Consider the following 56,158-nt stretch of genomic DNA (forward strand, 5'->3'; position numbering starts at 1 on the left):
GTCTGCGGGCATTGGAGGACGAGAACGGTCGGTTGCAGCGGTTGCTGGCCGATGCGATGCTGGACAATGCGGGTCTGAAGGATCTGCTGTCAAAAAAATGGTAACGCCTGCCGCCAAGCGGGAAGCGGTCGCGCATCTTCAGGCCCTGCTTGATGTCAGCGAGCGGCGGGCGTGCAGGGTTATCGAAGCGGACCGGACGGTGATCCGTTACCAGTCGCGCCGCGATGATGATGGTTCTTTGCGGGAGAAGCTGCGGGAACTGGCGCATCAGCGCCGTCGGTTCGGCTATCGCCGGTTGCACATCCTGCTGCGGCGCGAAGGGCTGATGATCAACCGCAAGAAGACGCAGCGGCTGTACCGCGAGGAAGGCTTGACCGTGCGGCGGCGCAAAGGGCGCAAACGTGCGGTTGGCTGCCGTGCACCTGCTCCTGTGGCAGCGCTGCCCAATCAGCGCTGGAGCCTCGACTTTGTCCATGATCAGATGATCACAGGCCGCCGGTTCCGGGTGCTCAATGTTGTCGATGATGTGACCCGCGAGTGCCTGGCGGCGGTGCCTGACACCTCGATCTCGGGCAAGCGGGTGGTGCGTGAACTCACCGATCTTATCGTCAGGCGCGGCAAGCCCGGCATGATCGTCAGCGACAACGGCACCGAGCTGACTTCGAACGCGGTGCTCGAATGGTGCGGCGAGGCCAGGATCGAGTGGCATTATACGACGCCGGGCAAGCCGACCCAGAACGCGTTCGTCGAGAGCTTTAACGGGCGGATGCGTGACGAGCTGCTCAACGAGACGCTGTTCACCAGCCTCGCCCATGCCCGCGAGAAGATCGCCGCATGGGCCCACGATTACAATGCCGGGAGGCCACACTCCTCGCTCGGCTACGCCACCCCGGCGGCCTTCGCCGCTGACCTCAAAAAGCAAGGGGCTGCTGCGCTCCGCATAGCCGGAGGCTACGCTACGCAGCCCCTTGCTTCACCTACCGGCATGGTTGGCGCGCGATGCAGTTGGCTCCGGAGGCAATCAGACTTAAGGAATGGCCATGAAATCGATTTTTGCCGTTTCCTTGCTGATCGCTGCCGCGCCTGCTCATGCTGCCGATGCGCCCTTCGACCCCAATCAGGTCGATCTTGTCGACGCCATCGAGTGCCGGCTTGAGGCACCAAGCTACAATGGTTTCGCCGTGGCCGTTGAGGGCGATGAAAAGATTGCTTCGCGGCGGCACTGGGCAAGAGTTGCAAATTCCAATCCGTTCATGAACGAATATGATCTGCCTGCGCCGATAACGGTGGCCGGGCACTTCAGTACCCGCCGCATTGCATTTACCGCGAATGCCGTCCTTGCCGTTCTCGATCTAGCTGACCCGGCAGAGATTGCCCGGCCGCTGGCCATTGAAAATGCGATGGATCCCAATCCGCTGATCGATTTCATCGTTTCGTCGGGCAAGGCCACGCGGGCCGAGGCTGAGGCGCAAATCAAGTTCCGCAAATTTCTGGGCGAAAAAGTCATATCTGACATCACCGAACTGCCTGCGGAGAATGAAACTTTCGGCGCGCATATCGTGATCACGCGCAACATTTCGAACGCGACTACGCACCCGGGCAGGACATTCTATGGCTGTTCCTACCGGGTCGAGTTGATCGGAAAGGACGGCAAACCTCTATGATTGCCGCCGCGGCCATACTGATGCTGGCGGCAGGTACTGCCAATCCGGCTGATACTCCCGCCCGTGACGTGTTTATCGGCACCTTGGCGATAGAGGATGGCCAGCCCATCCTCACTCGCTGTGACCTCGCCGAAACTCGCTACCGGCTGCATGATGCCAAGGGCACGGCAGCGGTCGCGGATTTTGTGAAGGCTGGACGTCCGGCCTATGGCGAAGTCATTGCGGCCTACACAGAGACGGATGGGCAGCCAGAGCTTGAAGTGGCTGCAATCGAACAGATAACGCCGGGCAAGAACTGCCATTTGCTCGATGCGGTCAAAGCATTGGAAGGTTCTGCGGAAGGTTCTGCAGCGGAAACCGGAACTGTCGCGCCGCCTGCCGTCAGATCGACAGCTGATCCGGCGTTTGTCGGCCACTATTACCTGTCGCACGTGATGGAAACGGGCTCGGAGCTGCTGTTGCGGGCCGACGGGACATTCCAGTGGGCCATGAGCTATGGCGCGGTCGATCAGGCCGCGCACGGCAGCTGGGTGCATGATGGCAGTGCCATCGTATTGACCACGGCCCCACAGGACCGGCACAAGCCGCTGTTCACGTTTCTTGAGGTTGAGCCATGGTCTGCGTCCGCAGAAACGGAAATGCTGCGTCGTGAGCGCGAAGAAAAAGCCGAAGCTGTGCGGGCGCATTGCCCTTTCCTGACCGATAGCTGGACGTCGGCACCGTCAGTCCCGATGGCGGAAGAGGCATTGGCCACGCAGGATGAACTGCGCGAAAAGGCAGCCGCCGCCCTTGGCAAGGCCCGCCTTGCGCGAACGCGCGTTGAGGTGCTGGCGCGTGCGGTCATGGCCATGTCGCCCTCGCAGCAAGTGGCTAAGCGCGATGAGGCCAACCAGGCTGTCGCGGACTGGATGCAGGCCAGTGACGATGCACGCGAGACTGCGCAAAAAGCCGGCCAGGCTCGGCCGCAACTCGGCGAGCCGGTGCTGCCTGCCGCATGTACCTTCCCCGGTCTGGTGGCCGTGTCTGCCTCATCGACACTCGTCGGCGGGCTCGGCGTTCGGGTCTACGATCTCGACAGTCGGCAGGGAGCGACCAACGTCGATGCCACACTGCGGTTTGCAGATGGCCGGATGGTGCGATTGACTACGGCTGGGCGCGGCCTTGCGATCCTGCCCGGTTCGTTGCCATCCGGCGTGACGAGGGTGTCATTGCATGCCGATTACGCACCGGGGCGCGACGCGAGCTTTGACGTGCCATCGGTCAAGCGCGGAATCATCCACTTTGCGATAGATGGTCCTCAACTGACACCCTTGGCCTTCACTTCGATGCGCCTGCGCATCGACGGCAGGGCATTGGTCCCGGAAGATTTCGGCCGTGGCCGATACGAACGTGAGCCATGAGTGACGTAGCGGCAGGACTGAATCGATGAAGGCAATACTCGGGGTGATTGTCGCGGCGCTGGCGCTTGATCCGGCACAAGGTGCGCAAGCAGATGCCAGCAGCAGGCTTGAACGCGCGCTTTCATGTCAGATCGACAAGGGCGAACTTGGCTCGATCATGGCGGGTATCGACCACGATCTTGCCAACAAAGTCCGCCTCATCCGCCAATATGCGATGCCTACCGGGAACCTCTATCGGCTGGACCAGCCGGTGGCAGTTCTGGGCTACACGGCGCGCGAGCTATACATCCAGCCCGGCAGGATCGCACTGGTGGTGGATACTGATCTGCCTGAGGTCATCCAGCAACTCGAGCTCGAAACGGTTCCCTTCAGTCCGGCGCGCAAGCCGGCCGGGGGCAATCGCGACATCGTCGCATGGCAACTGGGGCAGGATGGACTTGCTGGCCGCACGCTGGTTGGATGCGAATATCAGGATCCCGCAGCAGCTGACTGGCTCGAGTTGCAACAGGCCGCGAAATGACCAAGGTATCTCGAGTGCCGGGCGCAAGGCTGCATCCAGGGAATAGCGCGATTGCCATCGCAACTGCTGCATTCTTGTCGATCAGCGCGCCCGCTTTCGCCAGCATCGCCAGCAATCCAGCACCTGTAGATTCCCAGGCAGTGTTCTCGAAGGCACACGGAGCGCTCGGAAGCGGCGCTACTTTCACCCCGGAAACATGCGCTGCGGCAGTGCCGGATCTTGAGCGCGTCATCGCGCTGACAATCAGCAGTTCGGGTGAAACAGGCCCAAAAGCTTATGCGCATCTGGAGCGGGGCTATTGCTACATTGCCACTGACGAACCGGCCAAGGCGGTGCCGATGTTCAAATCGGTGATCGAGATCGCAGCGCTCCAGCCCGCCAGCATGGCCATGCTGGCGGGCGAGGCCAGAGCCTGCCTTGCGCATTTCAGTGCTATTGGACAGGGGCTCGAACGTGATCCGGAACGGGCGCTGGGATATTATGCGAGCAGTGCTGGCTATCGTTGCCGCGCGGCGGACTATGATCCGGCTGATGAAGCAGCCCGGTTGGTTCTAGCCTCCAACCCTTACACTGCCGCAAATCTCGACAGTCTGGTCTATCACTTCTTGCGCCAAGGCAGCGCTCGGGATCATTTAACTGCGATAAGGCTCTATAGCGAAAAGGCATCAGGAAGCGGGGTTCCACCGCAACTGATCAGCTTGGCCATGGCGGGGATATACGCGGGCGGTGATAGACCGGCCGATGTCGAGGCATTAGCCGAACTCAATCGCCAGCTCGGGGAATGGCACCTGGCACGGGGGAACCGCGCTCAGGCCTATGGCTATTTCCTGGCCGCACGATCCCGGACGGCCCGCGAGGCTTTGCTTGGCGCCGAACGAACCGCGCCGTTCACACTGGAGTTGCCAGACGGTCATCCATGGGCTCCCGCCGATGCAAACTGAACGGGCAATGGCGATTTGCGCTCTGGTAGCGACACTGGCACTGGCCAGCTTCGGGCTGACGCGCCCGGTCATTGCCGCCGAACAGTGCGTTGCCCATTCGATCGATGCAGTGGGCAGGTGTCATCAGCGGAATTTTGCGCGCCGGGTTACGGACGATCAGCTGCGCGGTAAGCCCGACTTGGCGCAGAGTGCCCCGGTCGATATCGATGCTAATCTGCTCGCGACCGAACTTGCCGGCGAGCTCAGCATTGGACAGTGGTTTCCGGTAGACGGCGCCACCGATCAATGGATGCTGGTCGTAAAGCGCGGGGAAATCGGACTTGCACCAGGCTTTGCCGTGCAAGAGCAAGGCGGCCCCAACCGTTCTCAGTTTCTTGCTCTTGTGCAGATTGCCCGTTCCCAAGGAACAGACAAGCCGGTTGTCAGGCTCAAGGCCAAAATCGAAGACCTGGTGGGGGGAACCAGTGCGGTTCAGTTGTCGCCGGAGGCACCACCAACCGCTGCGCAGTCCGTCGCTCCGCCGGTGCCTTGCGTTGATCCTGAAGGCGACAAGGGCAGCGAATATGACAGCAGCGGGGGCTACCCACAGATTTCAGGCCAGTTTCGCTGGTTGACCTTGTCGCCCGGTCACCGCGTGCTCGTCGCAGGGGTCTCGCGCAGCGAAGGCTACGCGGGCGGCGGCGGGATGTTTGAAGGCAATGTCTTGCTCGAACAGCGGGGTGACAGACTGGTGCCAATCGCCTGCCATGCTCGCTCACGCTACCAGATGTTTGGCGGAGATTGGAATCCGGATGGAACCCGCCAGCACCCTGAATCACAAGCGGAGTGGCGGCTCACGGTGCGCCATGGCTCGGCCTCGAACCAGGCGCGTTGGCCAGACCTTGGCCTCGTGCCGTTGACCAGCAATACGCCCGCAGCAACGCTGGTCTGGGATCGTCGTTCAGGCTTCTATGTCGAAGGGCACGGACAGGTCGCGCCCCGTAAAAAACATCGCGCAACTGATTGATCGAAGGACGTTCCCACCGCGGAATTCGTTGACCGGCAGGCTCCTTGCTCGCCCAATTAGCCTAGGTGTGGGCATTTGGGGCTCTTGCGAGATTTTTTGCCGGTGGAGGCCGGGACTGCCATTCCGGCGATCCTGAAAAACGCGGTCACACCGACCGCAATCGCGCCGACAATCGAGAACGCCATTTGCCAGATTTCGGAAGGCATGGTGTGTTTCACGATGCCATGGGTGGCGTGATAGCCGGCAAGCACAGCGGGTGCGACGAAAGCGAGTGCGATCAGCAGCCGTGCCCAAAGGGGCTGGACGATCATAAGCAGCACTTGACCAAGACCCAGTGTCAGTCCTGCGGCAACGAGGCCGACCAGGATTGCGCCCAACCAGCCAGCGCCAGTGTCGTAGGCCCATGTGGCTGCACTCACGCCGACAAAGAAGGGCAGCGCGAAAACAGCAAGCGTGAACAGCAACCAGCAAAAGAAGCCGATCACCGCGATGGATAGCAACATGCCAAGAATAATCATGGTGGTGGTCTCCCGTAAGAAATAGTCTGACGGTCGCGCTTCCACCACCTCCACAGCGCGTTGGAGAGCATAGCAAAAGTCCGGCGTGCGCGGGAGCGGAAATCGACTGGATTGTCCGCTCCGGCTGGCCATCGCGCCTGTTCAGAGCGCGAAGGGGTCGATTTCTGCGATGACTTCGGCGTCATGATCGAATTCGCCTGCGGGAACGACCGACAGGGTGCCGTCACCGGCGCGGAAAATGACGATGGCGACCATCAAGGTGGCGGCGAGGCTGAAAGCAAAAGCTTGTGCGTCGTTGAGGGACATCGGACCTGCTCCTGTTCGAAGCGGAGGCTCATCCCCCGCTGACAGGCGCCCGAAGTGACCGGCCAAGGGCTGCAATCACCGCGCTGGCAAAGCCAGCGCGGCGGCACGCTTGCGTAGTCCGACCCTTTACGGGTTGATGGCATCAAGCCCTTGGCCGGGCCAAAGATCAGCGCATTTGAAGCGGGGGTTGAGTTCCGAGGCTTGGGAGCCGGCATGGCTGTCTTCACGACAAGCTCGGCATCGATCATCGCGAGACTTGCTTGTTCGAAATCAGGGCCTCTGGTTCGGTTCCGGATCAGCCTGACGTGCAACCTTGCATTTGTACAAGAATTGGTACATAGCGTCCAGCAGGAGACTCAGCATGGATGTGATCAGCTATTCCGATACCCGCGCCCACCTGAAAGAGGTGATGGACCGTGTTGTCGCCGATCGGGCACCCGTGGTCGTGTCACGTCAGAAGGCGGAATCCGTGGTGATGATTTCACTTTCGGATTGGAATGCGATCGAAGAATCGATGCATCTGCTTTCGACCGAGGCCAATCGTACAAGGCTTATGGGCGCTATCGCGCAGCTGGATAGCGCAAACGGCAAGGCGCGTGATCTGATCGAGCCATGAAGCTCGTCTTTTCCGACACTGCCTGGGAAGACTATCTTCACTGGCAAGCCAACGCCCCCAACATTCTGCAAAGAGTCAACGACCTCATCAAGGAATGTCAGCGCACGCCCTTCAAAGGGACGGGTAAGCCAGTGCCGCTGAAGGGCGACCTCAAAGGCTGGTGGTCGCGGCGCATCACGCTGGAAGATCGGCTCGTCTATCGGGTTGCCGGCAGCTCACCGGACCAGCAGTTGGAAATCGCCCAATGCCGGTTCCACTATTGACGGGCGGCGCTCATGCGCCGCGCGAACCGAACCGGTAGACCGGGATACCCAGCTTGCGGGCCTTGTCGGCAAGATTGTCCTGAATGCCCGAACCGGGGAAAATGATGACACCGATCGGCATGACGGTGAGCATCTGATCGTTGCGCTTGAACGGCGCGGCCTTCGCATGCTTGGTCCAGTCGGGCTTGAAGGCAATTTGCGGCACCTTGCGGGTATCAGCCCAACGCGATGCGATTTTCTCGGCGCCTTTGGGTGAACCGCCGTGCATCAGCACCATGTCGGGATGCTTGGTCCGGATCTGGTCGAGCTTGGCCCAGATCAGCTGATGGTCGGTGCTCTCGCCGCCGGAAAACGCGATCTTCGGGCCAGCGTGGAGGAGCACTTCGGTTTCGGCGCGGCGCTTGGCGCTGATAAAATCGCGGCTGTCGATCATCGCCGACGTCAGGTGGCGATGGTTGACCATGGAGCCGGAGTGCGGTTTCCAGCTTGACCGGGTTTGCCGCTCGAACTGCTCAGCCGCCTGATCGCGCATCAGTTCGAAGGCATCGCGCCGTTCAAGGAGACTTTGCCCCAAGGCGGTCAGGCGCTCGAGCTCGACCGACTTCACCTCGCTGCCATCCTGTTCGTTCTGAAGGCGGCGTTGGGCCACTTCATTGTCGTCGAGTTCGCGTTCGATCCTTTGGCAGGCGCGGTGAAAGAGGTTGACGGTCGACCAAAGGAGATCGTCGAGGTCGGGTTCGAGGCGCGTGTCTTCCATGCTGGAAATCAGGGCGTCGAAAATGTCGGCGATGGCACCTGCGACACGGTTGCCTTCGGGCAATGGTCGGGGATCGGGTTCATCCTCGAAGGGGCGGTAGCCGTAGAGCTGAAGCTCCTGCAGAACGTGGTCGGTCGGGGAAGAGGCGTGGTCAGGTTCGAAATCGTCGTGGTCGTCCATAGGATGCTCCATCGATTGGACCGCGCCCTCGCGGCCTTCATGGCGATGAAGCCCACGAGCGGGCTGGCCCTGCACTCAGAAATGCTTGGCAAAACTAACCGCGAAGGGCACTCTGAATCCAATTGACGATGGCGTTGGTCGGCATGGCGCCGGACTGGCGCGCCAGTTCCTTCCCGCCTGAAAAGAGGATCGTGGTCGGGATCGAGCGAATGGCAAAGCGCGCTGCGATCGCTTGTTCCGCTTCGGTATCGAGTTTGCCCAAGCGCACATAAGGTTCCAACTTGGCAGCCGCTGCTTCGAATGCCGGAGCCATCTGTCGGCAGGGTCCGCACCACGCGGCCCAGAAATCGACCAGTAGCGGAATTCCACTCTTGCTCAGGTGTGCCTCAAAATTGGACGTGCCCAGCGTCACCGGATGGGCGTCAAAGAGCGCGCCGCCGCAACGACCACACTTGCCACCGGCGGTCAGCTTGTCACGCGGGACCCGGTTCGCTGTCGAACAGGTCGGGCAAATGATCAGCGCGGGCTCGGATGCGTTCATGTTTCGATCCCTTGGCGGTCGGACATCTATTTGCAGGTCTCGCTGCACAGTTCGCACAATGCATGGATCACCCCGCGCACGATCGGGTCGGTCAGGCTGTAAAAGCGGGTTTGTGCTTCGCCCCGGATGCTGACCACGCCTTCTTCGCGCAACATCGCCAAGTGCTGCGAAACCGAGGACTGGGAAAGACCGCTGAGTTCGACAAGCTCGGTCACCGAGACTTCGCCTTCATCCATCCGGCACAGCATGAGCAACCGCTCGGGATGGCTCATCAGCTTGAGCCGCCCGGCCATGATCGCGGCGTTGGCCTTGAGCTCTGACAGGTCGGTGGGTTTCATGCGTCAGCTTCCGGGAACAGGCGACCATCGTCGCGCAAGACTATGTAGATTGCTGGAATAACGAGAACCGTCAGCAAGGTCGAGGAGGCGAGCCCGAACAGCAGCGAGATCGCGAGGCCCTGGAAGATAGGGTCGCTCAGGATCACTGAAGCGCCGATCATGGCTGCCGCGGCGGTCAGCATGATCGGCTTGAACCTGATCATCCCCGCCTCCAGCAAGGTTTCACGCAAGCTCTTGTCGGGGGATGCCGCATGCCGGATAAAATCCACCAGCAGGATCGAGTTCCGGACAATGATCCCCGCCAGCGCAATGAAGCCGATCATCGACGTGGCCGTAAACGGCGCGCTGAACAGCATGTGCCCCAGCACGATGCCCACCAGCGTCAGCGGAATCGGTGTAAGGATGACCAGCGGGAGCTTGAAACTGCGGAACTGCCCGACAACCAGCACATAGATGCCCAGCAACGCCACCATGAATGCGGCGCCCATGTCGCGGAAGGTCACCCAGGTGATCTCCCATTCGCCGTCCCACAGGACTGACGCATGGCTCTCATCCTCGGGCTGCCCATGCAGGATCACCTCTGGCTTTTCCAGGCCCTGCGCCTGCCAGTCATGATGGTTGATGGCATCGTCAACCGCCAGCATGCCATAGATCGGTGCTTCATAGCGGCCTGCCAGTTCCGCAGTGACCATCGTCGCCCCGCGCCCGTCACGGCGGAACACAGCCAGTGCGCCCGGCTCCATCCTTGGCGTCACCAGTTCGCCGAGCGGGATCAACTGGCCTCCCGGCGCGACAGCCACCGGCGTTGCAGCCAGCGCGGCCGACCAACTGCGCTGCGACTGATCAAGCGCCAGCACGATCGGCAGCGGATCACGCTCCCCGGCGCGCGGAGCGTAGCCCACCACCTGCTCGCCCAGCAGCATGCCAATGCTGTCGAACAGCTGGCGTTCGGACAAGCCATAGTGATCCAGCTTTGCTCTGTCGGGGATCAGCTTCAGTGTGGGGCGCGGCTGGCCATAGCTGTTGTCGACGTCGACAATGTAGGGCACCGATTTGAAGATCCGCTCCACCTCGGCCGCAGTCCTGACCCGGGTGGCTTCGTCGGGGCCATAGATTTCGGCGAGCAGCGTAGCCAGCACCGGCGGCCCGGGCGGCGTCTCCACCACCTTGAGCGATGCACCGGCAGGCAAGGGCACGACCTTCAATCGCTGGCGCAGGTCCACGGCGATCTCGTGACTGGATCGCGACCGTTCGCCCTTGGCCAGCAACGTGACCATCAAATCGCCCATCTCGGGCTGGTTGCGCAAGAAGTAGTGGCGGACGAGCCCGTTGAAATTGAACGGCGCCGATGTCCCAGCATAGGCTTCCATTGAAACGGTCTCGGGCATGGTGCGCACCACTGCGGCGGCCTGTTCCAGCACACGCGAGGTCGCCTCGATGCTCGACCCTTCGGGCAGGTCTGCCACCAGCTGGACCTCGCTCTTGTTGTCGAGCGGCAGCAGCTTCACCGTAACCGCCTTGAAATAGAACATCGAACAGGCGACCAGCGTGGCCACGCCGACCACGATCAGAAAGCGGCGGGCGCTTTGCCGCGTGGCGATCACGCGCATTGCATAGCGGCGGTACAGTGCCCCCAACTTGCCGCCGTGAGCATCGTGGCCCCCATGGCCATCGGACGCCAGCGTCGTGCGGGCAAAGCGGATCATCAGCCAAGGCGCAATGATCACGGCGACGAAGAAGGAAAAGATCATCGCTGCCGACGCGTTGACCGGGATCGGCGCCATGTACGGCCCCATCAGGCCCGAAACGAACAGCATCGGCAACAGCGCAGCGACCACGGTCAGCGTGGCGATGATCGTCGGATTGCCGACTTCTGCCACGGCATCAACCGCGCCATCAATTCGGCTCCGACCATCGTTCATCGCCCAGTGCCGCGCGATATTCTCGATCATCACGATCGCATCATCGACCAGGATGCCGATCGAAAAGATCAGCGCAAACAAGCTGACCCGGTTGATCGTGAAGCCCATCACGTTGGACGCAAACATCGTCAGCATGATGGTGGTAGGGATGACGATTGCGGTCACGCCTGCTTCGCGCCAGCCAATCGCAAAGCCGATCAGGATCACGATCGTCGCGGTCGCCAGCGCGAGGTGGAAAATCAGTTCGTTCGCCTTGTCGTTGGCGCTCTCGCCGTAGTTGCGCGTGACGGTTACCTCGACGCCGGGCGGGATCAGTGACCCTTTGAGGGTGTTCACCCGCTCAACCACACTTTGTGAAACGCTAACGGCGTTTGCCCCGGCGCGCTTGGCGATCGCGAGGCTGACCGCCGGCGTCATGCTCCACGGACCTTGCCCGTCCCGAGCCCAGCGCCAGGTGCGGGCCTGGTCCTGCGTCGGTGCCTGTTCGATTTTCGCAACGTCAGCCAGCAGGACTGGCGCACCGCTGGCCGAACGGACCGTGAGAGCTCCCAGTTCCTGTGCATCGCGCAAGGTCTGGCCCGCCACCACCAGAGCGGCTTGCCCGCCTTCGCGCACGGTTCCGGCCGGGAACGTGCGGTTGGCCTGCGAGACTGCGTCGATCAGGCTTCCGAGCGGCACGCGATACTGCGCCAGTCGTGCCGGATCAGGCACCACGCGCAGCGCCATGTACTGTCCACCGGTGATGAACGTGAGCCCTACGTTGTCCACTTTGGCCACTTCGGTCCGCAGCCGACCAGCCAGTTCCGACAAAGCCTGATCGTCCCACTTCCCCGGCGCGCCGGGTTTGGGGGTCAGCGTCAGCACCACGATCGGGACGTCGTTGATGCCCCGCACGGTCACCTGGGGAGGAGGAATGCCCACCGGAATGCGGTTGATGTTGGCCGCGATCTTTTCATGGATGCGGATTGCGGCATCTTCCGGGTTCGACCCGATCAGGAACCGTGCCGTCACCATGACGCCGTTGTCCTGCGCCTGAGTATAGACATGCTCCACGCCATCCACACTCTTGACGATGGTCTCCAGCGGCTTGGCCACCAGTTCCACTGCCTCGGGCGCGGAAATGCCCGGAGCCTGCACCATGATGTCGACCATCGGCACCTTGATCTGGGGCTCTTCTTCGCGCGGAATCGTGATCGTCGCGATCAGACCAATCAGGATGGCGGTCAAAAGAAATAGCGGCGTGAGCGGCGACATGATGGTCGCCCGGGTCAGCCTGCCCGAGATGCCGAGATTCATCAGCGTTGCGCCCCAGTTCTCGAGCCATTCGGACCCATCAGCGTGTCACCAGCGTTGGCGCCCGTTAGCACTTCGAGCTTTCCGGCCTCGGCTGAGGCCGCCGTCTGTACGGGCAACTGAGCGACCGAACCGTCGTGCGCGACGACCGTCACATAATCTATGCCGTAACGGTTGATCACATAGCCCGCTGGCACCAGCAGTGCGTTGCGTGCGCCGGTCTCGACTTTGGCCGCCACGCGCCGCCCAATCAGACGGTTATCGATCCCCGGCATTTCGACGTCGGCCGTGACCTGACCGGCAGTGACCGAAGGATAGAGCTTGATGACCGTCCCCATGCCCGAGCCGCCACCGATGCCGCTTACGGTGACCCGTGAACCGGTATGAACCTTGTCAGCGAGCGATTCTGGTAGTTGGAGGCGGACGACCGTTGGACCCGCAGTAATGACCGCGATCACCATGCCCGGCGCGACAGCCGACCCGGCAGGAATGTCGGCCTTGAGCACCCGGCCGCTGGCGGGCGCGACCACGGCGCCTTGCCCGGCGACGGCGCCTACCGCGGCCTGTTGGGCCTGGGCCGCGCGGATCTGGGTATTGGCAGCGGATGCCGCAGCTTCGGCCTGTTCAAGCCGCGCCTTTGCGTAGACCCCGTTCTGGTAGAGGAAGCGCACGCGCGACAAATCGCCTTGTGCTTGTCCAGCCTGCGCCTGTGCAGCGGCAGCCTGAGCGCCATAGGCTCCTGCCTGATAGCCAAGCTGGCTATCGACGATCCGGCCAATCGTCTGGCCTTTGGTCACCATATCGCCTTCGCGCACGGTGAGCGTCGTCAGGATGCCGGGGATGCGGGCCAGCACTTGTGCTTGGTCCACTGTCGCAATCTCGGCACTGACGTCCTGCCAAGTGACAGTGTCGCTGGGGGCAAGCATCAGCCGGGGGCCTGCTGGTGCTTTGCTTGCCTGAGCGGACGGCTCGCTGCTGTTGCAACCGGCCAGGGACAGGCTCAGCGCCGCAACGCCAAAGGCGGTTCGGGCGGCTGTCCGGGTCAACAGAGTTCCACGCATCGCGGCTTCCCCCAAAATCTTGAAATAGGCGTTTTGAATTTAACGTTCGATCGGCAGTCGAGCGGCTTTCCAGGCGCCGAAGCCGCCCGCGAGATGCGTATCGACTGCGGCCTGCGCCACCCCGCACTTCTCAAGAGCCATGCCTGATCGTTTGCCGCCAAGGCAATTGAGCACCAGTTTCTTGCCCGCCACATGCGGCAGCTTTGACGGCTGAAACGTTGAAAGCGGCATGTTGATTGCGCCCGGGATATGGCCGTCGGCAAACTCGTCCACTTCGCGCACGTCCACGACGACAACGTCACCAGCACGCAGCATGGCATCAAGCTCCTGTGCAGATACCTCGGGATGTTTCGGCTTTCCGAATTCAAAAACCACTTTGTCTTCCTCTCGTCGAATGGCTGCCGCTCAAGCGGCCCTGTGCAACTTACCTCTTGCCCATATCGCAAATGCCTTATATAAGTCAATACCGATACAAAGCTTCAGCAGAGCACCTCGACCGATTGGTGGAGGAACGCAGCAGCGAGTTTGGTCCACGAAATGGACGGCGGGAGAGAGAATATGTCATTGCCCAAGATCATCATTCTAGGCGCGGGCCTCGGCGGTACGATCGCAGCCTACGAGATCCGCGATGCGGTGAAGGGCAAGGCGGACGTCACCGTCGTCAACGATCAGGACGATTACTGGTTCGTGCCCAGCAATCCCTGGGTCGCGGTGCGCTGGCGTGAACCCGACGCGATTAAGGTTCACCTGCCACCAATCATGAAGAAGAAGGGAATCGGCTTCACCGCAGTCGGCGCGAAGCGGGTCCATCCGCAGGAAAACCGGGTCGAGCTCAATGACGGCTCCTCGCTTGCCTACGATTATCTGGTGATCGCGACCGGCCCGGATCTGGCGTTCGACGAAATCGAAGGGCTGGGTCCGCAAGGCTTCACCCAGTCGGTTTGCCGCACCGATCATGCATCAGACGCGGCCGACGCTTTCGACCGGTTCTGTGAAAACCCGAAACCGATTGTGGTCGGCGCTGCCCAAGGAGCCTCCTGCTACGGCCCGGCCTACGAATTCGCGTTGATCCTCGATACCGAGCTCAAGCGCCGCAAGATCCGCGACCGGGTGCCGATGATCTATGTCACCCCCGAGCCCTACATCGGCCATCTCGGCCTTGATGGCGTTGGCGACACCAAGGGTTTGCTCGAAAGCGAGCTGCGCAATCGCCACATCAAGTGGATCACAAATGCCCGGATCACCAAGGTCGAGGCGGGCACTATGCTTGTCGAGGAAGTGGCGGATGACGGTTCGGTCAAGTCGACTCATGATCTACCGTTCGGTTACTCGATGATCCTGCCTGCGTTCCGCGGCATCCCCGCAGTGTATGGTATCGAAGGGCTGACCAACCCGCGCGGGTTCATTCTGGCCGACAAGCACCAGCGCAATCCCAACTTCAAGAACGTCTATTCGCTCGGTGTCTGTGTCGCGATCCCGCCGATCGGGCCGACACCTGTGCCGGTCGGCGTGCCCAAGACCGGGTTCATGATCGAATCGATGGTCACCGCCATTGCTGCCAACCTCAAGTTGGAACTCGAAGGCAAGGAACCCGTCGAAGAAGCGACCTGGAACGCGGTGTGCTTGGCCGACTTCGGTGACGGCGGTGTCGCCTTCGTCGCGCAGCCGCAGATTCCCCCGCGCAACCTTAACTGGTCGTCGAGCGGCAAATGGGTCCACCTCGCGAAGATCGGCTTCGAAAAGTATTTCCTGCACAAAGTGCGGCGCGGCACCAGCGAGCCCTTTTACGAAAAGCTGGCGATGCATGCCCTGGGCATCCGCAAGCTGCGTTTCAAATAAGGAGAATGGCCATGAAGCTTGATGCTGCGGTTTTCCGCTTTGCCGGAGTGATGGTCCTGGCCAGCCTGGCGCTGGCGCACTGGGTCCATCCCGGATTTCTCTGGCTGACCGCATTTGCTGGAGCGAACATGCTCCAGGCCAGTTTTACCGGTTTTTGCCCTGCAGCAATGCTTTTCAAGAAGCTGGGTGTCAGGCCCGGTAACGCTTTCAACTGAATCGGACCTGACATGCGCCGCCTGAATCTGCCCCGGTTCTCGATAGCACTTACCCTATCCTGCGTCGTTGCCGCCCCCACGGCTTCGGCGCAGGACCTCGCAGCTGCGATTTCCGACGCTGTGGCGAATGCGCCCGCGCTCGCCGAAGCCAATGCCGGTGAGACGGCTGCAAAAGCCCGGCTTGATCGTGCCCGCGCCGAGAGCAATCCGCTTCTGCGGGTCGAAGGCTCGATTGCGACGGGACGGATCGACAACGGCGGGTTTTTCGGGATTCCTGCCGCCAACGTAAATCCGTTGGCGGTGCAAGCCACTCTTGAAATGCCGCTTTACGCAGGCGGGCGGATCTCCTCGGCGATCGATCAGGCCAGAGGCGGGGCGCAAATTGCCCAATTCGGGGTCGAACAGACACGGTTGCAGACAATCGTTCAGGCTGTGAGCACTTACACCGAAGTTCTCACTGCCCGGAAGCTCGAGACCCGCTTTGGTCAACTCGTCAGCGAACTCACCGAAACCGAGCGGCAGGCTGGCTTGCGTTTCCGCACGGGCGAAATTGCCAGTTCCGAACTTGCCCAGGCACGTGCGCGCAAGGCCGAGGCTGAGGCCGGATTTGCTCAGGCGCAAGGGCGCCGCGCTTCGGCGGAGGCCGCCTATCAGCGACTAACCGGCAAGCCGGCCGGCGAACTCGCTCCGCTTCCCGATCTGCCGCCGACGCCCCCAACGCTCGATGAGGCGCTCGACATGGCGCGCAATTCCAATCCGGCATTGCATCAGGCCAAAGCAGGCGTTGATGTAGCCCGCGCAGGCGTGCGCTCGGCCAAAGCGGAGGGAATGCCGACCGTTGGCGCCTTTGCCGAAACAGCGCACGTGCGCGACCAGTTTTTTGCCGGCTACAAGGTGGACTCGGTCGCGGTCGGCGTCCGTGGCCGATGGACGCTTTGGGCAGGGGGCCGCGTAGCCGCCCAGACCCGTGCAGCGAATGCCGATCTCGATGCCAGCGAGGCGCGGCTGCGTGAGGCTGATCAGGCGCTTGAGGGCATGTTGATCGATGCGTGGCAGGGGTTGATCACCGCCCAGCGGATGACCGATGCCTCTCGCTTGCGCAATCTGGCTGCTGCCGAAGCCCTGCGGGGAACACGGCTAGAAGCGCAAGTTGGCGCAAAGCCGACGCTCGCCGTTCTCGATGCAGAGCGTGAGGCCATCGAAGCCGAGACAGCGCTGCTGCAGGCCGAAGGCATGCGCACCGTGGCCGCCTGGCGGCTCAACGCGCTTACCGGGAATATTGCGCCATGACCGATGCCCCCCTCCGGGTCGCACTACAACAGGTGGAGGAGGCGCGAGCATCGGCGCGCCTCCCCGCCATCAAGACGTTCTTCGACGAGGCCACGTTCACCGCAACCCATGTGGTGCACGATCCGGCCACCAGACACGCGGCGATCATCGATTCGGTGCTCGATTTCGATCAGGCCGCGGGACGCACCAGTCACGAATCGTCCGATGCGGTGATTGCCTATGTTCGCGAACAGGGGCTGGCGGTTGACTGGCTACTCGAGACCCACGCCCACGCCGATCACCTGTCGGACGCCCCGTACCTCCAACAGGAACTGGGCGGCACACTCGTCATCGGACGCGAGATCGTCACCGTGCAAGACGTATTCGCCAAGGTGTTCAACGAGCCCGTCAGCTTTGCCCGCGATGGCTCGCAGTTTGACCGCCTCATGGGGGATGGTGAAGCATTCAAGGTGGGCGATCTCAGCGCTGTCGCCTTGCATGTGCCGGGACATACGCCTGCCTGTCTCGCCTATGTAATCGGCGATGCAGCTTTTGTTGGCGATACCCTGTTCATGCCCGACTACGGCTCGGCCCGGGCGGACTTTCCCGGCGGCGATGCCCGCACGCTGTACCGGTCGATCCGGCGTTTGATGCAACTGCCCGCAGAGGCGCGCGTCTTTCTGTGTCACGACTACAAGGCACCCGGTCGCGATAGCTATGTCTGGGAAACGACCATCGGGGCCGAACATTCGGGCAATGTCCATGTTCACGACGGCGTGAGCGAAGACGACTTTGTCGCCATGCGCGAGGCGCGCGACAAGACGCTGGGCATGCCGCGACTTATCCTGCCATCGATTCAGGTCAACATCCGTGCAGGGCATTTGCCCGAACCGGAAGGAAACGGTGTCAGCTATCTCAAGCTGCCACTCAATCTGCTTTAGGCCCGGGACCGGATCATGTTCAGCGAACTCCAATACATGCTGGGTGCGTTGAGCGGCGTTCTGATTGGCTTCACGCTGGGCCTGGTCGGAGGTGGCGGTTCGATACTTGCCGTCCCGCTGATGGTTTACGTCGTCGGCGTCAAAAGCCCTCATCTCGCCATCGGGACCAGCGCACTGGCAGTGGCCGCAAATGCCCTTGCCGGACTTTGGAACCATGCCCGCGAGCAAAACGTCAACTGGCGCTGCGGCGGCTCCTTTGCGCTGGCCGGTGTCATGGGCGCACTTGGCGGGTCAACGCTTGGCAAGGCCTTTGATGGCCAAAAACTGCTGTTCCTGTTCGCCCTGCTGATGCTGGTCGTCGCGATCGCGATGTATCGTGGGCGGCGCGACGAGGGCATCGAAGGGGTTCAGTGCAACCGCGACAACCTGCCCAAGGTGCTTGCCTTCGGTTTCGCCACGGGACTGCTTTCGGGCTTCTTCGGCATCGGCGGCGGATTCCTGATTGTCCCGGCGCTGGTCGCCTCGACCTCGATGCCGATCTACCGTGCCATCGGGACATCGCTCATCGCGGTCGCCGCATTTGGCCTCACCACCGCTGGAAACTATGCTGCCTCCGGTCTGCTCGATTGGCCGCTGGCCGGCAGCTTCATTGCCGGAGGCCTTGCTGGCTCGATGCTCGGAGCCGCCGCGGCGCGCAAGCTTTCGGCCTCGAAGGGCCGACTCAACACCGTGTTTGCCGGGCTGATCGTCGTCGTGGCCGGTTACATGCTCTATCGTAACTGGATGGTCTTTCAGTCCTGAGGATACGACTCGCGCCAAGGGGATATCGAATGTTGCCTTCACTCGCGCCGATGCGTCGACCGCCGCTGTCCCAGCTGCTCGGTTTGACCGGATGATCTCGCGCCTCGGCGTCATGTTCTTCGCCGATCCGGGCGCGGCTTTTGCCAGGTTGCACGGCCTTCTGGTTACTGGTGGCCAGCTTGATTGGGCGGTCTGGGCACCTCCGGAAGACAATCCCTGGATGAGCGGAGCCCGCAAGATCGTGGCGAAGCATATCGAATTGGCACCGCCGGATCTTGCCGCTCCTGGACCTTTCTCGCTATCCAATCCCGCACGATTGACGGCGCTTCTGATCGAAGCCGGGTTCGGCAAGATTGACGTTGCCCCCTCGACGGGAGAGCAGTCTGTAGGCGGACAAGGGAGCACTCCGGACGCCGCCGCCGACTTTGCCCTGACGGCCTTTTCATTTTCGGATGCCATGAGCGGTATCGATCCCGTCATCCAACGATCGATCCGTGCCGAGCTTGTCGACTTCTACGCCGGCTTCTATTCCAACGGCAGGCTCGCCGTTCCCGCCAAAGCGTGGCTGGTTCAGGCGAGCGCTGAATGATGATGCAATCGTCCTCCCCGGCAGCCCGGCCAAGCGAACCTTCCTTGCTCAAAGTCGGGCATGGATCGATGCTGTTCCGCGTTGGCCAAGTCTGTGCAGGGTTTGTCATCGTTCACAGCGGAACCATCAAGGTCACTTTGACCGCCGAAAATGGCCGCGAGATCATCCTTTATCGGGTTCGGCCAGGGGAAGTGTGCCTCCAGACCTTCGGGTGCCTCGTGAACGACACGAGCTATTCGGCCGAGGGCCAGGCCGAGACGGATCTGGAAATCGAAATTGTTCCGGCCGGCGAGTTTCAGCGGCTCGTTGTCGAGAATGCTGAATTTCGCCAGCAACTGTTCGCTGCGGTCGCCGCGAGGTTTGCTGACCTTGAGCGTCTGGTTGAAGATGTCGCTCTGTCACCTATCGACGCGCGCCTTGCGCGAGCGCTTTTGCGGATGATGGATAAAGAGGGACGCGTCACCGCAACACAGGAAGCGCTGGCCACAGAAATTGGCTCGGTCCGCGAGGTAATCAGCCGCCAGTTGAATGCCTTTTCGCGTGGCGGGTTGGTCGAACTGACCCGCGGACATATCGCGGTATTGTCTACCGGCAAGCTTGAGCAATTGTCCCATCCAAGTGTTTGATGCGCCATGTGTGACTAAGTCACATACATATGAGGCAGTGGGCGCAATCCCGGAACGGTCAACAACGAAAAGGGATTGCCTGTCATGCCTCGTAACGAAGGAAGTCTTGATCGCTTTTTAAGGGTGATCGTTGGATTGGTTTTGATAGCGCTCGTGTTTGTCGGGCCGAAGACCCCATGGGGCTGGATCGGTATCGTGCCGTTGCTTACCGGGTTTGTGGGCTTTTGCCCCGTCTACACGCTCTTGGGAATTCGCACCTGCCCCAAGCGCTGAGGCACTTCCAAGGCCCATCTGTTGGTCAAGGCCAGCCCGCCGATTGGTGCGCCACGGCATAGATTATCGAAAGGCGCATCCGATCGCTTGCTTGCCAGCAACTTGTTGGAGCAACAGCGTCCCGAACGGCCTTCAGCGGGGCAAGCCGGCGTTGCCATCGATCAGCGCCGGCTGTTTCCCTTTTGCCTGTCATGTCAGGGCGGACAAGAGAGAATGCAAGCCGCCGGATATCAGCGGTTATTGGCATTGCGGTTTGGCATTGCGGTGACGAAAGAGTTCCGGGTCTGCTACCTCGCCAGCTCGACCGAGATGCCATGGTCGATCTCGTTCCAAGCTGCATCGGTGGTCAGCGCAATGGCCTTCAATTCTCCGGCCAAGGCGAGACAAGCCCGATCCCCAAGGGAAAGACCTTTGACCTTGGTGACATTGCGCAATTCCCCTGCACGCAAGGCCTGCGCCGTATCGAAATCGCGGACATCGAGATCGAGGTCAGACAAGCTCTCTCGAATCGAATCGGTGGGCACACCCCGCTCGGACAGTTTGGCCACAACTTCCGAAAGGTTCACCGCACTGATGCAAGCATCCGCAAAGTGCGCTTCGACCGTCTGCGCGCCGCGTTCTCCCAGCATTGCCGCCAACAAGGCCGAGGCGTCGAGCACAAAGCGTGCATCACTCATGGTCGGATGCTTGCCTGCGATCAGCGATCAGTTCGTCAGACAGGCTGACGTCTGCTGGGATGTGCGCGCGCAGCCTTGCCTGCACCCGGCTCAGCGCATTGTGCACCGGCCGTACATGCAATTCGCCATCGACGATGCGCAGCAAAACTGGGTCGCCATCCGCAAGCCCGAGCGCGCGCCGGATGTCTGCCGGAACCTGCAACCGACCACCACTCACCAATTTGCCTCGTTGCGCGTTCATGTAGTATATCCTGCAACCATACAGATATTGATACTTTATACATTTCTTGCTGAGTTGGCAATTGATGGGTCATGCGATACGTTCGACTCATGGCCCTTTCTCGTGCCCCCCACGCTGGCATCATTCTCGTCGGCGCGATGGCAGTCGCAGCGGCCGTCTTCGGTGTTTTCAACTGGCGCTGGCTCGAACAGCGGCAGTTGCTCGAAACCGGCGGGATTGCCGCCGTTGCGCATATCGATGCCGTCACGATCAGCCACAAGGCCTGCAATTCCAGCGTGGTGCTCAGTTGGGTTGACGCGAGCGGCAGCCCGCATTCTGGTGACTTCCTGTCCTGCTTTGCCAACCGTTCGGCGGGCACGACGATCCCAATCCGCTACCTCAAAACTGATCCGGCGACCGCGATGATCGCGGCGGGAGAAGGCGGGCTTTCCGACGATCACTACAAGAACGGTGCGTTAATTGGCGCCGTGGTCGCGCTGATCATGGCTTTCGTCACCGCCAAGTTGACCGTTGAACGCAGCCGAAAGACCAGCGACCGCTAAGAAAGCGCTGGCCACGCCTGCGATTTCGCGGGGCAAGACTCCTCAGAAGTCGTCTTTCACCTCGGAGCGCGATTGCCGCACGGACCGGGGCAAAAGAGCAAGCTTGTCCGTTATCCGCTCGATCTCGGGGACAAGTCTCGACGGCTCCTCAACGAAAAGCGGCACACCCACCAGCGACGCAGCCTCGAACACCAGCCCGATCTCGACCTTGGGATGCCCGCCTGCTGGAAGACCCTTGCGTCGTTGAAGTGATGCTCAATCCAGATGGGCGGCTGTGGATCGATCGCGTCTCGGAAGGCCTGTCCGATACCGGCGAGCGCCTGTCAGCCGCCGATGGCGAGCGCATCGTTCGTCTGGTCGCGCATCATGTCGGCGTCGAAGTGCACACCGCCGCACCGCGCGTATCAGCAGAACTTCCCGAAACGGGGGAGCGGTTCGAGGGGCTGCTCCCGCCTGTCGTCGCGGCGCCTGCCTTCGCCATTCGCAAGCCCGCCGTCGCGGTCTTCACCCTCGAGGATTATGTCGCCGCGGGGATCATGGCGGAAGGCCAGGCAGAGGCGCTCCGGGTCGGTGTTGGGACCCGCGCCAACATCCTCGTCGCTGGCGGCACCTCAACCGGCAAGACGACGCTTACGAACGCGCTTCTGGCCGAAGTCGCGAAAACCGAAGATCGCGTCGTCATCATCGAGGACACGCGCGAGCTGCAATGTACCGCGCCCAACCTCGTTGCCATGCGAACCAAGGACGGCGTCGCATCGCTGTCCGAACTGGTCCGCTCGTCGCTGCGCCTGCGCCCCGACCGCATTCCAATCGGCGAGGTGCGCGGGAGCGAAGCCCTCGATCTCCTCAAGGCATGGGGCACCGGCCATCCCGGCGGGATCGACACGATCCATGCCAGCAGCGCCATCGGCGCGCTGCGACGGATGGAGCAACTCATCCAGGAAGCCATCGTCACCGTGCCCCGCGCGCTGATCGCTGAGACCACCGATCTCATCGCCGTCCTCGCTGGGCGCGGCACCTCTCGCCGCCTCGTCGAACTCGCCCGCGTCGAAGGCCTCGGCCCGGACGGGGACTACCGCGTCACCCCCATCATCCCTCAACCCGCACAAGGAGCTTGCCAATGAACCTGCCTGTCCGTCGTCCCACTCGCCGCCTGGCCTCGGCCCTGTCGGCGGTGATCATCGCGGTGATCATCATCATCACCACCGGCCTGACACTGGCGTTTGGCGACACCTCGGGCGGTTTCCGCCGCCTGATCCAGATCGTTTTCGGCCTCTCGATTGCCTTTGCCGCATCGAGCTTTTTCCTGTCGTTCTTCTCGTTTGGCGGCGGGGCGCTCGTCTGATGATCGGCAGTGCCGATCAGGGCGGCGAGATCGCGGGCTATACCGTCCCGGTTCACCGGGCGCTGACCGAGCAGATATTGCTCGGCGGCGCGCCGCGCGGCCTCGCCATCCTGAACGGCACGCTCGCCGGCGCTATTGGCCTCGGCCTGCGCCTTTGGCTCATTGGCATAGGCGTCTGGGCCATCGGCCACGTGATCGCCGTCTGGGCTGCCAAACGTGATCCGCTCTTCGTCGATGTGGTGCGCCGTCATCTGCGCATCCCCGGTCTTCTTTCCATCTGAGGGGATCCCGTGTTCAACCTGGCCGAATACCGTAACCGAAACAGCCGGCTCGTCGACTTTCTGCCATGGGCGGCGCTGGTCGGCGAAGGCATCGTCCTCAACAAGGACGGCAGCTTCCAGAGGACTGCGCAGTTCCGGGGACCGGATCTCGATTCCGCGGTCCCCGCCGAACTCGTCGCCGTGGCCGGACGGCTCAACAATGCCTTCCGGCGCCTCGGATCAGGCTGGGCGATCTTTGTCCAAGCCCACCGGCATGCCGCCGCACACTATCCTGGCTGCCGGTTCCCCGACGCAGCCTCAGCGCTGGTCGATGCCGAGCGCAAAGCCGATTTCGAAGAAGCCGGGGCGCACTTCGAGTCCGCCTACTACCTCACCATCTGTTACCTGCCGCCCGCCGAGGATGCCTCGCGCGCGGAAACACGATTGTGCCTGACGTCTGGACTACCAGGTACATACCGTCACGATCCGTGACTTTGTATGGTTTATCGCGTGTTGTCAATGCCTTGATGGCTGCGTCCGTCAGCATTCTGCCCTCCGCATTTGGATCAAAAACGGCAGAAAGCGTCCAAAAATACTGTCAGGCAAAAAGCAGCCATTTTCCAAAAGAAATTTTGCTTACTTTCAGTGTCTTAGAGCGTTTTCCACAGCCCCTGAATCGCGAGGGATTCCATCGGCGTTGAAATTCTGATTCATCCTGTTGGCTGGGTCGGAGGCCAGCATGGATGGCCAGAGCTTTATCTCAGGATTTGCGGGATCGGGTTGTTACGGCGACGGACGAGGGCATGAGTTGCCGGGCGGCTGCGGCTCGTTTTGGGGTTGGCGTCGCCACGGCGATCCGTTGGCGACAGATGGCCCGCGAACATGGCCGCGCCATTGCTGGCAAGCCCGGTGGCGATCAGCGCTCGTCGAAAACCGATATTCATGCGAACCGGATCACGGCGATGCTGGCAGAAAACGGCGACATCACGCTGGCCGAAATCCAGTCGGGCCTTGTCGCACAAGGCGTTTACGTCGGGATCGGGACGCTGTGGAGGTTCTTTGATCGACGCGGCATCACACGCAAAAAAAGACCGGGCACGCGATCGAGCAAGACTGCTCCGACGTCCTAAGCCAGCGCCGGGCCTGGTTCGACGGCCAACTCGATCTGGAACCCGAGCGCCTCGTGTTCATCGACGAGACCTGGACCGCGACCAACATGACCCGCAGCCACGGTCGGTGCGCCAAGGGCGAGCGACTGAGGATGGGCTTCCCGCATGGCCACCGCAAGACGACCACGCTGGTCGCCGGGCTGCGGATGACCGGCATGGTCGCACCGATGGTGCTCGATGGCCCGATCAACGGCGACTGGTTCGAGGCCTTTGTGACAAAGGTGCTCATACCGGAGCTTCAAGCCGGCGACGTCGTAATCATGGACAATCTGTCGAGCCACAAGCGGGCCTCAGTACGCGATCGAATCGAGGCGGTAGGAGCAACACTGCGCTTCCTTCCGCCCTACAGCCCCGACTTTAACCCCATCGAAAAGGCATTCTCCCGGCTCAAGGCTATGCTCCGAAAGGCAGGCGAACGAACGGTATCCGGCTTGTGGGACCTCATCGGAATGCTCGTCGATATCTTCCAACCCGACGAATGCGCCAACTACTTCAGCTCGTGCGGATATGATCCAGCATGATCGGAAAACGCTCTAGTGCCAAAAAAATACCGTCAGAAGCTTTCATTGCCCCTGCCGGTATCTTCAAAAATTCGGTTGAGCAAGTTTTCGCATACCGTCATAAATACCGTCAGACGGGAAGCTTTCCCCTCGATAGACCCTGAAAGATGTCGGATAATTTATCGTTATTTATCCGCTGGTTGTGTCGGATTTTAGCGTATTTCTGGATGATTTTTGACGGGTCTGAATCATTCCCACTCGATCGTGCCGGGGGGCTTGCTGGTGTAGTCGTAGACCACACGGTTGATGCCCTTGACCTCATTGACGATGCGCGTCGCCACGCGGGCGAGGAACGCGGCGTCGAACGGGTAGATGTCGGCGGTCATGCCGTCGGTGGAGGTTACCGCGCGCAGCGCGCAGACGTTGTCGTAGGTGCGGAAATCGCCCATCACGCCCACGGTCTTGACCGGCAGCAGCACCGCGAACGCCTGCCAGATCGCGTCGTAGAGCCCGGCGTTGCGGATTTCCTCGAGGTAGATCGCATCGGCCTTGCGCAGCACGTCGCAGCGTTCGCGCGTCACTTCGCCGGGGATGCGGATGGCCAGGCCCGGTCCGGGGAACGGGTGGCGGCCGACGAAAATGTCGGGCAGACCCAGTTCGCGGCCCAGCGCGCGGACTTCGTCCTTGAACAGTTCGCGCAACGGCTCGACCAGCTTCATGTTCATGCGTTCGGGCAAGCCGCCGACATTGTGGTGGCTCTTGATCGTCACCGACGGTCCGCCGGTGAACGAAACGCTTTCGATCACGTCGGGGTAGAGCGTGCCTTGGGCGAGGAAATCGGCGCCGCCGACCTGCTTGGCCTCACCCTCGAACACGTCGATGAAGGTCTTGCCGATGAACTTGCGCTTGGCTTCGGGGTCGGTCACGCCTGCCAGACCGTTGAGGAACAGCGCCGAAACGTCCTTGTGGACCAGCGGGATGTTGTAGTGGTTGCGGAACAGCGAGACGACCTGCTCGGCCTCGCCCATCCGCATCAGGCCGTGATCGACGAACACGCACGTCAGCTGGCTGCCGATCGCCTCGTGGATCAGCACGGCCGCAACCGCGCTGTCGACCCCGCCCGACAGGCCGCAGATCACGCGGCTGGTGCCCACTTGCGCGCGGATCTCGGCAATCTTGGTGCGGCGGAATTCGGCCATCGTCCAGTCGCCCGCGCAACCGCAGACGTGGCGCACGAAGTTGGCGATGAGCTTGCCGCCATCGGGCGTGTGGACCACTTCGGGGTGGAACTGCGTGCCGTAATAACGGCGTTCCTCATCCGCGATCACCGCGAACGGGGCGCCATCGGATACCGCGACGATCTTGAAGCCGGGCGCGAACTGGGTGACCTTGTCGCCGTGGCTCATCCACACTTGGTGGCGATCGCCCACGGCCCACAGCCCGTCGAACAGCGCGCACGGTTCGGTCACGGTCAGGAAAGCGCGGCCGAATTCGCCCGAACGCTCACCGTCGATGCCGCCCGGCTCGACCCGGCCGCCCAGCTGGTGGCTCATCACCTGCTGGCCGTAACAGATGCCCAGGATCGGCAGGCCACTGTCGAACAGCACTTGCGGGGCGCGCGGGCTGCCGTCTTCGGGAACGCCGGCGGGCGATCCCGACAGGATGATCCCTTTGGGCTTCATCCGCTCGAACGCGGCTTCGGCCTGCGTGAACGGGGCGATTTCGGAATAGACCCCCGCCTCGCGCACGCGGCGGGCGATCAGTTGCGTGACCTGGCTGCCGAAGTCGACGATCAGGATCGAGTCGCCACGGGACTCACGCGAAAATTCTGGGTGCTGGCTGTCCATGGCTGGCGGATAGAAACGAAGGCCGTACCTGTCCAGCGCTGCCGCGCCGGTTGCGTTTCTTGCAACTGCTGGCGATCTCTTCGCACTTGCAGCATAGTTTCACTCGGCATAGTGGGGCCGTGGACGCGAAAACGGCGTCCGGGGTCTTGGGGGACCTGCCTGCGAGGTGACCACCATAGGAGGACACCATGCGCAGCATCGCCAACCATATGCTGCCGATCATCATTGCCGCTGGCGTCAGCGGCTTGATGTTCACCGCCACGCTTTTCTAGGGAAAAGCGCGGCCGTTCGGCACATCCACAAAAATCGGCTGCTCCTGCCTTCACCCATCCGGGGCTGGCAACGGGGCAGCCGTTTTTGTCGGTGGTCCCCAGCCAGCGCCAGCCTCGACCATTCAGCCGGCGCCAGTCTTGACCAGTCAGCCGGCGTAAGCCTTCACCAGATCGAACAGGTAGTCGCGCCCGGTGTAGAGCGAGCGCACTTCCAGCCGCTCGTTCAATCCGTGCACGCCGTTGCCATCGGGATCGCCCCACGGACCGGGCACGCCGTAGGTCGGAATGCCGATCGCTTCCAGGAAGATGCCATCGGTCGCGCCGGTCGACATCGACGGCACCACCGGCACGCCGGGGAAGTATTTCGCCGCCAGCTTTTCCGCCGGCCCCATGATCAGCGGATCGAGCGGCGGTGCCTTGGCCACCGGGCGCACCGGCGGGACCGGGGTGATCGTGATCTTCGGGTCGGCGAACACCGCAGCGAGCGCGGCCTTGGTTTCGTCCACCGTCCTCCCGGGGAACATCCGGCAGTTGACGTTGGCGCCGGCGCGCTGCGGCAGCGCGTTGTTGGCGTGCCCGCCGTCGAGCAGCGTCGCGACGCAGGTGGTGCGCAGCTGCGAATGGTAGGTGCGGTCGGTGTTGACCACCGCTTCGGCGGCATTGTCCTGCGGGTTTTTCGCCAGCGCGACCATCGCCTTGCCCAGATCATCGCCGCGCGCCGCGCCGGCCTTGGCGAAATAGGCGCGGGTGGTGTCGTTCATCTCGATCGGGAATTCGTGGTTGCGCAGCTTCACCAGCGCATCGGCCAGTTCGTAGATCGCGTTGTCGCGGATCGGGATCGAGCTGTGCCCGCCGGGGTTGGTCGCCTCGATGCGGAAGTTGATCACCGCCTTCTCGCCGACCTGCATTTCCTGGTTGAGCAGCTTGCCGTGGCCATCGGTATTGCCGCCGCCGCCTTCGTTGAGCGCGAACTGCGCGGCGATCAGCTCGGGCTTGTTCTGCGCCAGCCACTGCGCGCCGTTGAAGGCAAAGGTGGTTTCCTCGCCGCAGGTGAGCGCCAGCTTGATCGTGCGCTTGGGCTTGGCGTTGGCGGCTTTCAGCCGGACCAGCGTATCCACCCAGATCGCCGCCATCGCCTTGTCGTCGGACGTGCCGCGACCATAGAAGTTGCCGTTTTCCTCGACCAGCGTGAACGGATCGCGCGTCCAGTCGGCGCGCTTGGCCTCGACCACGTCGAGGTGCGCGAGCAGCAGCAACGGCTTCGCGGCGGTCGACGTTCCGGGAAGGATCGCGACCAGCCCGCCTTCCTTGGGATGCTCGGGCGTGGAAAACAGCGTCAGCTGGCTGTCGGCAAAGCCTGCCGCCTTCAGATGCGCGGCCATGCGTTCGGCTGCGAGCGTGCAGCTGCCCGCCGACAGCGTGGTGTTGGTCTCGACCAGCTCCTTGTAGAGATCGTGGAACGATGCCTGGTCGGGCCGCAAGGCAGCCGCGGCGGGGGCTTGCGCCGATGCGGGCAAGCTGGCCAGCAGGCCGGCGCCGACAAGCGTGGAAACGATCTTGCGCATGGACAACAGCTCCCCGTGGTAAACCGTGTCTTTCCAGCAGGTTTGCAGGCAATGCGCCAGCCCCCATGGCGGGGAGCGAAAAGCTACGCCGGCATCTGTCGCTCGGCAACCCAGTAGCCCATCGACGGCGCCGCCTTGTGCCACAGGCGCGGCCGCCAGTAGCGGACATTCCACGCCATCAGCCGCGACACGGCGGCGTCGAGCCGCACGAACCCGCGATGGTCCCACACCCCGTTGGCACCTGCCGCCATCCCGACGCTTCGGGCGATCCGGTCCAGACCCGGAAACACCGCAAAGCTCTTGGCGCGCACCGCGAAGCCGGCATCGGCCAGCATCGCGTCCATGAGGCGGTGGGGAATGCCGCGCTCGTTGCGGGTCAGGCCGGGGCGGGGCGCGCGGAAATCGCCGAGCGAGACGATCGGCTCGCGCACCAGGAACGGCGCGCCGGGCGCCAGCACCCGCGCGACCTCGCACAGCACTTCGCTGACGTTGGGAATGTGGTGCAGCACGCCGAACGATCCGGCGATGTCGCAGGCACCGTCGGGCAGGTCGATGGCGCCGCGCAACGTCGGCGCGCGGTAATCTGCGGGCGCCCCGGCGATGCGGTCCTGCCAGAAACTGCGTCCGGGCTCGATCGCCACGAACCGGCCGACGCGGCCGGTCAGCGCTTCGAACTCGTCACCCTGCGCCGCGCCCAGCGCCAGGCAGCAGGCGAAACGGCGGTTGCCCAAGTGTTCGAACGCGTGGAAGCGATCGTCCTCCCCTGTGCCCCCTCCGGTGCCCCCACCTGCAAGACTGCTGCCCGCATCGCCGACGATGTTGGCGTAACCGTCCTGCTCATCGGCGAACCAGGCACGCAGCCCCGCATCGTCGAGCCCTTCGCCGTGGAGGCGCTCGCCGGTTAGTTCGGGGGGGATTTCACGGCTTTGCAGCATTTGGCGTCCATACCCCATGCGGTCGAGACTGCGCAAACTTGTGCAAAACGCGATCGCGCGGGGCGCTTTCGCTTGGGGTTCGGCGTGCGTCTGCCTATATGCTGGGCATGGCCAGTACCAACGAAAACATCCCCAACACCAACGCCTATGGCGCCGATTCGATCAAGGTCCTGAAAGGGCTCGACGCGGTGCGCAAGCGCCCCGGCATGTACATCGGCGATACCGACGACGGGTCGGGCCTGCACCACATGGTGTTCGAAGTCAGCGACAACGCCATCGACGAGGCGCTGGCCGGGCATTGCGACCTGGTGCTGATCGAACTCAACCCCGACGGCTCGGTCTCGGTCGAGGACAACGGCCGCGGCATTCCCACCGGCATCCACCAGGAAGAAGGCGTCTCGGCGGCCGAGGTCATCATGACCCAGCTCCACGCCGGCGGAAAGTTCGAGAACACCTCGGACGACAATGCCTACAAGGTCTCGGGCGGCCTGCACGGCGTGGGCGTGTCGGTGGTCAACGCGCTCAGCGAATGGCTGGAGCTGACCATCTGGCGCGACGGCGAAGAACACTGGATGAAGTTCGCCTATGGCGATGCGGTCGCCCCGCTCAAGATTACCGGCCCGGCGCCGTCGGACGGCAAGGGCGGGGTCAAGAAGGGCACCCGCGTCACCTTCATGGCCTCGACCGACACGTTCAAGAACGTGCTCGAGTTCGATTTTGACAAGCTGGAACACCGCTACCGCGAACTGGCGTTCCTCAATTCGGGCGTGCGCATCCTGCTGCGCGACAAACGCCACGCCGACGTGCTCGAGCATGATCTGTATTATGTGGGCGGGATCGCCGCGTTCGTGAAATATCTCGATCGCAACAAAGTGCCGCTGCTGCCCGAACCGGTCTCGATCAGTTCCGAACGCGACGGCATCGGCATCGATGTCGCGCTGGAATGGAACGACAGCTATTACGAAAACGTCCTGACGTTCACCAACAACATCCCGCAGCGCGATGGCGGCACGCACCTGGCGGCGTTCCGCGCGGCGCTGACCCGCACGCTCAACAACTATGCGGAAAAGTCGGGGATGTTGAAGAAGGAAAAGGTCAACCTCACCGGCGAGGACATGCGCGAAGGCCTGACCGCGATCGTCTCGGTCAAGCTGCCCGATCCCAAATTCTCGTCGCAGACCAAGGACAAGCTGGTCAGCTCCGAAGTGCGCCAGCCATTGGAAAGCCTGATGGCCGACCGGATGAGCGACTGGCTGGAGGAAAATCCCGCCAACGCCCGGCAGGTGGTGGGCAAGATCATCGACGCCGCCGCCGCGCGCGAAGCCGCCCGCCGTGCGCGCGAACTCACCCGGCGCAAGGGTGCGATGGACATCGCCAGCCTGCCCGGCAAGCTCGCCGATTGTCAGGAACGCGATCCCGCCAAGTGTGAACTGTTCCTGGTCGAAGGCGATTCGGCCGGCGGATCGGCCAAGCAGGGCCGCGATCGCAGCATCCAGGCGATTTTGCCGCTGAAGGGCAAGATCCTCAACGTGGAGCGCGCGCGGTTCGACCGGATCATCGGATCGAAGGAAGTCGGCACGCTGATCCAGGCGATGGGCACCGGCATCCGCGACGAGTTCAACCTGGCCAAGCTGCGCTATCACAAGATCGTGATCATGACCGACGCCGATGTCGACGGCGCGCATATCCGCACGCTGCTGCTCACGTTCTTCCACCGCCAGATGCCCGAGATCATCCGCGCCGGGCATCTCTTCATCGCGCAGCCGCCGCTGTACAAGGTGAACAAGGGCCGGTCGGAAGTGTACCTCAAGGATGCCGACGCGCTCGATCGCTATCTGGTCGAGGCGGGCACGGCGGGCCGTGTGCTGGAAACGGCGGGCGGCGCGCGATCGGGGCTTGAACTGGCCGAACTTGTCGAACAGGCGCGGCGCCTGCGCAGCCTGATGGCGTTCGTGCCCAAGCGCTACGACCCCGCGATCATCGAGGCGCTGGCGCTGGCCGGTGCGCTCGACCCCGACGCCAGCCGCGAACACCGCGCCACCGCGCTGGCCAGCGCCGCGCGCTGGCTCGATCGCGGCGACGGCGAAGCGCGCTGGACCGCCGGTTTCAGCGAAGCCGGTCTCGACGAAGGCACCGGCTATCACGTCCAGCGCGTGTGGCGCGGGGTGACCGATCACCACATCATCGAACCGGGATTCCTGACCAGCGCCGAGGCGCGCAAGCTGGCGCGCGTCGCGGGCGAAGTGGCCGAAATCTATTCGACCGCCGCGCGGTTCGTGCGCGTGACCTCGGTCAGCGAGACGGCGGCCGAGCCCGAACCGCAGGCCGGCGAAGGTGACGGCGTGGATGAGGCGGTCGAAGCCGCACCGATCCGAGCGGTGGGCAAGGACAACGGGCTGATCACGCGGCCGTCCGAACTGCTCGACGCGGTGCTGGCGGGCGGGCGCAAGGGCCTGTCGATCGCGCGGTACAAGGGGCTGGGCGAGATGAACGCGATCCAGCTGTGGGAAACCACGCTCGATCCCGACAACCGCTCGCTGTTGCAGGTCAAGGTCGAGGATGCCGACGTCACCGACGAGATCTTCACCCGCCTGATGGGCGACGTGGTCGAACCGCGCCGCGACTTCATCCAGGAAAACGCGCTGAACGTGGCGAATCTGGATGTGTAGGAGCGCGAGCGCGATCTGAACCCCCGCTCATGATGGGGCAGGCTTCGACCAGCTCAGCGGCTCCTCCGGATGAGCGGTTCGTGTTGATCGCGCTATGCTCCGGCGGATCGGCACCCCCCTGATTTACCCGGCCCACCCTGTCGGTTTTTTAATGTTATGCCCACGCTGCGGCAGGCCGGATTTCCCTAGGGAATGGAAGACGGTCGGCGGCATCCGTCGGGTTGCGACCTGACGATCCCCGGTTTTTGATTCGTCGGAACGCCGGCCGTCACCCCCGATCCGGCCGCCGCCAAATCGCGGGCGCAGCCACTACAGTTGCAGGAACCGCCACGTGGGACGCCCGATCTTCTTCGACCCGACCGGGCGCCGCCGCCGCCGCACGCGTGGCTGGACGTTTGCCGGACTTGCGCTGCTGCTGTTCGCCAGCGTGGTGTTCGCCACCACCGTGGTCAGCGTGCCCGCGCCATCGCCGCTGCCGATCGGGTTTGAACGGATGGCCCCGCTGCCGCTGCGCACCCAGGTCAGCCGCATCAAGTCGAAAATCTCGAGCCTGTTCGCGCGCAAGTCCGCGCCGCGCCACCCGCTTGCCGGCGCGAGCGCCATCGCGCCGCTGACGGTGGCGTTCTACACGTCGTGGACCGACGAAAGCGCGCCCGCGCTGGAACACCATATCGACCAGGTCGACTGGGTCGCGCCGACGCTGCTGTCGCTCGCGCACGACGGGCAACTGGTGATTACCGAGGACCAGCCGCTGCGCCGCGTGCTGGCCGCGTCGATCCATCATCCGCTGGTGGTGCCGGTGCTGCAGAACGCCGCCAACGGCACATGGGACGGGCCGGGAACGGCCGCGCTGCTGCACGATCGCGCGCGCCGCGCCGCGCTGGAGACCAGCCTGTCGGCCTATCTCGACAAGACCGGCGACGGCGGGATCATGATCGATTTCGAGAACATCCCCACCGCCAGCCTGGTCGATCTGCGGCAGTTCCTGTCCGAACTGCGCGCAAAGTTCACACCGCGCCGCCGGATCGTGTCGGTGACGATGCCGATCGACAACCCGGCATGGTCTTCGCGCGCGCTGGCGCAAGTGACCGACAAGGTCGTGTTGATGGCGTACGACGAACACTGGCAGGGCGGCGAGCCCGGCCCGATCGCGTCGGATGCGTGGTTCGCCAGTCACCTGAGCGAAAATTTGCGGGGCATGGGGCCGGGCAAGGCGATCGTCGCGCTGGGCAACTATGGCTACGACTGGCACGATGGCCATGCCGACAGTCTGACCGTGGAAGAAGCCTGGCTCGCTGCGCACGACAGCGGCGCGAAGGCGGTGTTCGACCGGGCGAGCGGCAACACCGGCTTTGCCTACACCGACAACGACACCCGCCATGATGTGTGGCTGCTCGATGCCGCGACATCGTGGAACCAGATGCAGGCGCTCAACCGGCTGGGCATCAGCAGCGTCGCGCTGTGGCGGCTGGGTTCGGAAGACCCCGGCTTCTGGACCGCGTTGCGCGCCTGGCGCACCGGCGGCCAGCCCAATCTCACCGCCATCGCGCAGGCCAACAATGTCGATGTCGAGGGAAACGGTGAAATCCTGCGGATCGAGGCGACACCGGTCGCCGGACAGCGCAACCTGACGTTCGATGCGAAGTCGCACCTGATCACCGCCGAAGACTATCGCCAGTTGCCGCTGCCGTTCGTGGTCCAGCGCACCGGCGCGCGCGACAAGCTGGTCTCGCTGACGTTCGATGACGGGCCCGACCCGACGTGGACTCCGCGCATCCTGTCGGTGCTCGAACAGTACCACGTGCCCGCCACGTTCTTCGTCATCGGTGAGAACGGCGTGGCCAATCGCGGGCTGCTGCAGCGCATGATCGCCGACGGCGACGAGATCGGCAACCACAGCTACACCCATCCCAACATGGCGGATGAGGCGCGGGCCGGGGTCAGGCTGGAGCTCAACGCCACGCAGCGGCTGATCGAAGCCTATACCGGCCGGTCGACCCGCCTGTTCCGCGCGCCCTATTTCGGGGACGCCGAGCCGACCACCAACGACGAACTGGGACCGGCGCTGATCGCGCAGCAAAGCGGCTATACCGTGGTCGGGCTGCACGTCGATCCGGGCGACTGGAAGCGCCCCGGGGTGCAGGCGATCGTCGACAACACGCTGAACGAGGTCGAGCATCCGCAGGCGGATCGTTCGGCCAACATCGTGCTGCTGCACGATGGCGGCGGTGATCGGGCGCAGACGCTGGCGGCCTTGCCGCAGATCATCACCGGGCTGGAAAAGGCCGGGTATCGCATCGTGCCCACCGCGACGCTGGCCGGGTTGCGGCACGATCAGGTGATGCCGCAAGTGACCGGCATCGATCTGGTCGCGGTGCGGGCCGACATCGCGATCTTCTCGCTGCTGGCCGCGATCATCGCCGCGCTCAACTGGACGTTCTTCTTCGCCATCGCGCTGGGCATCGTCCGCGCCGTGGGGCTGACCGGGCTGGCGCTGTTCCCCGATCGCCGCGTGGGCTTGCCGGCCGAACCGCAGACGCATCCGATCGTCACCGTGATCATCCCCGCGTTCAATGAGGAACGCGTCATCGAAAGCTCGGTGCGGCGGATTCTGGAGAGCGATTATCCCGAACTCGAGGTCATCGTGGTCGATGACGGATCGAAGGACCGCACCAGCGAAATCGTCGCGAGCGCGTTCGGCAACGAGGCCAGCGTGCGCCTGCTGACGCTGGAAAACGGCGGCAAGGCGCGTGCGCTCAACACCGCGCTGCGGCTGGCGAAAGGCGACGTGGTCGTCGCGCTCGACGCCGATACCCAGTTCGAGCGCCAGACCATCAGCCGGCTGGTGCGCTGGTTCGATCACGAGCGCATCGGCGCGGTGGCGGGCAACGCCAAGGTCGGCAATCGCATCAACCTCGTCACGCGCTGGCAGGCGGTGGAATATGTCACCGCGCAGAATATCGAGCGGCGCGCGCTGACCCGGTTCGATGCTATCATGGTCGTGCCCGGCGCGGTCGGTGCCTGGCGGCGTTCGGCGCTGGAGGCGGTCGGCGGTTTCCCCGAGGATACGCTGGCCGAGGACCAGGACCTGACCATCGCCATCCAGCGCAAGGGCTGGAAGATCGCCTATGACGAGGACGCCGTGGCGTGGACCGAAGCGCCCGAAAGCTTCCGCGCGCTGGCCAAGCAGCGGTTCCGCTGGGCGTTCGGTACGCTGCAGTGCCTGTGGAAGCACCGCCGGGTGATGTCGGACCGCAAGCCGAGCGGGCTGGCCTTCGTCGGCATGCCGCAAGCGTGGACGTTCCAGATCCTGTTCGCGCTGGTCTCGCCGCTGATCGACCTGGCGCTGTTTATCTCGATCATCGGCACGCTGGTCCGAATCGCGCAGCACGGCTGGGCGCAGACCCAGACCGACGTGATCCGCATGGGCGCCTATTGGGCAGCCTTTACCTCGATCGACCTCGTGTGCGGGTTCATCGCCTACCGGCTCGACAGCCGGGGCGAGAAGTTTCCGCCGCTGCTGCTGCTGGCGCAGCGGTTCGTCTATCGCCAGCTGATGTACAGCGTGGTGATCCGCGCGGTGGGGGCGGCGTTCAGCGGGCTGGGCATCGGCTGGGGCAAGCTGGAGCGCAGCGGCCGGGTCAGCGCCAACGCGGTGGACGCAGGCTCCGACCTGCCCGAGCCGGCGCGGCCCGATTCAGATGCGGGGCAGCCGCAAAGTCGCGACGAGCCCGTCCTCGCCTGACAGTTCGAAACTGCCACCGTGGAGTTTCGCCACGGCGGCAACCATCGCCAGCCCGAGCCCGCCGCCGGGACGCGTCCGCGCGTTGTCGAGCCGGGTGAAGCGTTCGACCGCGCGCGCACGGTCCTCCTGCGCGATGCCGGGCCCGTTGTCGCTGATCGCCACTTCGCCCCAGCCGGGTACGGCGCGCGTGGTCACGCTGATATCGCGGCCGCCGTATTTCAGCGCGTTGTCGATCACGTTGGCGATCGCGCGCGAGACCAGTTCGCGGTCGGCCAGCACCGTCACCGGCGCGAACGTGCCGGCCAGCGTCGCGCCCGATTGTTCGGCCAGCGGTTCGTAGAGATCGACCAGGTCGGCGGCGGTTTCGGCCAGATCGATCGGGCGGCGGCGATCGGCGACCGTGCCGCCTTCGAGCCGGCTGATGTCGAGCGCGGTCGCCAGCATCGCGCGCAACGCGTCGGCGTCCATCCGTGCGGCCTGCAGCGCCTCGATTGCGGCGTGGTCCTGCGCCTTGGCCAGCGCGGTGTCGATCGACGCGGTCAGCCGCGCCACCGGTGATTGCAGGTCGTGCGCCAACGCGCCGGATACCGAGCGCAGCTGCGCCACCAGCTGGTCGATGCGCTCGGCCATCTGGTTCATCTGCAGGCGCAAGTGATCGAACCCGTCGCCGGTCTGCTCGACCGGCACGCGCGCAGCGAAATCGCCCGAGGCGAGCGCGGCGGCGGTTTCGGCGATGGCATGCGTGCGGCGGCTGATCGTCACGCCCAAAAACAGCGCGCTCGCCATGGCAAAGGCCACCGCGACCAGGATGGTGAGCCCGATCGCCTCGGCAAACGCGAGGTCCAGCCGCCGTTCGCGATCGGTCAGCGCGCCGACCACCAGCTGGGTGCCGTCGGACAAGTCCGTCGCCAGCGCGATCCCGCCATGCAGCGGCTGCTGGCGCCCGCGCACGATCGATACGTGCACGATCCGGTTGGGCGTGGCGATGTGCGGCACAGTCAGGACATTGCCCAGCAGCGGCGGATTGCGCCCGGTCACCGCCACGAACACCAGCGGATCGGCCGATCGTCCGCGCCGCTGCGCCACGAAATCGTCCAGTTCCTCGCGCCCGCCGTCATAGAACGCGGCGAGCAGGTCGTCGCGCACGTCGATCACCTGGCGCACGCGGTCGGCGCCGACCACGTCGAGCATCTGCGTGCGCAGGAACGCGATCGCGGCCACGCTGGAGGCGATCTGCAGCACGAACACCGCGACCACCAGCCGGACCATCGTCGGCGAAAGGCGCGCGCGCGCCATCGGCTTCCCCCCGCTTTCGGCTCAGTCGGCGGCGAGGCGGTAACCGGCCCCGCGCACGGTGTGGAACAACGGCTGCTCCTCGCCATCGTCGATCTTGCGGCGCAGGCGGCTGATGTGGACATCGATCACGTTGGTGCCGGGATCGAAGTGGTAATCCCACACCGCCTCGAGCAGCATCGTGCGCGTCACCACCTCGCCCTGATGGAGCATGAGGTATTCGAGCAGCCGGAATTCGCGCGGCTGCAGCGCGATCTTGCGCTGCCCGCGCCGCACCTGCCGGGCCAGCCGGTCCACTTCCAGATCACCGACGCGCAGCACCGATTGCTGCTGTTGCTGCTGCGCGCCGCCGGTGCCGCGCCGCATCAGCGCCTGCACGCGGGCCAGCAGTTCCGCGAACGAGAACGGCTTGCCCAGGTAATCGTCGGCGCCGGCGGTCAGCCCGGTGATGCGATCGTCGGTGCTGCCCAGCGCCGACAGCATGATCACCGGCGTGGTCACGTTGGCCGCGCGCATCGCCTTCAGGCACGACAGCCCGTCCATCCCGGGCAGCATCCGGTCGAGCACCACCGCGTCGAAATCGCTGTCGGTCGCCAGGAACAGGCCATCGCGCCCGTTGTCCGCGCGGTCGACGGTAAATCCTTCCTCGGCAAGCCCTTGCGCGATGTAGTCGGCCAGTCGCTCATCGTCGTCGACCAGAAGAATGCGTCCTGCCACTAGTGCTCCTTGCTTCAGATGACAGGGTGTTAATCCGTTCCTCACCGTGGCGATAGGGGCTGCGCGATACGACAGGCACCATGCCCCGTCCGAAATTGAAGACGTCGCTCGCCATCGTGCTGCTGGCCGCCCTGGCGACGCTGGGCGTCGGCGGTTATTTCGACACCGATCCGTGGCGGTTCCAGCCAGCGACGGGCGGCGCGCCGCAAAGCCGGCTGGTGGCGCTGTTCGTCTCGGGCGACATGGGCATGCGCATGGGATCGGGCGAAGGATCGGTCGGCGCGCTGCGCGCCAGCGGCGTGCCGGTGCTCACGGTCAACTCGTCCGCGCTGTTCGGCCGGCCGCGCGACGGCGCCTTTGCCCGGCAGGTCATGACAGAAGCGCTGCACCGCGCGCTGGCCGCCAGCGGCGCGGCGCAAGTGGCGGTGATCGGCACCTCGTTCGGGGCCGACATCGTGGACAGCGCGTTGGGGCAGGTTCCAGATGCGCTGCGCCGCCGCATCGCCTCGGTCACACTGGTGGTGCCCGGAACGAGCGTCTTTTTCCATGCCAATCCCAGCGGCCTGGCCTATCTCGGCACGCCCGACAGCGATGCGCGCACCACCGTGCCCGCGCTGCGCGGACTGCGGCTGACCTGCATCTACGGCAGCCAGGAACCGTCGACCCTGTGCCGCACGCCACAAGCGGCGGGCATGCGGATCGAGGCCATTCCCGACGGCCACCTGATGCTGCGCCACCGCGCCGATCTGCACGCTGCCATCGTCCGGTCGGTGATGGCCCCGCCGGCACAATGGCCTGCAGCGCGCTGACCCGGGTCTCATCGTCATGCGGGCAACACCGATCCTGATGCTTTCGCTGCTGGCCGCCCCGGTGCCATCGGCCGCGCAAGCCGATGCCGTGCTGTGGGGCCAGTGGCGCAACCCGCGCGGCAGTGTCGATGTGCAGATCGCCTCGTGCGGCCCGGCGCTGTGCGGCACGGTGGTGCGCGCGTCCGCTGCTGCCGTCGCGGATGCCCGCGCGGGCGGGACCGCGCAGCTGGTGGGCCGCGAGCTGATGCACGGCTATCGCCACGACGGGCCCAACCGCTGGAGCGGGACGGTCTATGTCCCCGACGTGGGCCAGAGCTTTTCGTCGCATATCCAGCTGGTCGATCGCGACCACGCGCGGATCGCGGGGTGCCTGCTCGGGCGGTTTCTGTGCAAGTCGCAAGTGTGGCGGCGCCTGTGACCGGGCACAGCCTGGCGCGCGGCAGGACCGGACCGGGCGGCGGGCTGCGGCGCGGCGTACTTGTGCTGGTTGCCGTGGCGGTGCTGGGCTTCATCGCGTGTGCCGCGGCGTCGCGGCTGGGATCGATCCTCTCCCCGCGTGACGCGCTGGCTGCGTTGGTCGGAATCGCGCCGTGGCAGATCGCCGCATCGATCGCGCTGACCGTGGCGAGCTACCTGCTGCTGACGTTCTACGACGCGCTGGCCTTGCGCCTGCTGGGGCAGCGCGTGCCCTGGCGCACCTCCGCGCGCGCTGCGTTCACCAGCTACGCCTTGTCGCACACGCTGGGCTTCGGCGCGCTGACCGGCGGATCGGCGCGGCTGCGCATCTACGGTGCCGCCGGACTGCCGCCGGCGACCGTGGCGCGGATCGTGGTCATCGCCGGTTGCGCGTTCTGGGCGGGCGTGGCGCTGGTGGCGACGATCGCGATGCTGGCGATCGGGGACCCCATCCTGATCGCCGGGCTCGTTATCGAACCCGTCGCCGCGCGCGCGACCGGGGCGGCGGTGCTGGCGACGCTGTTGGCGCTGCTGGCATTGCGCCGCGCCCGTCCGGCGCTGTTTGCACCGCTCGAAAAGATCGTGCCGTTGCCCTCGGCGCGGTTGGCCATCGTCCTGCTGGGTGTCGCTGCGCTCGATCTGGCCGTGGCCGCGCTGGCGCTGTGGGTGCTGTTGCCGCCCGAGCAGGTCGGTGCGTTTTCCGGCTTTTTCCTGATCTATGCGCTGGCGATCATCGTGGCGCTGGTCAGCCATGTGCCCGGCGGCATCGGTGTGTTCGAGGCGGTGGTAATCGCCGCGCTGCCCGACAGCGGCAGCGACACGCTGGCCGCGCTGATGGTCTATCGCCTGGTCTACTACGCCCTGCCGCTGGCCGCCGCGATGGCGCTCAACGCCGGGATCGAGGCGCGCGGCCTGGCCCGCCGCGCCGCACCCCGGCTCGGCCCCGCACGGCGCCTGGCGCTGGCGATCAGCCCGGCGCTGTTCGGCATGCTGAGCTTCGCGGGCGGGCTGGTGCTGCTGCTGTCCGGCGCGCTGCCGGCGGTGCACGGACGGATGCGCGACCTGGTCGATCTGCTGCCGCTGCCGTTCATCGAGGCGTCGCACCTCGCCGCCAGCCTCGTTGGCACTGCGCTGCTGCTGGTCGCCCCGGCGCTCGCCTCGCGGCTGGCCAGCGGGATGCGCGCTGGCCGGGCGTTGTTCCTGCTGGGCGCGGTGTTCTCGCTGGCGAAAGGCCTGGATTACGAGGAAGCGGCGGTCATGCTGACGCTGGCGCTGCTGCTTCATCTGGCGGCACCGGCGTTCTATCGCGGGCGGATCGGCGCGTTTTCCACGCACAACCGCGGCTGGCTGCTCGCCGCGACCGGCGCGGTGCTGGTGGCGGTGCTGTGCGGGCTGGCGGCCTATCGCGCACAGGGCATCTCCGGCGAACTGTGGTGGCAGTTCGCGCTGAACGGTGATGCGCCGCGTTTCCTGCGCGCCAGCTTTGCCACCGCGATCGTGGTGGCCGCGTTCACGGCGCGCGAATGGCTGACCCGGCCCACCCCGCGCGGCGGCACCGGGCGCCTGCCCGTCAGCGTGCTGCTGCGCGCCACCGCCGTTTCGGGCCGCAGCGACGCCGCGCTGGCGCTGACCGGCGACAAGCGCTTCCTGGTTTCCGCCGAGGGCGACGCGTTCCTGATGTTCCGCCCGCAAGGGCGCACATGGATGGTGATGGGCGATCCGGTCGGCCCGCGCGAACGCTGGCCCGCGCTGGTGTGGGAACTGCGCCGGCTGGCCGACGTGTCCAACGCGTGGCTGTGCTTTTACCAGATGAGCGAGGCGATGCTGCCGCTCACCGTCGATCTCGGGCTCACCGCCGCCAAGTACGGCGAGGAGGCGGTGATCGATCCGCGCAGCTTCACGCTCGCCGGTCCGCGCATGAAGCTGCTGCGCAACGGCCGCGCGCGGGGCCTGCGCGAAGGGCTCAGCCTCGCCGTGGTCCGCGCCGCCGCTGTGCCGGCCTGGCTTCCCGAATTGCGCAAGATTTCTGACGAATGGGTGCGCGCGCGCGGGGTGCAGGAAAAGGGCTTCAGTCTGGGCCGGTTCGATCCCGATTACCTGTCGCGCTTCGACATGGCGCTGGTGCGGCAGCACGATCGCATCGTCGCCTTCGCCAACATCTGGCGGTCGGGCGACGGCGCCGAATTTTCGGTCGACCTGATGCGGCAGGTCGACGATGCGCCGTCCGGCACGATGGACTTCCTGTTCACCGAACTGATCGCCCGCGCGAAAGACGAGGGCTGCCTGCGCTTCAACCTGGGACTGGCGCCGCTGTCGGGGGTGCACGGCGGGCGGCTGGCGCCGTTCTGGGCACGGTTCGCCACCGCGTTCTTCATGGTCGGCGGGCGGTTCTACAACTTTGCCGGTTTGCGCTTCTACAAGGACAAGTTCGCGCCGCAGTGGCAGAGCCGCTACATCGCGTTCCCGCGCGGCGGTGCCGGGTTCGTGGCGCTGGGTGCGCTGATCCGGCTGGTGTCGGGCCGCACGCGGCGCGGCGGCTGAGTTTCCAGCCGGGCGCAGCGCAGGATCAGGCGGAACGGCCCTCGCCGATGGGCACGATCCGCCCGGCCAGCCGTTCCACTTCGGCGCGATCGTGACTGACGTAAAGGATCGGCACGCCCAGTTCGTCGCGCACTTGCTCGATCACCGCCATGATCTCGTCGGCGCGGGCCGCATCGAGCGACGACAGCGGTTCGTCGAGCAACAGGAACCGCGCGCCCGACAGCAGCGCGCGGCCGATCGCGACGCGTTGCGCCTCGCCGCCCGACAGTGTGTGCGGCCGCCGGTCGAGCAAGGGTCCGATGCCCAGGAACGCGGTGACCTCGTCCAGCGCCATCCGTCGCCGCTCGACCGGGGCCAGTCGCCAGCCGAACAGCAGGTTGTCGCGAACCGAGCGGTGCGGGAACAGCCGTCCGTCCTGGAACACGTACCCGCAGGCGCGCGCCTCGGGCGGCAGATTTATGCGCGCCGCATGGTCGAACAACACCGTGCCCGCCACCACGATCCGGCCGGCATCGGGGCGCAACAGGCCCGCGACCATGTCGAGCACGCTGGTCTTGCCCGCGCCCGATGGCCCGAACAGCGCGGTCAGCGCGGCGTCGCTGCGGAACGTCACGGCGATGTCGCGATGCCCGCGACGGCAGCGGACGTCGATTTCAAAGGACATCTGCTCAGAGGGCGCATTCTCAGAGGGCGCATTCTCAGAGGACATGGCGGCGATCGTCCGCAGGCGCGTGGCCCATGCGGCGGGCCAGCAGTTCGGACGCAATCAACGCCGCCAGCGACAGCGCGACCGAGACCATCGCCAGCCGTAGCACGGTGGCGTCGCCGCCCGGCATCTGCAGCGCGGCATAGATCGCGATCGGCAACGTCTGCGTCTCGCCGGGAATGTTGGACACGAACGTGATCGTCGCGCCGAATTCACCGATCGAGCGCGCGAACCCCAGAACCGCGCCTGCCATCACCCCCGGCATCGCCAGCGGCAGTGTGATCTGCGCGAACGTGCGCCAGGCACCGGCGCCCAGCGTGCGCGCCGCGCCTTCCAGCCGGCGATCGACCGCCTCGATCGACAGCCGCATGGCGCGCACCATCAGCGGCAGTGCCATCACCGCCGCCGCCACCGCCGCGCCGGTCCAGCGGAACAGCAGCGTCACGCCGAACAGGCGATCGAGCAGCTTGCCCGCCGGGCCGTTGGCGCCGAACGCCAGCAGCAGCAGCCAGCCGGTGACGACCGGCGGCAACACCAGCGGCAGGTGGACCAGCGCATCGAGCAGGATTTTGCCGGGAAAGCGCGCCCGCGCGAGCACGAAGGCAAGCGCGAACGCCGCCGGCAACGCGACCAGCACGGCCACGCAGCTGACCTTCAGCGACAGCGCGATGATGCCCCATTCCTCCGGCGACAGCATTCCGGTCAGCGTCCGGGGGCGGTGAAACCGAACCGCGCGAAGATCGCCCGCCCCTCAGGCGAAACCAGGAAGCGGCGAAAACCCTCGGCATCGCCATGGCGCGACGCGGCCAGCACCGCCACCGGGTAGGTGATCGGCGGATGGCTGGCGGCGGGAAACATGCCGATCACGCGCACGTCGGGCGATGCGCGCGCATCGGTGGCATAGACAATGCCCAGCGGCGCGGCACCATGCGCCACCAGCGCCAGCGCGGCGCGCACGTTCTCGGCGCGCGCGACACGGCCGGCGACATCCTGCCACACCCCCAGCCGCTCCAGCGCGGCCTGGCCATACTTGCCGGCGGGCACGCTCGCGGGATCGGCCATCGCCAGCCGCCCGTCGCCCAGCGCGCGGGCCAGCGCGAACCGCGGGCCGATTGCAAGCCGCAGCGTGCTGGCGGCGGGCGCGACCAGCACCAGCCGGTTGCCGAGGAAATCGACGCGCGTGCCGCGCCGCACCAGCCCCTTGGCGGCGATCGCGTCCATCCATTCCTCGTCGGCGGAAACGAACAGGTCGGCGGGCGCGCCTGCCAGCACCTGTCGCGCCAGCGCGGACGATGAGGCGAACGACAGCACCGGTCGGGGGTGCTTTCTGGCCGCCCACGCATCGGCGGCGGCGGTCAGCGATTCCTGCAGGCTGGCGGCGGCCAGCACCAGCGGTCCGGTCGTCTGCGCCCGCGCAGGGGTGGAAACACAGCAAGCCATCAGCACGGCGACGGCAAGGTAGCGGTAGAGGCAGCGGAACAGGTGGGTCATCGGCGCGTCTCGACCAGTTGGCGAAGACCGGCCTATATCGCAACGCGGCCTATCGAACACCCTTGGTCGAACACCTTGGGGTCGAACACGTTGGGTCGAACATTGGGAGACTGGGCGGCGCTACGTCACCGCTCGATCGTCGGATGGTCATCGCGCCGCGACAGGCGCAGCGTGAAGCGCGCGCCGCCGCCCTGTCCGCTGCCATTTCGCGCGGTACCGGCTTCCAGCGCGCCACCGCACACGATCATGATCCGCTCGACGATGGCCAGCCCCAGCCCGGCGCTGTCGCTGCGGCGATCGCCTTTGCTGCGGAAACGCCGACTTTCGCCGTCGCGCACGTCGATGGCGATCCCGGGGCCGTCGTCCTCGATCGCGATGCAGCCGTCGTCGGTGACCGAAACGGTGATGGTGCAGCCGTCGGGCGTGTGGCGAATGGCATTGTCGATCATGTTGGTCAGCGCGATCCGGACCAGTCCGGGCACGCCGCAGACCGCATCGGGAACCGCCGTCGGCGCGACGAACGCGATGTCGTGGTTGGCGCGGATCGCCAGCGGCGCCATCAGGCTGACCGCCTCGCGCGCCAGCTCGCACGGATCGATCGGCTCGATCTGCGGGTAATGCCGGTCGATTGCCGCCAGTTCCATCAGTTGGCGCACGACATGGTTGGCGCGTTCCACGCCCAGCTGGATGAGATCGCGCTCGGCCGACGGTTCCAGCCCTTCCGCGCGCAGCGAGATCAGCGCCAGCGGGGTGCGCAGTTCGTGCGCCACGTTGCCTGCGAAATCTCCCTGGAAGCGATAGCCCGCCTCAAGCCGGTCGAGCGCGCGGTTGGTCGCGGTGACCAGCGGCGCGGCCTCCAGCGGCAGCACCGAAGCATCGAGCCGCACGTCGATGCGGTGCAGGCTGATCGCGTCCGCTCCGGCCGCCGCGCGCCGAAAATTGCCGGTCACGCGGCGGATGACGAACAGTTCGACCAGCAGCGAGGCGAGCACGAATCCCGGCACCAGCCACAGAAACCGCGCCAGGAACGAGCGCACGACATCATCGACGATCTCGTCGGGCACGTCGCGGTTCTGGACGATTACCACCCACCGCGCGATCCCGTCGGGTTGCGGCGGCAGTGGCAGGCTGAACATGTCGAACGCGCGGCGCTTGCTGAACACCGGGCTCGACTCGCGGCGGATCACCGAGAGCGGCAGCGGCAGCGCATAAGGCCCGTGCGCGAAGACATGGCCGGCCGCATCGACGATCGCATAGCGGCGGCCGCCGCGCGCCTCGCGGTAGGCGGTGTCGCGCATATGGCCCATCGGCGAGATGGCGGCGGTTCCGGGACGGGCCCCGGCGGCGATGGCGTGCGCTTCCAGGTTCAGCCTTTCGGCGACGAAGCTGTCGGCCGTTTCGCGCAGCAGCACCGACAGCAGGATCGGCAACACGATCGCGATCGCCGCCATCAGCACGATCTGCGACAGCACCACCTGGCCGAACAGCGAACGCGGCGCGAACATCGAACGGAGCAGGCGCGACCTCATGCCGCCGATAGGAGATAGCCGATACCGCGCACCGTCGAAACCTTGACCGCCGCAGTCACGTCTTCCAGCTTGCGCCGGATGCGGTGGACGTAGACTTCCACCGCGTTCGACCCCAGGCCGTCGCCCGATCCGAACAGCTGGTCCTCGAGCAGCCGCTTGGGGATGACGTGCCCCGAACGCCGCATCAGCAGTTCCAGCAGCTCGATCTCGCGCACCGACAGGTCGATCAGCGATCCGGCCACGCACACCTCGCGGCTGCGCGTGTCGAGCGTCAGGTTGCCCACCGCGAGCAGGTGTTCGACATAGCCGCCCTGGCGGCGCAGCACCGCACCCAGCCGGGCGTGCAGTTCCTCGAACAGGAACGGTTTGACGATGTAGTCGTCGGCCCCGCTTTCCAGCCCCTTGACCCGCATCATCCCCTCGCCGCGCGCGGTCAGCACCAGCACGGGTTCGCTGTACTGGTTGGCGCGCAACCGCTGCAGCAGGTCTAGCCCGTCCTCGTCGGGCAGACCCAGATCGAGGATCATCGCGGCATAGCTCACGGTTTCGGCCAGCAGTTGCGCATCGCCGGCGGTGCTTGCCACATCGCAATGGATGTCGCGCCGGGCGAAGGCGGCAACCAGAGCGTCGGCCAGTTCCTTGTTGTCCTCGACTATCAGCAATCGCATGGCCGTTCCCTTCTGGGCTTCTATCATGCCACGCACAATCTGACACGGGCCTTACGATCCCGGAGCCTCGTCCCGGCTGCCGTGGGTCCCGGGACCCGGCCCGGAGTATGCCGGGCCCCGGGGACATTCGCCGCTGCATCACGTGGGGACAGAAAGCAGCGGCCGAATGTAGGGCGGATGGTGCGTCCGGGATCGTGGTTGCACCATCAGCGCATGCCGGCCCTTGTCGCGGGACGCACTTACGCCGACCTTACGCACCGCAAGAATTTTCGCAGATGACCGGGAAAGGGCCGCGCGCCTTGTCGAAACTGATCGTGTTCAACAAGCCTTACGGGGTGCTGTCGCAATTCACCGATCGCGGCACCGATACCGTGCGCGCCACGCTGTCGGATTTCATCGCGGTGCCGGGGGTCTATCCCGCCGGGCGGCTCGACCGCGACAGCGAGGGGCTGCTGCTGCTGACCGATGACGGCGCATTGCAGGCCCGGATCGCCGATCCACGGTTCAAGCTGGCCAAGACCTATCTCGTGCAGGTGGAGGGCGATGTGGCAGACGACAGCCTCGCCGCGCTGCGCCGGGGGGTGATGCTCAACGACGGCATGACCCGGCCGTGCGAGGTGGAGCGAATCGCGCCGCCCGCGCTATGGCCGCGCGATCCCCCGGTGCGCTTCCGCAAGAGCGTGCCCGATGGCTGGATCAAGCTGACGATCCGCGAGGGCCGCAACCGTCAGGTCCGTCGCATGACCGCCGCCGTCGGCCACCCCACGCTGCGGCTGGTGCGCTGGCAGGTGGGCGCGTGGACGATCGAAGACGTTGCGCCCGGCCAGTGGCGCGAAGTGGCGGTCAGTCGTTAGCTTCGACCGCGACGCTGCCGCCCGCCAGCAGCCGCGCGATCAGGGCCAGGTCGTCGTCCGACGTCGCCAGCCCGGCGGACAATTCGATCCGATCCTGCGCGCACAGCCGTTCGGCCAAAGCCACGGTGTGGCCCGAGCATTCGAAGCCGTCGCCGTCCACGAACAGCTGCACCGTGCCGGGACCGGTGCGGATGAACGCAAAGCGGCTCGCCGGGTTGCGCAGCAGCGCAACGCCGCGCGCCATCATCTTGCGCAACCTGCCGGGCGGTACGGCCTCGCCCGGTTGCCAGTCCACCTCGGGGTATTTGCGCGCGGTGTTGTGGCGTCCGAACCAGCGCGCAAAGGTGTCGCGATCGCGCAACGCGTCGGTCACCATTGCGTGCAGCGCCGCGATCGTATCGCCCGGTATCTCGCCCGGATTGTCGGGCCGAACCAGATCGGGGTCGGCATAGCGATCGTCGTCGGCCAGCCCGTCGAGCACGTCCTCGCACCAGTGCGCGATCAGTTCGCTGCGCGACGGCGCGCGGAACCCGATCGAATAGGTCATGCAGTCATCGCCCACCGCGACGCCGTTGTGCGGCACGCCGGGCGGCACATACAGGATGTCGCCGGGCTCCAGCAGCCACTCCTCGGTGGCTGCGAAATCCGCCAGCAGGCGCAAATCGTCGTGCGGCAGCAGCGGCGTGGCGGCATCGCACGGCGCGCCCACCTGCCACCGCCGCTGGCCCAGGCCTTGCACCAGAAACACGTCGTACTGGTCGAAATGCGGACCCACGCCGCCCCCGTCGGCGGCATAGCTCACCATCACATCGTCGACCCGCCAGTTCGGCACGAAGCGGAACGGCGCGATCAGCGCGGCGACATCGGCCACCTGATGATCCACCGCCTGCACCAGCAGCGTCCAGCGCGCCTTGCCCAGTTTTCCGAAACGCGCTTCCGTGAACGGACCATGCTCGAGCTTCCAGATGCCGTTCGCGCCGTTTCCGGTCCGCAACACGATGCGCGATTCGACATCGTCCTCGCACGCCAGCCCGGCCAGTTCATCGGGATCGAGCGGATTGGTCCACGCCGTCCACGGATCGCGGATGACCACAGGGCGCTTCTGCCAGGACGTGCGCAGGAACGCGTCGATATCGAAATCACGCAGTTGCATAAAGTCTTCCCCCGGTTGGGTTTCCGGTTGGACCGTTCGGGAATGGCGCGATCGAAGGTGGTGCCGCTTAGAGGATTCGAACCTCTGACCCCATCATTACGAATGATGTGCTCTACCGACTGAGCTAAAGCGGCATACCCCTTGGGCAGGCGGGGCGTTTACAAAGGCCGGCTGCGCGACGCAAACGGTTTCGCGCAAGGCTTTGCAAAGCCTTCGTGCCCTGCGTGGAAATGCTGGAGGCCCGAGCCGGAATCGAACCGGCGTAAACGGATTTGCAGTCCGGTGCGTAACCACTCCGCCATCGGGCCTCGGCCCCGGGCTGCCCCGGGGAGCAGCGCGGTTAGCCCAAGGCGCGGCGCACTGCAATTCGATTCATCAAGGCCTGGGCAATTCGATTTTCGCGGGGTCGGGCGTGCGAGAGGGCCGGATCAGGGATCGACGAATTCCGCCGCGCGGCGTTCCAGCCCGGCCTGCACCGCCTCGCGCTGGTTGCGCGACAGCATCAGCACGTGCTGCGCATGGCTTTCGGCCAGCAGCACTTCGTCGACCGAGAGATCGTGCATGCGGTTCGACAGCGCCTTGGCCGCGCGGATCGCGTGGGGGCTTTGCGCGGCGATTTCCTGCGCCAAGGCCATCGCGCGGGCAAGCGGATTGGCATCGACATGCGTGGCGAAACCCAGCGCCAGCGCATCCTCGCCCGAGAATTCGCGGTGGGTGTAGATCAGTTCGCGCAGCACGTCGTCGCGCACGTTGCCGCGCCACAGCACATAGCCGCCCATGTCGGGCACCAGCCCCCAGCGCGTCTCCATGATCGAAAGCCGCGCATCGGGCGCCACGATGCGGATGTCGGGGCCGCTGGCGATCTGCAGCCCGCCGCCAAAGCACACGCCATGCACCGCCGCGATCACCGGCATCGGCAGCTTGCGCCAGACCATCGCCGCCTGTTGCGGGAGGTTGGCGTTGCCGTGGGTGCGCGCGGTGAGCGGGGCGTCGTTCCAGCGATCCTCGCGCCCCATGCTCGACAGGTCGAGCCCGGCGCAGAACGATTTGCCCGCGCCCGACAGCACCACGCAGCGCACCGATCCCTGGTCGTACAGATAATGCCCGGCATCGACGATCGCGTCGAACATCGCCTCGTCGAGCGCGTTCATCTTGTCGGGCCGCGTCAGCAGCACGTGCGCGACGTGGCCATCATGCGTGATCGAAAGGCGATCGGTGGTCTTCATGGTCGCTTGTCCCGCTGGGTCGGTGGCAGGCGCATGTGTTCGCGCAATCGCGCGGCACGGTCCAGCAGTAAGTGGCGGGAGCGGGGAGGGGCACTGCTTCGCTATCGCGGAGCAAACGCCCTGAGCATGAAGCAGATGTTTTAGAGCCACCCGCTTATGGTGAGGAGGGGCTGAGCTTGCCGCAGACCCGTCTCGAACCACTGTCCCATACGCAGGACGGTCCTTCGAGGCGCCGTTTCGGCAAGCTCAACGGCTCCTCAGGATGAGCGAGTCAGACCAATCGTAACGAACCCTACGCCGCGCTGGCGTTGACGCCCATGCTGGCAAGGTAGCGCTTGATGTTGCGCGCGGCCTGGCGCAGCCGTTGCTCGTTCTCGACCATGGCGATGCGCACATAGCCCTCGCCGTCCTCGCCATAGCCCACGCCCGGCGCCACCGCGACTTCGGCGTGGGTCAGTAGCTGCTTGGAAAATTCGAGGCTGCCCATGCTTTTCAGCGCGGGCGGCAGCGGCGCCCAGGCGAACATCGAGGCGCGTGGGGACGGGATGTCCCACCCGGCGCGGCCGAACGCTTCGACCATCACGTCGCGGCGCTTCTGGTATAGTTCGCGGTTCTTCTGGACGATGTCCTGCGGGCCGTTGAGCGCGGCGCAGGCGGCGGCCTGGATCGGGGTGAACGCGCCGTAATCGAGGTACGATTTCACCCGCGTCAACGCCGAAATCAGCCGCTTGTTGCCCACCGCGAAACCCACGCGCCAGCCGGCCATCGAATACGTCTTGGACATGCTGGTGAATTCCACCGCGATATCCTTGGCGCCGGGCACCTGCAGGATCGACGGGGTGGGCACGCCATCGTAATACAATTCGGAATAGGCGAGGTCCGACAGGATCCACACCTTGTTGGCCTTGGCCCAGTCGACCAGCCGTTCATAGAACGCCAGGTCGACCGTTTCGGCGGTGGGGTTCGACGGATAGTTCACGATCAGGATCGACGGACGCGGCACGGTGAACGCCATCGCCCGCTCCAGCGCGCGGAAATAGTTTTCATCGGGCGTGGTCGGCACCGAACGGATCGTGGCGCCGGCGATGATGAAGCCGAACGTGTGGATCGGATAGCTCGGGTTGGGGGCGAGCACGACGTCGCCCGGCGCGGTCATCGCCGTGGCCATGCTGGCCAGCCCTTCCTTCGACCCCATGGTCATCACCACTTCGGTATCGGGATCGAGATCCACGCCAAAGCGGCGGCCGTAATAGTTGGCCTGCGCCTTGCGCACGCCGGGAATGCCCTTGGACGCGGAATAGCCGTGGGCGTTGGGCTTCATCGCCACTTCGCACAGCTTTTCGATCACGTGCGCGGCGGGCGGCAGATCGGGGTTGCCCATGCCAAGGTCGATGATATCCCGGCCCGCGGCACGCGCGGCGGCCCGCATGCCGTTGACTTCGGCGATGACGTAGGGCGGCAGGCGCTTGATGCGGTAGAATTCTTCGTCCACGGTTGGTTGTACTCGATCTATGACCAACGGCCCGATTGCCGTCAGTCGGCGGCCTTACGCGAATTTGCAAAACTAGGCAAAGTACAAGTCCTGCAGGGACTGGCACGGCGCGGTCAATCTTGTAGATTGCACCAAACCAAAAACGGGAAAGCGATGATGGCTGGAACAGCGGGCAAGGGCGAATCGGGCTCCACGACGGATTCCGGCCAGGGCGGCATCGGCGGGACCATGGTCGAAGATCTCGTGCGCCAGCAGGGCGAAGCGATGCAGGCGCTGTTCGCCCCGTTCCTGCCCGATGTGCTGTCGGCCGGCGGCGGCGCGAGCATGCCCGATCCGGCCGATCTCCAGCACTGGGGCATGTCGGCAGCCAAGTTGCAGAAGATGTGGCTCGATTTCGCCGCCGAACAGGCCGGCAAGGGCGAGCCGGCGCTGGGCAAGCTGGGCGATCCGGGCCAGTGGGCCGAAAAGCTGGGCCGCTGGACGCAGGCGCTGCCGCTCGGGCAGTTCGAAATCCAGCAGAAACTGTGGCAGGACGGGCTGCAGCTGTGGACCACGGTGCTCGGCCAGTACGGCATCGGTGACGGCGCGCATGCCAGTGCCGAATCGGAACAGCCCGCGCCGCAACTGCCGCGCAAGGACCGCCGCTTTGCCGATCCCAAGTGGCGTGACCAGCCGCTGTTCGCGCTGATCCACCAGACCTACCTGCTGCTGGCGGAACGGATCAATGCGATGGCCGATGACGTGCCGGGCATGTCGGCCGAGAAGAAAGACCAGTTCAAGTTCATGACGAAGGCGATCACCGACGCGCTGTCGCCCGCAAACTTCCCCCTGACCAACCCGATGGTCATCGAACGCACGATCGAGACGCGCGGCGAAAACCTTGTCAGCGGGGCCGAACACCTGCTCACCGATCTGCGCAAGGGGCAGCTGACCCACACCGATCCCGATGCGTTCGAACTGGGCCGCAACATCGCGGTGACTCCGGGCAAGGTGATTTTCGAGACGCCGTTGTACCAGCTGATCCAGTACACCCCGACCACCGACACCGTGCTGGAGGTGCCGCTGGTGATCTTCCCGCCGTGGATCAACCGGTTCTACATCCTCGATCTGAACCCCGAAAAAAGCTTCATCCGCTGGGCGGTGGAGCAGGGCGTCACGGTGTTCGTGGTATCGTGGAAATCGGCCGATGCCTCGATGGCGGAGGTGATCTGGGACGATTACATCCTCGCGCAGATCGAGGCGATCGACCACGTCCGCGCGCGGCTTAAGGTGCCCGCGGTCCACACCATCGGCTATTGCGTGGCGGGCACCACACTGGCGGCGACGCTGGCGCTGCTGGCGCGGCGCGGGCTGGGCGACACGGTCGCCTCGGCCACGTTCTTTACCGCGCAAGTCGATTTCGAGAAGGCGGGAGAGCTCAAGCACTTCCTCGACAACGCGCAGATGAAGCTGCTCGATTCGATCTCGAAGGACGGGTTCATCGACGGCCGGGTCCTGGCCGCCACGTTCAACGCGTTGCGGGGGCCGGACCTGATCTGGAACTACGTGATCAACAATTACCTGCTCGGGCAGGACTATCCGGCGTTCGACCTGCTCCACTGGAATGGCGATATCACCAATCTGCCGGCCAAGTGGCACCGCGCCTATCTGACCGAACTCTACCGCGACAACCGGCTGGTCGTGCCCGATGCGATGGTGGTCGATGGCACACCGATCGACCTGCATCGCATCCACACGCCGGTCTATATCCAGGCGGGCAAGGAAGATCATATCGCGCCTGCCGAAAGCGTGTGGAAGCTGACCAGCCATGTCGCGGGCCCGTGGAAATTCGTGCTGGCCGGATCGGGGCACATCGCCGGCGTGGTCAATCCGCCGTCATCGGGCAAATACCAGTACTGGCTCAACCACGGCGATCCCCAGACGCTGCAGGACTTCATCGCCGGCGCGCACGAAACCAAGGGCAGCTGGTGGCCCGACTGGATCAAGTGGATCGAGGCGATCGATCCGGCACGGGTTCCCGCCAAGAATTTGCGCAAGCCGGGCGGCAAGGGCGACCGGGCGATCGAGGACGCGCCGGGGCGTTATGTGAAGACGCGCTGAGAGCAGCGCCTGACCCGGCAAATTGCGACACCCATCCTGCGGCATCCTGACGTTTGCTGCACTGCACAAAAAACCCTTGACGGCAGTCGGGGTAATAATTATTTGTGCAGTGCAGCAAAGATCGACGCGGCCTCCTTTGGCACGGCTTCGATCCGCGGTACGCGCAAGGAGCCAGTGACTCGCGATGGTTGATCAAGTTGAAGACCCCAAGCCCGAATCCGGCACTGTCGCTGCGGTCGACATTGTTCCCGAAACGCCGGCGATCGAAGTTGCCGCTACGGAAGCACCGGCAGTAGAGGCGGCTCCAGTAGAGGCGGCTCCAATCGAGGCTCTCGCAGCCGCGCCCCTCGCCGCGCCTGCCCCGGTGGAAGCGCCCGCCCGTCGCAAGCCGGGTCGCCCGAAAAAAGTAGCGGCCATCGTCGAGCCTGCCCCCGTGGCGGCCACACCGGCTGTCAGCAAGATCGTCAAGGTTGCAGCACCCAAGGCCGCCGCGGTGAGCGTCGCGCCAAAGGCTGCCACGTCCAAGGCGAAGCCGGTCGCGGCAAAGCGTCCGGTCCCGGCGAAGAAAATGGCGGTGCCGGCGCCCTCTGCCAAGCCCGCAATTTTCAAGGCTGCGGTGCCCAAGCCTGCAACGACCAAGGCGGTTGCCCCCAAGATCATGGCGCCCAAGATCGTTGCACCGGCTTCGGCACCGGTTCGTCCCAGTTTCAAATCAGCCGCCGCCCCCGCGCCGGTTACCAAAAAGGAAAGTTTTATCATGGCCGTCAACACCACCGAATTCACCACCAAGATCCAGGACGCGATGAAGACCGCGCAGGATCGCGCCAAGGTCGCTCTCGAAAAGAGCCAGACCATGTTCGGCGACGTCGGTGAGTTCACCAAGGGCAACGTCGAAGCGGTTGTCGAATCGTCGAAGATCCTCGCCACCGGCCTGCAGGGCATGGGCAAGAGCTACGCCGAAGAAGGCAAGACCGCGTTCGAGAAGCTGACTGCCGACGCCAAGGAACTGGCCGCAGTGAAGTCGCCGACCGAATTCTTCGAAAAGCAGTCGGCGCTGATGCGCAAGTCATTCGACGCCATGGTTGCTTCGGGTTCGAAGTCCAGCGAATCGATGCTGAAGCTGGCCAACGAGGCGTTCCAGCCGATTTCGAACCGCGTGAGCATGGCGATCGAAAAAGTGAAGCACGCCGCCTGATCCTGTTGGCAGGTGCGATACGCCTTCAACGCACCTGCCGCTTGGCGACAGCTTTGGACCGGACGGTTGCGGCCGTCCGGTCCTTTCGTCGTTTGGGGCCTGAAGCATCGGCGCGCCGCCTGGTGACCGTCCCATCGGCGGGGTGATTCGTCTCCGCGAAACCACATTTTGACGGCCTGACGACGAAGATTGGCCATGCGCCCCTTGCCGATGGGGCTGGTCGATGCGATATTCCCCTCAATGTCGACAGACCAGTGCCTCGTTTCCGTGCCCCTTCCGCTTGCGCGCCGTGCGCAGCTTGGTGCCGGACGCATTCGCAGCGGCGACGGCGATGGTGATGGCGAGGGCGGCGGAGACAACGGCTCCGGTGGTGATAACCAGGTCGGCGTCGCCACCAGAACCCGCACGCGCCCCAAGAAGCCGAGCATGTTCAAGGTGCTCATGCTCAACGACGATTACACCCCGATGGAATTCGTGGTGATGTGCCTCAAGCGCTTCTTCCACATGGATCTGGAACAGGCGACGCGGGTCATGCTCCATGTCCACCAGAAGGGCGTAGGCGTGTGCGGCGTGTTCCCTTACGAAATCGCCGAGACCAAGGTGAACCAGGTGATGGACTTCGCGCGCCAAAACCAGCACCCGCTGCAATGCACGCTGGAAAAGGCCTGAGCGTCTGATTGGAAATTCGCCGAAAGCGCGAATTTCAGTCCGGCACCGGCGCGCTCCCGGATAATCCGAAACAAGGTTTGGGATCGGACATTCAGGCCACCGTCGTTCCGAACAGCTTGCCGATCAGGAATGTCGCGGCCATCGCCAGCGCCCCCCAGATCACCACGCGGACGATGCCCTGCATGATCGGGGCTCCGCCAGCCTTGGCGCCCACCGCGCCCAGCAGCACCAGAAACGCCAGTGACGCGGCCGATACGCCCACCGCCAGCGATCCCAGCGGCAGCAGGAACGCGGCGAGCAGCGGCAGCGCGGCACCGATCGCGAACGTCGCCGCCGACGTCAGCGCGGCCTGGACCGGACGCGCGCGGTGCATCAGCGACAGCCCCAGTTCGTCGCGCGCGTGCGCGCCCAGCGCATCCTTTGCGGAAAGCGCCACCGCCACTTCGTGCGCCAGCGCATCGGGCAGGCCGCGATCGCGATAGATCCCGGCCAGCTCTTCCAGCTCGGCCGCAGGCGATTCGGCATGTTCGCGCCGTTCGCGCGCAAGGTCCGCCGCCTCGGTATCCGCTTGGCTCGAGACCGAAACGTATTCGCCCGCCGCCATCGACATCGCGCCTGCGACCAGCCCGGCCACGCCCGCCACCAGCACCGCCGGCTTGCCCGCCGCGGACGCGGCGACGCCGACGATCAGGCTCGACGTCGACAGGATGCCGTCGTTCGCGCCGAGCACGGCAGCGCGCAGCCAGCCGATGCGATCGACGACGTGGTGTTCGGCAGGCGCGATCTTGGATTGCTGCATCGCTGGCTCCTTTGGCAGGTCGGGCCACTTTGCCACCGGTGCGGCGGCGCGTCACCTCCCTGCATCCTGGCCCGCATCCTGGCCCGCATTGTGACCCGCTTTGTGCGTTGCGCCAATTCGCGCTTTGCCACGCCGTCGCGCGCGGTTATGGAGCGGCTTCCCGGCGCGCGGCAGGGCCCCGGCGGGGATTGCCGCGCCGTTCCCTGCACTTCGCCGCAACCACAGGCTGCCGTTTCCTCCCCGTGAAATTCTTCACCGCCATAGACCGTTACATAGCCCGGCTGGTGCTGGTGCCGATGCTGGTGGTGTTCGTCCTGGCCGCGTCGCTGCTGGTGCTCGACAAGATGCTCAAGCTGTTCGACTTCGTTGCGACCGAAGGCGGGCCGGTCAGCATCGTGTTCAAGATGCTGGCCAACCTGCTGCCCGAATATGCCAGTCTGGCGATCCCGCTGGGGCTGATGCTGGGCATCCTGTTCGCGTTCCGCAAGCTGGCGACGAGTTCGGAACTCGACGTGATGCGCGCGGTCGGCCTGTCGTACACCCGGCTGCTGCGCGTGCCGTACATGTTCGCGATTGCGCTGGCAGGGCTGAACCTGCTGATCGTCGGCTATCTCCAGCCTTTGTCGCATTACTACTACGAACAGATGCAGTTCGAACTGCGCTCGGGCGCGCTGGGTGCCTCGATCAAGGTCGGCGAATTCAACACGCTGCAGGATCGCACCGCGCTGCGCGTCGACGCCAGCCGCGACGAGGGGCGCGACTTGCGCGGGATCTTCGCGCGGATCGTCACCGCGCGCGGCCAGCAGATGGTGAT

The 56,158-nt window shown here is 64.8% G+C and carries 53 protein-coding genes, 2 tRNA genes and 3 pseudogenes (1 of these 58 cut by a window edge); 32 read left to right on the top strand and 26 right to left on the bottom strand.

What is annotated here, in order from left to right:
• From NL2_RS17845 to NL2_RS17865, 6 genes and pseudogenes are all read left to right on the top strand, one after another.
• Nucleotides 1–976: pseudogene (locus NL2_RS17845) on the top strand (IS3 family transposase); the annotation flags it as partial.
• 64 nt (nt 977–1,040) lie between these two features.
• Nucleotides 1,041–1,664, top strand: a complete 624-nt coding sequence (locus NL2_RS17850; RefSeq protein ID WP_157083241.1) for a hypothetical protein — start codon at nt 1,041–1,043, stop codon at nt 1,662–1,664.
• Nucleotides 1,661–3,064: a hypothetical protein gene (locus NL2_RS17855; protein ID WP_068077281.1), complete on the top strand. Its 1,404-nt coding sequence runs from the start codon at nt 1,661–1,663 to the stop codon at nt 3,062–3,064. The genes NL2_RS17850 and NL2_RS17855 overlap by 4 nt, the downstream gene beginning before the upstream one ends.
• A 25-nt stretch (nt 3,065–3,089) precedes the next feature.
• Nucleotides 3,090–3,584 (top strand): hypothetical protein, encoded by a 495-nt coding sequence (locus NL2_RS17860; RefSeq protein ID WP_157083242.1) that lies wholly within the window; start codon nt 3,090–3,092, stop codon nt 3,582–3,584.
• Nucleotides 3,581–4,525 carry a tetratricopeptide repeat protein gene (locus NL2_RS21275; RefSeq protein WP_157083243.1) on the top strand — a complete coding sequence of 315 codons (945 nt, stop codon included), beginning with the start codon at nt 3,581–3,583 and terminating at the stop codon, nt 4,523–4,525. The genes NL2_RS17860 and NL2_RS21275 overlap by 4 nt, the downstream gene beginning before the upstream one ends.
• The gene (locus tag NL2_RS17865) at nt 4,515–5,531 is read left to right on the top strand and encodes a hypothetical protein (RefSeq protein WP_157083244.1); all 1,017 of its coding nucleotides are present in this window, start codon (nt 4,515–4,517) and stop codon (nt 5,529–5,531) included. The genes NL2_RS21275 and NL2_RS17865 overlap by 11 nt, the downstream gene beginning before the upstream one ends.
• 56 nt (nt 5,532–5,587) lie before the next feature.
• Here NL2_RS17865 and NL2_RS17870 read toward each other — a convergent pair whose 3' ends face one another.
• Together NL2_RS17870 and NL2_RS21460 are read right to left on the bottom strand one after the other, a co-directional pair.
• Nucleotides 5,588–6,049 (bottom strand): hypothetical protein, encoded by a 462-nt coding sequence (locus NL2_RS17870; RefSeq protein WP_068077361.1) that lies wholly within the window; start codon nt 6,047–6,049, stop codon nt 5,588–5,590.
• Between the two features lie 141 nt (nt 6,050–6,190).
• On the bottom strand, nt 6,191–6,355 hold the full coding sequence (locus NL2_RS21460; RefSeq protein WP_169799539.1) for a hypothetical protein: 165 nt from the start codon (nt 6,353–6,355) through the stop codon (nt 6,191–6,193).
• A 361-nt stretch (nt 6,356–6,716) separates the two neighbouring features.
• Here NL2_RS21460 and NL2_RS17875 point away from each other — a divergent pair, with 361 nt between their 5' ends.
• Both NL2_RS17875 and NL2_RS17880 read left to right on the top strand, forming a co-directional pair.
• Nucleotides 6,717–6,971 carry a type II toxin-antitoxin system Phd/YefM family antitoxin gene (locus NL2_RS17875; protein WP_068077287.1) on the top strand — a complete coding sequence of 85 codons (255 nt, stop codon included), beginning with the start codon at nt 6,717–6,719 and terminating at the stop codon, nt 6,969–6,971.
• Nucleotides 6,968–7,234 (top strand): Txe/YoeB family addiction module toxin, encoded by a 267-nt coding sequence (locus tag NL2_RS17880; protein ID WP_068077289.1) that lies wholly within the window; start codon nt 6,968–6,970, stop codon nt 7,232–7,234. Before NL2_RS17875 ends, NL2_RS17880 begins: the two co-directional genes overlap by 4 nt.
• A gap of 10 nt (nt 7,235–7,244) precedes the next feature.
• Here the strand turns inward: NL2_RS17880 and NL2_RS17885 are convergent, their stop codons facing one another.
• From NL2_RS17885 to NL2_RS17910, 6 genes are all read right to left on the bottom strand, one after another.
• Nucleotides 7,245–8,171 (bottom strand): DUF2493 domain-containing protein, encoded by a 927-nt coding sequence (locus NL2_RS17885; RefSeq protein ID WP_068077291.1) that lies wholly within the window; start codon nt 8,169–8,171, stop codon nt 7,245–7,247.
• Nucleotides 8,172–8,265: 94 nt separating this feature from the next.
• Nucleotides 8,266–8,712 (bottom strand): thioredoxin TrxC, encoded by a 447-nt coding sequence (gene trxC / locus NL2_RS17890; RefSeq protein WP_068077293.1) that lies wholly within the window; start codon nt 8,710–8,712, stop codon nt 8,266–8,268.
• A 26-nt stretch (nt 8,713–8,738) separates the two neighbouring features.
• Entirely contained in the window at nt 8,739–9,050 is a 312-nt protein-coding gene (locus tag NL2_RS17895) for an ArsR/SmtB family transcription factor (RefSeq protein WP_068077296.1), read from the bottom strand.
• Entirely contained in the window at nt 9,047–12,268 is a 3,222-nt protein-coding gene (locus NL2_RS17900) for an efflux RND transporter permease subunit (protein ID WP_068077297.1), read from the bottom strand. The genes NL2_RS17895 and NL2_RS17900 overlap by 4 nt, the downstream gene beginning before the upstream one ends.
• Nucleotides 12,268–13,326: an efflux RND transporter periplasmic adaptor subunit gene (locus NL2_RS17905; RefSeq protein ID WP_068077299.1), complete on the bottom strand. Its 1,059-nt coding sequence runs from the start codon at nt 13,324–13,326 to the stop codon at nt 12,268–12,270. Before NL2_RS17905 ends, NL2_RS17900 begins: the two co-directional genes overlap by 1 nt.
• Nucleotides 13,327–13,365: 39 nt before the next feature.
• Entirely contained in the window at nt 13,366–13,701 is a 336-nt protein-coding gene (locus NL2_RS17910) for a rhodanese-like domain-containing protein (protein ID WP_068077301.1), read from the bottom strand.
• A gap of 183 nt (nt 13,702–13,884) precedes the next feature.
• Here NL2_RS17910 and NL2_RS17915 point away from each other — a divergent pair, with 183 nt between their 5' ends.
• From NL2_RS17915 to NL2_RS20880, 8 genes are all read left to right on the top strand, one after another.
• Nucleotides 13,885–15,165, top strand: coding sequence for an NAD(P)/FAD-dependent oxidoreductase (locus NL2_RS17915; protein WP_068077303.1), 1,281 nt, complete (start codon nt 13,885–13,887; stop codon nt 15,163–15,165).
• An 11-nt stretch (nt 15,166–15,176) separates the two neighbouring features.
• Nucleotides 15,177–15,380, top strand: a complete 204-nt coding sequence (locus NL2_RS17920) for a YgaP family membrane protein (protein ID WP_068077305.1) — start codon at nt 15,177–15,179, stop codon at nt 15,378–15,380.
• A gap of 12 nt (nt 15,381–15,392) precedes the next feature.
• Nucleotides 15,393–16,670, top strand: coding sequence for a TolC family protein (locus NL2_RS17925; protein ID WP_068077307.1), 1,278 nt, complete (start codon nt 15,393–15,395; stop codon nt 16,668–16,670).
• Entirely contained in the window at nt 16,667–17,590 is a 924-nt protein-coding gene (locus NL2_RS17930) for an MBL fold metallo-hydrolase (protein ID WP_068077309.1), read from the top strand. Before NL2_RS17925 ends, NL2_RS17930 begins: the two co-directional genes overlap by 4 nt.
• A gap of 15 nt (nt 17,591–17,605) precedes the next feature.
• A complete protein-coding gene (locus NL2_RS17935; RefSeq protein WP_068077311.1) occupies nt 17,606–18,391 on the top strand; it encodes a sulfite exporter TauE/SafE family protein in 786 nt (261 codons plus the stop codon).
• Between the two features lie 22 nt (nt 18,392–18,413).
• Nucleotides 18,414–18,980 carry a class I SAM-dependent methyltransferase gene (locus NL2_RS17940; protein ID WP_369405476.1) on the top strand — a complete coding sequence of 189 codons (567 nt, stop codon included), beginning with the start codon at nt 18,414–18,416 and terminating at the stop codon, nt 18,978–18,980.
• The gene (locus NL2_RS17945) at nt 18,977–19,606 is read left to right on the top strand and encodes a Crp/Fnr family transcriptional regulator (RefSeq protein ID WP_218006127.1); all 630 of its coding nucleotides are present in this window, start codon (nt 18,977–18,979) and stop codon (nt 19,604–19,606) included. The genes NL2_RS17940 and NL2_RS17945 overlap by 4 nt, the downstream gene beginning before the upstream one ends.
• An 84-nt stretch (nt 19,607–19,690) precedes the next feature.
• Nucleotides 19,691–19,879, top strand: a complete 189-nt coding sequence (locus NL2_RS20880; RefSeq protein WP_084356191.1) for a YgaP family membrane protein — start codon at nt 19,691–19,693, stop codon at nt 19,877–19,879.
• A gap of 287 nt (nt 19,880–20,166) precedes the next feature.
• Here the strand turns inward: NL2_RS20880 and NL2_RS17950 are convergent, their stop codons facing one another.
• Nucleotides 20,167–20,556, bottom strand: coding sequence for a type II toxin-antitoxin system VapC family toxin (locus NL2_RS17950; RefSeq protein WP_068077316.1), 390 nt, complete (start codon nt 20,554–20,556; stop codon nt 20,167–20,169).
• Nucleotides 20,549–20,797: an AbrB/MazE/SpoVT family DNA-binding domain-containing protein gene (locus NL2_RS17955; RefSeq protein WP_068077318.1), complete on the bottom strand. Its 249-nt coding sequence runs from the start codon at nt 20,795–20,797 to the stop codon at nt 20,549–20,551. Before NL2_RS17955 ends, NL2_RS17950 begins: the two co-directional genes overlap by 8 nt.
• Before the next feature lie 71 nt (nt 20,798–20,868).
• On the opposite strand from NL2_RS17955, the gene NL2_RS17960 reads away from it, so the two are divergent.
• The 6 genes and pseudogenes from NL2_RS17960 (at nt 20,869) to NL2_RS20890 (ending at nt 24,634) form a co-directional block, all read left to right on the top strand.
• Nucleotides 20,869–21,339 carry a hypothetical protein gene (locus NL2_RS17960; RefSeq protein ID WP_218006128.1) on the top strand — a complete coding sequence of 157 codons (471 nt, stop codon included), beginning with the start codon at nt 20,869–20,871 and terminating at the stop codon, nt 21,337–21,339.
• A gap of 221 nt (nt 21,340–21,560) precedes the next feature.
• Entirely contained in the window at nt 21,561–22,463 is a 903-nt protein-coding gene (gene trbB / locus NL2_RS17970; RefSeq protein ID WP_068077322.1) for a P-type conjugative transfer ATPase TrbB, read from the top strand.
• A 47-nt stretch (nt 22,464–22,510) separates the two neighbouring features.
• Nucleotides 22,511–22,684, top strand: a pseudogene (locus NL2_RS17975) (TrbC/VirB2 family protein); the annotation flags it as partial.
• Entirely contained in the window at nt 22,684–22,965 is a 282-nt protein-coding gene (locus tag NL2_RS17980) for a VirB3 family type IV secretion system protein (protein WP_068077324.1), read from the top strand. The pseudogene NL2_RS17975 and the gene NL2_RS17980, both read left to right, overlap by 1 nt.
• A gap of 9 nt (nt 22,966–22,974) precedes the next feature.
• A pseudogene (locus tag NL2_RS17985) lies at nt 22,975–23,391 on the top strand (conjugal transfer protein TrbE); the annotation flags it as partial.
• A 296-nt stretch (nt 23,392–23,687) separates the two neighbouring features.
• Nucleotides 23,688–24,634 (top strand): IS630 family transposase gene (locus tag NL2_RS20890; protein WP_157083247.1). Its coding sequence is split into 2 segments (ribosomal slippage): nt 23,688–24,036 and nt 24,036–24,634, totalling 948 coding nucleotides; the frame shifts between segments, so codons are not numbered across the junction.
• A 227-nt stretch (nt 24,635–24,861) separates the two neighbouring features.
• On the opposite strand, the gene guaA is transcribed toward NL2_RS20890, so the two are convergent.
• From guaA to NL2_RS18010, 3 genes are all read right to left on the bottom strand, one after another.
• A complete protein-coding gene (guaA, locus tag NL2_RS18000; protein ID WP_068077330.1) occupies nt 24,862–26,460 on the bottom strand; it encodes a glutamine-hydrolyzing GMP synthase in 1,599 nt (532 codons plus the stop codon).
• Nucleotides 26,461–26,878: 418 nt separating this feature from the next.
• Nucleotides 26,879–28,297, bottom strand: a complete 1,419-nt coding sequence (locus tag NL2_RS18005; protein WP_157083248.1) for a M20/M25/M40 family metallo-hydrolase — start codon at nt 28,295–28,297, stop codon at nt 26,879–26,881.
• 83 nt (nt 28,298–28,380) lie between these two features.
• Entirely contained in the window at nt 28,381–29,232 is an 852-nt protein-coding gene (locus NL2_RS18010) for a class I SAM-dependent methyltransferase (RefSeq protein WP_068077332.1), read from the bottom strand.
• Between the two features lie 107 nt (nt 29,233–29,339).
• Between NL2_RS18010 and gyrB the strand changes: the two genes are divergently transcribed.
• Together gyrB and NL2_RS18020 are read left to right on the top strand one after the other, a co-directional pair.
• Nucleotides 29,340–31,901 (top strand): DNA topoisomerase (ATP-hydrolyzing) subunit B, encoded by a 2,562-nt coding sequence (gyrB, locus tag NL2_RS18015; RefSeq protein WP_068077373.1) that lies wholly within the window; start codon nt 29,340–29,342, stop codon nt 31,899–31,901.
• Nucleotides 31,902–32,232: 331 nt separating this feature from the next.
• A complete protein-coding gene (locus tag NL2_RS18020) occupies nt 32,233–35,646 on the top strand; it encodes a trifunctional glycoside hydrolase family 18/polysaccharide deacetylase/glycosyltransferase family 2 protein (protein ID WP_068077334.1) in 3,414 nt (1,137 codons plus the stop codon).
• On the opposite strand, the gene NL2_RS18025 is transcribed toward NL2_RS18020, so the two are convergent.
• Complete coding sequence (locus NL2_RS18025; RefSeq protein WP_245647747.1) at nt 35,599–36,942, bottom strand: sensor histidine kinase; 1,344 nt, start codon at nt 36,940–36,942, stop codon at nt 35,599–35,601. The two genes, NL2_RS18020 and NL2_RS18025, sit on opposite strands and share 48 nt — an antisense overlap.
• A gap of 21 nt (nt 36,943–36,963) precedes the next feature.
• Nucleotides 36,964–37,656, bottom strand: coding sequence for a response regulator transcription factor (locus tag NL2_RS18030; RefSeq protein ID WP_068077336.1), 693 nt, complete (start codon nt 37,654–37,656; stop codon nt 36,964–36,966).
• 80 nt (nt 37,657–37,736) lie between these two features.
• Between NL2_RS18030 and NL2_RS18035 the strand changes: the two genes are divergently transcribed.
• Genes NL2_RS18035 through mprF form a run of 3 tightly spaced genes read left to right on the top strand, consistent with a single transcriptional unit; the run spans nt 37,737 to nt 41,462 of the window.
• A complete protein-coding gene (locus NL2_RS18035) occupies nt 37,737–38,465 on the top strand; it encodes an AcvB/VirJ family lysyl-phosphatidylglycerol hydrolase (RefSeq protein ID WP_084356195.1) in 729 nt (242 codons plus the stop codon).
• Nucleotides 38,466–38,481: 16 nt separating this feature from the next.
• Nucleotides 38,482–38,883: a DUF2147 domain-containing protein gene (locus NL2_RS18040; RefSeq protein ID WP_068077340.1), complete on the top strand. Its 402-nt coding sequence runs from the start codon at nt 38,482–38,484 to the stop codon at nt 38,881–38,883.
• On the top strand, nt 38,880–41,462 hold the full coding sequence (gene mprF / locus NL2_RS18045; RefSeq protein WP_245647748.1) for a bifunctional lysylphosphatidylglycerol flippase/synthetase MprF: 2,583 nt from the start codon (nt 38,880–38,882) through the stop codon (nt 41,460–41,462). Before NL2_RS18040 ends, mprF begins: the two co-directional genes overlap by 4 nt.
• A gap of 25 nt (nt 41,463–41,487) precedes the next feature.
• Here mprF and NL2_RS18050 read toward each other — a convergent pair whose 3' ends face one another.
• The 5 genes from NL2_RS18050 to NL2_RS18070 form a co-directional block, all read right to left on the bottom strand.
• A complete protein-coding gene (locus tag NL2_RS18050; RefSeq protein ID WP_068077342.1) occupies nt 41,488–42,126 on the bottom strand; it encodes a molybdenum ABC transporter ATP-binding protein in 639 nt (212 codons plus the stop codon).
• 34 nt (nt 42,127–42,160) lie between these two features.
• Nucleotides 42,161–42,865 carry a molybdate ABC transporter permease subunit gene (modB, locus tag NL2_RS18055; protein WP_068077344.1) on the bottom strand — a complete coding sequence of 235 codons (705 nt, stop codon included), beginning with the start codon at nt 42,863–42,865 and terminating at the stop codon, nt 42,161–42,163.
• A gap of 5 nt (nt 42,866–42,870) precedes the next feature.
• Nucleotides 42,871–43,659 carry a molybdate ABC transporter substrate-binding protein gene (gene modA / locus NL2_RS18060; protein ID WP_068077346.1) on the bottom strand — a complete coding sequence of 263 codons (789 nt, stop codon included), beginning with the start codon at nt 43,657–43,659 and terminating at the stop codon, nt 42,871–42,873.
• A gap of 125 nt (nt 43,660–43,784) precedes the next feature.
• Nucleotides 43,785–45,164 (bottom strand): sensor histidine kinase, encoded by a 1,380-nt coding sequence (locus tag NL2_RS18065; RefSeq protein WP_169799540.1) that lies wholly within the window; start codon nt 45,162–45,164, stop codon nt 43,785–43,787.
• Between the two features lie 20 nt (nt 45,165–45,184).
• Nucleotides 45,185–45,856 carry a response regulator gene (locus NL2_RS18070; protein WP_068077349.1) on the bottom strand — a complete coding sequence of 224 codons (672 nt, stop codon included), beginning with the start codon at nt 45,854–45,856 and terminating at the stop codon, nt 45,185–45,187.
• 275 nt (nt 45,857–46,131) lie between these two features.
• Between NL2_RS18070 and NL2_RS18075 the strand changes: the two genes are divergently transcribed.
• A complete protein-coding gene (locus NL2_RS18075; RefSeq protein ID WP_084356196.1) occupies nt 46,132–46,710 on the top strand; it encodes a pseudouridine synthase in 579 nt (192 codons plus the stop codon).
• On the opposite strand, the gene NL2_RS18080 is transcribed toward NL2_RS18075, so the two are convergent.
• From NL2_RS18080 to NL2_RS18100, 5 genes are all read right to left on the bottom strand, one after another.
• Entirely contained in the window at nt 46,700–47,863 is a 1,164-nt protein-coding gene (locus NL2_RS18080; protein ID WP_068077352.1) for a cupin domain-containing protein, read from the bottom strand. The two genes, NL2_RS18075 and NL2_RS18080, sit on opposite strands and share 11 nt — an antisense overlap.
• A 58-nt stretch (nt 47,864–47,921) precedes the next feature.
• Nucleotides 47,922–47,997, bottom strand: a tRNA-Thr gene (locus NL2_RS18085).
• Nucleotides 47,998–48,097: 100 nt separating this feature from the next.
• Nucleotides 48,098–48,171: transfer RNA gene (locus NL2_RS18090), tRNA-Cys, on the bottom strand.
• 120 nt (nt 48,172–48,291) lie between these two features.
• Nucleotides 48,292–49,089, bottom strand: a complete 798-nt coding sequence (locus NL2_RS18095) for a crotonase/enoyl-CoA hydratase family protein (protein WP_068077353.1) — start codon at nt 49,087–49,089, stop codon at nt 48,292–48,294.
• A 292-nt stretch (nt 49,090–49,381) separates the two neighbouring features.
• A complete protein-coding gene (locus NL2_RS18100; RefSeq protein WP_068077355.1) occupies nt 49,382–50,581 on the bottom strand; it encodes an LL-diaminopimelate aminotransferase in 1,200 nt (399 codons plus the stop codon).
• 228 nt (nt 50,582–50,809) lie between these two features.
• Between NL2_RS18100 and NL2_RS18105 the strand changes: the two genes are divergently transcribed.
• The 3 genes from NL2_RS18105 (at nt 50,810) to clpS (ending at nt 54,545) form a co-directional block, all read left to right on the top strand.
• Nucleotides 50,810–52,681, top strand: coding sequence for a PHA/PHB synthase family protein (locus tag NL2_RS18105; RefSeq protein ID WP_068077381.1), 1,872 nt, complete (start codon nt 50,810–50,812; stop codon nt 52,679–52,681).
• A gap of 184 nt (nt 52,682–52,865) precedes the next feature.
• Nucleotides 52,866–53,876: a phasin family protein gene (locus NL2_RS18110; RefSeq protein ID WP_084356198.1), complete on the top strand. Its 1,011-nt coding sequence runs from the start codon at nt 52,866–52,868 to the stop codon at nt 53,874–53,876.
• Between the two features lie 312 nt (nt 53,877–54,188).
• Nucleotides 54,189–54,545: an ATP-dependent Clp protease adapter ClpS gene (clpS, locus tag NL2_RS18115; RefSeq protein ID WP_068077385.1), complete on the top strand. Its 357-nt coding sequence runs from the start codon at nt 54,189–54,191 to the stop codon at nt 54,543–54,545.
• Nucleotides 54,546–54,636: 91 nt separating this feature from the next.
• On the opposite strand, the gene NL2_RS18120 is transcribed toward clpS, so the two are convergent.
• Nucleotides 54,637–55,344 carry a VIT1/CCC1 transporter family protein gene (locus NL2_RS18120; protein ID WP_068077357.1) on the bottom strand — a complete coding sequence of 236 codons (708 nt, stop codon included), beginning with the start codon at nt 55,342–55,344 and terminating at the stop codon, nt 54,637–54,639.
• Between the two features lie 242 nt (nt 55,345–55,586).
• Here NL2_RS18120 and lptF point away from each other — a divergent pair, with 242 nt between their 5' ends.
• Nucleotides 55,587–56,158: the beginning of an LPS export ABC transporter permease LptF gene (lptF, locus tag NL2_RS18125; RefSeq protein ID WP_068077359.1), read on the top strand. 670 nt of this gene lie beyond the right edge of the window; the window shows 572 of its 1,242 coding nt (coding positions 1–572); it begins with the start codon at nt 55,587–55,589; its stop codon lies beyond the right edge, outside the window.

Source organism: Novosphingobium lentum NBRC 107847, assembly GCF_001590965.1.
GTDB classification, from domain to species: Bacteria; Pseudomonadota; Alphaproteobacteria; order Sphingomonadales; family Sphingomonadaceae; genus Novosphingobium; species Novosphingobium lentum.

Excerpts from the sequence above, each read along its gene's own strand:
- NL2_RS18075 (WP_084356196.1), top strand. The coding sequence starts at position 46,132 with ATGACCGGGAAAGGGCCGCGCGCCTTGTCGAAACTGATCGTGTTCAAC.
- NL2_RS18095 (WP_068077353.1), bottom strand. The coding sequence starts at position 49,089 with ATGAAGACCACCGATCGCCTTTCGATCACGCATGATGGCCACGTCGCG.
- NL2_RS17860 (WP_157083242.1), top strand. The coding sequence starts at position 3,090 with ATGAAGGCAATACTCGGGGTGATTGTCGCGGCGCTGGCGCTTGATCCG.
- modA (WP_068077346.1), bottom strand. The coding sequence starts at position 43,659 with ATGACCCACCTGTTCCGCTGCCTCTACCGCTACCTTGCCGTCGCCGTG.
- NL2_RS18040 (WP_068077340.1), top strand. The coding sequence starts at position 38,482 with ATGCGGGCAACACCGATCCTGATGCTTTCGCTGCTGGCCGCCCCGGTG.
- NL2_RS18065 (WP_169799540.1), bottom strand. The coding sequence starts at position 45,164 with ATGTTCGCGCCGCGTTCGCTGTTCGGCCAGGTGGTGCTGTCGCAGATC.
- NL2_RS18110 (WP_084356198.1), top strand. The coding sequence starts at position 52,866 with ATGGTTGATCAAGTTGAAGACCCCAAGCCCGAATCCGGCACTGTCGCT.
- NL2_RS17865 (WP_157083244.1), top strand. The coding sequence starts at position 4,515 with ATGCAAACTGAACGGGCAATGGCGATTTGCGCTCTGGTAGCGACACTG.
- NL2_RS18070 (WP_068077349.1), bottom strand. The coding sequence starts at position 45,856 with ATGCGATTGCTGATAGTCGAGGACAACAAGGAACTGGCCGACGCTCTG.
- NL2_RS18035 (WP_084356195.1), top strand. The coding sequence starts at position 37,737 with ATGCCCCGTCCGAAATTGAAGACGTCGCTCGCCATCGTGCTGCTGGCC.
- NL2_RS18010 (WP_068077332.1), bottom strand. The coding sequence starts at position 29,232 with ATGCTGCAAAGCCGTGAAATCCCCCCCGAACTAACCGGCGAGCGCCTC.
- NL2_RS17960 (WP_218006128.1), top strand. The coding sequence starts at position 20,869 with ATGCGATACGTTCGACTCATGGCCCTTTCTCGTGCCCCCCACGCTGGC.
- NL2_RS17850 (WP_157083241.1), top strand. The coding sequence starts at position 1,041 with ATGAAATCGATTTTTGCCGTTTCCTTGCTGATCGCTGCCGCGCCTGCT.
- NL2_RS17875 (WP_068077287.1), top strand. The coding sequence starts at position 6,717 with ATGGATGTGATCAGCTATTCCGATACCCGCGCCCACCTGAAAGAGGTG.
- NL2_RS17925 (WP_068077307.1), top strand. The coding sequence starts at position 15,393 with ATGCGCCGCCTGAATCTGCCCCGGTTCTCGATAGCACTTACCCTATCC.
- NL2_RS20880 (WP_084356191.1), top strand. The coding sequence starts at position 19,691 with ATGCCTCGTAACGAAGGAAGTCTTGATCGCTTTTTAAGGGTGATCGTT.
- NL2_RS21460 (WP_169799539.1), bottom strand. The coding sequence starts at position 6,355 with ATGTCCCTCAACGACGCACAAGCTTTTGCTTTCAGCCTCGCCGCCACC.
- gyrB (WP_068077373.1), top strand. The coding sequence starts at position 29,340 with ATGGCCAGTACCAACGAAAACATCCCCAACACCAACGCCTATGGCGCC.
- NL2_RS17900 (WP_068077297.1), bottom strand. The coding sequence starts at position 12,268 with ATGAATCTCGGCATCTCGGGCAGGCTGACCCGGGCGACCATCATGTCG.
- NL2_RS17950 (WP_068077316.1), bottom strand. The coding sequence starts at position 20,556 with ATGAGTGATGCACGCTTTGTGCTCGACGCCTCGGCCTTGTTGGCGGCA.
- NL2_RS17905 (WP_068077299.1), bottom strand. The coding sequence starts at position 13,326 with ATGCGTGGAACTCTGTTGACCCGGACAGCCGCCCGAACCGCCTTTGGC.
- NL2_RS17935 (WP_068077311.1), top strand. The coding sequence starts at position 17,606 with ATGTTCAGCGAACTCCAATACATGCTGGGTGCGTTGAGCGGCGTTCTG.
- guaA (WP_068077330.1), bottom strand. The coding sequence starts at position 26,460 with ATGGACAGCCAGCACCCAGAATTTTCGCGTGAGTCCCGTGGCGACTCG.
- NL2_RS17855 (WP_068077281.1), top strand. The coding sequence starts at position 1,661 with ATGATTGCCGCCGCGGCCATACTGATGCTGGCGGCAGGTACTGCCAAT.
- NL2_RS21275 (WP_157083243.1), top strand. The coding sequence starts at position 3,581 with ATGACCAAGGTATCTCGAGTGCCGGGCGCAAGGCTGCATCCAGGGAAT.
- modB (WP_068077344.1), bottom strand. The coding sequence starts at position 42,865 with ATGCTGTCGCCGGAGGAATGGGGCATCATCGCGCTGTCGCTGAAGGTC.
- NL2_RS18080 (WP_068077352.1), bottom strand. The coding sequence starts at position 47,863 with ATGCAACTGCGTGATTTCGATATCGACGCGTTCCTGCGCACGTCCTGG.
- NL2_RS18050 (WP_068077342.1), bottom strand. The coding sequence starts at position 42,126 with ATGTCCTTTGAAATCGACGTCCGCTGCCGTCGCGGGCATCGCGACATC.
- NL2_RS17945 (WP_218006127.1), top strand. The coding sequence starts at position 18,977 with ATGATGATGCAATCGTCCTCCCCGGCAGCCCGGCCAAGCGAACCTTCC.
- NL2_RS18005 (WP_157083248.1), bottom strand. The coding sequence starts at position 28,297 with ATGCGCAAGATCGTTTCCACGCTTGTCGGCGCCGGCCTGCTGGCCAGC.
- NL2_RS18120 (WP_068077357.1), bottom strand. The coding sequence starts at position 55,344 with ATGCAGCAATCCAAGATCGCGCCTGCCGAACACCACGTCGTCGATCGC.
- NL2_RS17955 (WP_068077318.1), bottom strand. The coding sequence starts at position 20,797 with ATGAACGCGCAACGAGGCAAATTGGTGAGTGGTGGTCGGTTGCAGGTT.
- NL2_RS17895 (WP_068077296.1), bottom strand. The coding sequence starts at position 9,050 with ATGAAACCCACCGACCTGTCAGAGCTCAAGGCCAACGCCGCGATCATG.
- trxC (WP_068077293.1), bottom strand. The coding sequence starts at position 8,712 with ATGAACGCATCCGAGCCCGCGCTGATCATTTGCCCGACCTGTTCGACA.
- NL2_RS17915 (WP_068077303.1), top strand. The coding sequence starts at position 13,885 with ATGTCATTGCCCAAGATCATCATTCTAGGCGCGGGCCTCGGCGGTACG.
- NL2_RS17920 (WP_068077305.1), top strand. The coding sequence starts at position 15,177 with ATGAAGCTTGATGCTGCGGTTTTCCGCTTTGCCGGAGTGATGGTCCTG.
- NL2_RS17880 (WP_068077289.1), top strand. The coding sequence starts at position 6,968 with ATGAAGCTCGTCTTTTCCGACACTGCCTGGGAAGACTATCTTCACTGG.
- NL2_RS18025 (WP_245647747.1), bottom strand. The coding sequence starts at position 36,942 with ATGGCGCGCGCGCGCCTTTCGCCGACGATGGTCCGGCTGGTGGTCGCG.
- NL2_RS18105 (WP_068077381.1), top strand. The coding sequence starts at position 50,810 with ATGGTCGAAGATCTCGTGCGCCAGCAGGGCGAAGCGATGCAGGCGCTG.
- NL2_RS17930 (WP_068077309.1), top strand. The coding sequence starts at position 16,667 with ATGACCGATGCCCCCCTCCGGGTCGCACTACAACAGGTGGAGGAGGCG.
- NL2_RS17885 (WP_068077291.1), bottom strand. The coding sequence starts at position 8,171 with ATGGACGACCACGACGATTTCGAACCTGACCACGCCTCTTCCCCGACC.
- NL2_RS17870 (WP_068077361.1), bottom strand. The coding sequence starts at position 6,049 with ATGATTATTCTTGGCATGTTGCTATCCATCGCGGTGATCGGCTTCTTT.
- NL2_RS17980 (WP_068077324.1), top strand. The coding sequence starts at position 22,684 with ATGATCGGCAGTGCCGATCAGGGCGGCGAGATCGCGGGCTATACCGTC.